The 57671-nt window shown below is 48.0% G+C and carries 49 protein-coding genes (2 of these 49 cut by a window edge); 24 read left to right on the top strand and 25 right to left on the bottom strand.

Annotated features, from left to right (window positions below):
• The 4 genes from BM202_RS13650 to BM202_RS13665 all read left to right on the top strand — a co-directional run.
• On the top strand, window positions 1-832 hold the 3' portion of the coding sequence (locus BM202_RS13650; protein WP_093826907.1) for an AGE family epimerase/isomerase. Its footprint begins 380 nt before the window's first position; 832 of the gene's 1212 nt are visible here — the last part of the coding sequence; its start codon lies beyond the left edge, outside the window; its stop codon occupies window positions 830-832.
• Between the two features lie 120 nt (window positions 833-952).
• A complete protein-coding gene (locus BM202_RS13655; RefSeq protein WP_093826909.1) occupies window positions 953-3370 on the top strand; it encodes an endonuclease MutS2 in 2418 nt (805 codons plus the stop codon).
• Between the two features lie 94 nt (window positions 3371-3464).
• Complete coding sequence (locus BM202_RS13660) at window positions 3465-4127, top strand: HAD family hydrolase (RefSeq protein ID WP_093826911.1); 663 nt, start codon at window positions 3465-3467, stop codon at window positions 4125-4127.
• A gap of 97 nt (window positions 4128-4224) precedes the next feature.
• Window positions 4225-5007 carry a peptidase associated/transthyretin-like domain-containing protein gene (locus BM202_RS13665; RefSeq protein WP_093827270.1) on the top strand — a complete coding sequence of 261 codons (783 nt, stop codon included), beginning with the start codon at window positions 4225-4227 and terminating at the stop codon, window positions 5005-5007.
• A 7-nt stretch (window positions 5008-5014) separates the two neighbouring features.
• Here BM202_RS13665 and BM202_RS13670 read toward each other — a convergent pair whose 3' ends face one another.
• The 6 genes from BM202_RS13670 to BM202_RS13690 all read right to left on the bottom strand — a co-directional run bounded on the left by BM202_RS13670 (window position 5015) and on the right by BM202_RS13690 (window position 12289).
• A complete protein-coding gene (locus BM202_RS13670) occupies window positions 5015-5755 on the bottom strand; it encodes a response regulator (protein ID WP_093826913.1) in 741 nt (246 codons plus the stop codon).
• 6 nt (window positions 5756-5761) lie between these two features.
• Window positions 5762-7498 (bottom strand): sensor histidine kinase, encoded by a 1737-nt coding sequence (locus BM202_RS13675; RefSeq protein WP_177236580.1) that lies wholly within the window; start codon window positions 7496-7498, stop codon window positions 5762-5764.
• 434 nt (window positions 7499-7932) lie between these two features.
• Window positions 7933-8424 carry an MOSC domain-containing protein gene (locus tag BM202_RS13680; protein ID WP_093826916.1) on the bottom strand — a complete coding sequence of 164 codons (492 nt, stop codon included), beginning with the start codon at window positions 8422-8424 and terminating at the stop codon, window positions 7933-7935.
• 111 nt (window positions 8425-8535) lie between these two features.
• Window positions 8536-8778 carry a hypothetical protein gene (locus BM202_RS38220; RefSeq protein WP_245776658.1) on the bottom strand — a complete coding sequence of 81 codons (243 nt, stop codon included), beginning with the start codon at window positions 8776-8778 and terminating at the stop codon, window positions 8536-8538.
• Window positions 8724-9458 carry a metallophosphoesterase family protein gene (locus BM202_RS13685; protein ID WP_245776659.1) on the bottom strand — a complete coding sequence of 245 codons (735 nt, stop codon included), beginning with the start codon at window positions 9456-9458 and terminating at the stop codon, window positions 8724-8726. The genes BM202_RS38220 and BM202_RS13685 overlap by 55 nt, the downstream gene beginning before the upstream one ends.
• Before the next feature lie 122 nt (window positions 9459-9580).
• The gene (locus tag BM202_RS13690) at window positions 9581-12289 is read right to left on the bottom strand and encodes a DUF5686 and carboxypeptidase regulatory-like domain-containing protein (RefSeq protein ID WP_093827272.1); all 2709 of its coding nucleotides are present in this window, start codon (window positions 12287-12289) and stop codon (window positions 9581-9583) included.
• 250 nt (window positions 12290-12539) lie between these two features.
• On the opposite strand from BM202_RS13690, the gene BM202_RS13695 reads away from it, so the two are divergent.
• Complete coding sequence (locus BM202_RS13695) at window positions 12540-14105, top strand: M81 family metallopeptidase (protein ID WP_093826918.1); 1566 nt, start codon at window positions 12540-12542, stop codon at window positions 14103-14105.
• A 12-nt stretch (window positions 14106-14117) separates the two neighbouring features.
• Here BM202_RS13695 and BM202_RS13700 read toward each other — a convergent pair whose 3' ends face one another.
• Both BM202_RS13700 and BM202_RS13705 read right to left on the bottom strand, forming a co-directional pair.
• Window positions 14118-14804 (bottom strand): CAP domain-containing protein, encoded by a 687-nt coding sequence (locus BM202_RS13700; RefSeq protein ID WP_093826920.1) that lies wholly within the window; start codon window positions 14802-14804, stop codon window positions 14118-14120.
• Between the two features lie 111 nt (window positions 14805-14915).
• Window positions 14916-15461 carry a hypothetical protein gene (locus tag BM202_RS13705; protein ID WP_093826922.1) on the bottom strand — a complete coding sequence of 182 codons (546 nt, stop codon included), beginning with the start codon at window positions 15459-15461 and terminating at the stop codon, window positions 14916-14918.
• Between the two features lie 153 nt (window positions 15462-15614).
• On the opposite strand from BM202_RS13705, the gene BM202_RS13710 reads away from it, so the two are divergent.
• From BM202_RS13710 to BM202_RS13720, 3 genes are all read left to right on the top strand, one after another.
• Window positions 15615-16952 (top strand): M24 family metallopeptidase, encoded by a 1338-nt coding sequence (locus BM202_RS13710; protein ID WP_093826924.1) that lies wholly within the window; start codon window positions 15615-15617, stop codon window positions 16950-16952.
• Between the two features lie 74 nt (window positions 16953-17026).
• Window positions 17027-17224 (top strand): hypothetical protein, encoded by a 198-nt coding sequence (locus BM202_RS13715; protein WP_093826926.1) that lies wholly within the window; start codon window positions 17027-17029, stop codon window positions 17222-17224.
• Window positions 17196-17711: a DUF6169 family protein gene (locus tag BM202_RS13720; RefSeq protein ID WP_093826928.1), complete on the top strand. Its 516-nt coding sequence runs from the start codon at window positions 17196-17198 to the stop codon at window positions 17709-17711. Before BM202_RS13715 ends, BM202_RS13720 begins: the two co-directional genes overlap by 29 nt.
• A 25-nt stretch (window positions 17712-17736) precedes the next feature.
• On the opposite strand, the gene BM202_RS13725 is transcribed toward BM202_RS13720, so the two are convergent.
• The 3 genes from BM202_RS13725 to fbaA all read right to left on the bottom strand — a co-directional run bounded on the left by BM202_RS13725 (window position 17737) and on the right by fbaA (window position 23783).
• Complete coding sequence (locus BM202_RS13725) at window positions 17737-18858, bottom strand: efflux RND transporter periplasmic adaptor subunit (protein WP_093826930.1); 1122 nt, start codon at window positions 18856-18858, stop codon at window positions 17737-17739.
• The gene (locus tag BM202_RS13730) at window positions 18842-22153 is read right to left on the bottom strand and encodes an efflux RND transporter permease subunit (protein WP_093826932.1); all 3312 of its coding nucleotides are present in this window, start codon (window positions 22151-22153) and stop codon (window positions 18842-18844) included. Before BM202_RS13730 ends, BM202_RS13725 begins: the two co-directional genes overlap by 17 nt.
• Before the next feature lie 550 nt (window positions 22154-22703).
• Window positions 22704-23783 carry a class II fructose-bisphosphate aldolase gene (gene fbaA, locus BM202_RS13735; protein ID WP_093826934.1) on the bottom strand — a complete coding sequence of 360 codons (1080 nt, stop codon included), beginning with the start codon at window positions 23781-23783 and terminating at the stop codon, window positions 22704-22706.
• Window positions 23784-23936: 153 nt separating this feature from the next.
• On the opposite strand from fbaA, the gene BM202_RS13740 reads away from it, so the two are divergent.
• The 3 genes from BM202_RS13740 to BM202_RS13750 all read left to right on the top strand — a co-directional run bounded on the left by BM202_RS13740 (window position 23937) and on the right by BM202_RS13750 (window position 27163).
• On the top strand, window positions 23937-24584 hold the full coding sequence (locus tag BM202_RS13740) for a hypothetical protein (RefSeq protein ID WP_093826936.1): 648 nt from the start codon (window positions 23937-23939) through the stop codon (window positions 24582-24584).
• Between the two features lie 106 nt (window positions 24585-24690).
• The gene (locus tag BM202_RS13745; protein WP_093826938.1) at window positions 24691-25464 is read left to right on the top strand and encodes a sugar phosphate isomerase/epimerase family protein; all 774 of its coding nucleotides are present in this window, start codon (window positions 24691-24693) and stop codon (window positions 25462-25464) included.
• Window positions 25465-25606: 142 nt separating this feature from the next.
• Window positions 25607-27163 carry a hypothetical protein gene (locus tag BM202_RS13750; RefSeq protein ID WP_093827274.1) on the top strand — a complete coding sequence of 519 codons (1557 nt, stop codon included), beginning with the start codon at window positions 25607-25609 and terminating at the stop codon, window positions 27161-27163.
• Here the strand turns inward: BM202_RS13750 and BM202_RS13755 are convergent.
• On the bottom strand, window positions 27129-27362 hold the full coding sequence (locus BM202_RS13755) for a DUF2905 domain-containing protein (RefSeq protein ID WP_093826940.1): 234 nt from the start codon (window positions 27360-27362) through the stop codon (window positions 27129-27131). The genes BM202_RS13750 and BM202_RS13755 overlap by 35 nt on opposite strands.
• Before the next feature lie 136 nt (window positions 27363-27498).
• On the opposite strand from BM202_RS13755, the gene BM202_RS13760 reads away from it, so the two are divergent.
• Both BM202_RS13760 and BM202_RS13765 read left to right on the top strand, forming a co-directional pair.
• On the top strand, window positions 27499-28185 hold the full coding sequence (locus BM202_RS13760; RefSeq protein ID WP_093826942.1) for a response regulator: 687 nt from the start codon (window positions 27499-27501) through the stop codon (window positions 28183-28185).
• A gap of 88 nt (window positions 28186-28273) precedes the next feature.
• Window positions 28274-29641 carry a sensor histidine kinase gene (locus BM202_RS13765; protein ID WP_093826944.1) on the top strand — a complete coding sequence of 456 codons (1368 nt, stop codon included), beginning with the start codon at window positions 28274-28276 and terminating at the stop codon, window positions 29639-29641.
• 40 nt (window positions 29642-29681) lie between these two features.
• On the opposite strand, the gene BM202_RS13770 is transcribed toward BM202_RS13765, so the two are convergent.
• Window positions 29682-31487, bottom strand: a complete 1806-nt coding sequence (locus tag BM202_RS13770) for an SGNH/GDSL hydrolase family protein (RefSeq protein WP_093826946.1) — start codon at window positions 31485-31487, stop codon at window positions 29682-29684.
• A 266-nt stretch (window positions 31488-31753) separates the two neighbouring features.
• Entirely contained in the window at window positions 31754-32356 is a 603-nt protein-coding gene (locus tag BM202_RS13775) for a TetR/AcrR family transcriptional regulator (protein ID WP_093826948.1), read from the bottom strand.
• A gap of 91 nt (window positions 32357-32447) precedes the next feature.
• On the opposite strand from BM202_RS13775, the gene fabF reads away from it, so the two are divergent.
• The gene (gene fabF, locus BM202_RS13780) at window positions 32448-33695 is read left to right on the top strand and encodes a beta-ketoacyl-ACP synthase II (RefSeq protein ID WP_218160555.1); all 1248 of its coding nucleotides are present in this window, start codon (window positions 32448-32450) and stop codon (window positions 33693-33695) included.
• A gap of 11 nt (window positions 33696-33706) precedes the next feature.
• Here the strand turns inward: fabF and BM202_RS13785 are convergent, their stop codons facing one another.
• The gene (locus BM202_RS13785; protein ID WP_093826952.1) at window positions 33707-34687 is read right to left on the bottom strand and encodes a hypothetical protein; all 981 of its coding nucleotides are present in this window, start codon (window positions 34685-34687) and stop codon (window positions 33707-33709) included.
• Between the two features lie 354 nt (window positions 34688-35041).
• Here BM202_RS13785 and BM202_RS13790 point away from each other — a divergent pair, with 354 nt between their 5' ends.
• From BM202_RS13790 to BM202_RS13800, 3 genes are read left to right on the top strand one after another with little or no spacing between them, the layout of a single operon-like run.
• Window positions 35042-35644 (top strand): peptidylprolyl isomerase, encoded by a 603-nt coding sequence (locus BM202_RS13790; protein ID WP_093826954.1) that lies wholly within the window; start codon window positions 35042-35044, stop codon window positions 35642-35644.
• A gap of 50 nt (window positions 35645-35694) precedes the next feature.
• Window positions 35695-38862 carry a SusC/RagA family TonB-linked outer membrane protein gene (locus BM202_RS13795; RefSeq protein ID WP_093826956.1) on the top strand — a complete coding sequence of 1056 codons (3168 nt, stop codon included), beginning with the start codon at window positions 35695-35697 and terminating at the stop codon, window positions 38860-38862.
• A gap of 38 nt (window positions 38863-38900) precedes the next feature.
• Window positions 38901-40313 (top strand): SusD/RagB family nutrient-binding outer membrane lipoprotein, encoded by a 1413-nt coding sequence (locus BM202_RS13800; RefSeq protein WP_177236581.1) that lies wholly within the window; start codon window positions 38901-38903, stop codon window positions 40311-40313.
• Between the two features lie 88 nt (window positions 40314-40401).
• On the opposite strand, the gene BM202_RS13805 is transcribed toward BM202_RS13800, so the two are convergent.
• The 8 genes from BM202_RS13805 to BM202_RS13840 form a co-directional block, all read right to left on the bottom strand.
• Window positions 40402-41487 carry a glutaminyl-peptide cyclotransferase gene (locus BM202_RS13805; protein ID WP_093826959.1) on the bottom strand — a complete coding sequence of 362 codons (1086 nt, stop codon included), beginning with the start codon at window positions 41485-41487 and terminating at the stop codon, window positions 40402-40404.
• Between the two features lie 84 nt (window positions 41488-41571).
• Window positions 41572-42651: an AAA family ATPase gene (locus BM202_RS13810; RefSeq protein ID WP_394333791.1), complete on the bottom strand. Its 1080-nt coding sequence runs from the start codon at window positions 42649-42651 to the stop codon at window positions 41572-41574.
• 113 nt (window positions 42652-42764) lie between these two features.
• A complete protein-coding gene (locus tag BM202_RS13815) occupies window positions 42765-43685 on the bottom strand; it encodes a PorP/SprF family type IX secretion system membrane protein (RefSeq protein WP_093826962.1) in 921 nt (306 codons plus the stop codon).
• A gap of 85 nt (window positions 43686-43770) precedes the next feature.
• The gene (locus tag BM202_RS13820; protein ID WP_093826964.1) at window positions 43771-47055 is read right to left on the bottom strand and encodes a hypothetical protein; all 3285 of its coding nucleotides are present in this window, start codon (window positions 47053-47055) and stop codon (window positions 43771-43773) included.
• Window positions 47056-47163: 108 nt separating this feature from the next.
• Entirely contained in the window at window positions 47164-48216 is a 1053-nt protein-coding gene (locus BM202_RS13825) for an NAD(P)/FAD-dependent oxidoreductase (protein ID WP_093826966.1), read from the bottom strand.
• Window positions 48217-48252: 36 nt separating this feature from the next.
• The gene (cmk, locus tag BM202_RS13830; protein WP_093826968.1) at window positions 48253-48972 is read right to left on the bottom strand and encodes a (d)CMP kinase; all 720 of its coding nucleotides are present in this window, start codon (window positions 48970-48972) and stop codon (window positions 48253-48255) included.
• 102 nt (window positions 48973-49074) lie between these two features.
• On the bottom strand, window positions 49075-49629 hold the full coding sequence (locus BM202_RS13835) for a GNAT family N-acetyltransferase (RefSeq protein ID WP_093827276.1): 555 nt from the start codon (window positions 49627-49629) through the stop codon (window positions 49075-49077).
• 64 nt (window positions 49630-49693) lie between these two features.
• On the bottom strand, window positions 49694-50293 hold the full coding sequence (locus BM202_RS13840; RefSeq protein ID WP_093826970.1) for a LutC/YkgG family protein: 600 nt from the start codon (window positions 50291-50293) through the stop codon (window positions 49694-49696).
• A 244-nt stretch (window positions 50294-50537) separates the two neighbouring features.
• On the opposite strand from BM202_RS13840, the gene BM202_RS13845 reads away from it, so the two are divergent.
• The 6 genes from BM202_RS13845 (at window position 50538) to BM202_RS13870 (ending at window position 54193) form a co-directional block, all read left to right on the top strand.
• Window positions 50538-50999, top strand: a complete 462-nt coding sequence (locus BM202_RS13845) for an SgcJ/EcaC family oxidoreductase (RefSeq protein WP_093826972.1) — start codon at window positions 50538-50540, stop codon at window positions 50997-50999.
• A gap of 51 nt (window positions 51000-51050) precedes the next feature.
• Window positions 51051-51233 carry a hypothetical protein gene (locus BM202_RS37225; protein WP_093826974.1) on the top strand — a complete coding sequence of 61 codons (183 nt, stop codon included), beginning with the start codon at window positions 51051-51053 and terminating at the stop codon, window positions 51231-51233.
• Window positions 51234-51306: 73 nt separating this feature from the next.
• Window positions 51307-52791 carry a histidine kinase gene (locus tag BM202_RS13855; protein WP_093826976.1) on the top strand — a complete coding sequence of 495 codons (1485 nt, stop codon included), beginning with the start codon at window positions 51307-51309 and terminating at the stop codon, window positions 52789-52791.
• 8 nt (window positions 52792-52799) lie between these two features.
• On the top strand, window positions 52800-53579 hold the full coding sequence (locus BM202_RS13860) for a LytR/AlgR family response regulator transcription factor (protein WP_093826978.1): 780 nt from the start codon (window positions 52800-52802) through the stop codon (window positions 53577-53579).
• 12 nt (window positions 53580-53591) lie between these two features.
• Window positions 53592-53810, top strand: a complete 219-nt coding sequence (locus BM202_RS13865) for a hypothetical protein (RefSeq protein WP_093826980.1) — start codon at window positions 53592-53594, stop codon at window positions 53808-53810.
• A gap of 41 nt (window positions 53811-53851) precedes the next feature.
• On the top strand, window positions 53852-54193 hold the full coding sequence (locus BM202_RS13870) for a translation initiation factor (RefSeq protein WP_093827278.1): 342 nt from the start codon (window positions 53852-53854) through the stop codon (window positions 54191-54193).
• Between the two features lie 53 nt (window positions 54194-54246).
• Here BM202_RS13870 and BM202_RS13875 read toward each other — a convergent pair whose 3' ends face one another.
• Both BM202_RS13875 and BM202_RS13880 read right to left on the bottom strand, forming a co-directional pair.
• Window positions 54247-55752 carry a peptide MFS transporter gene (locus BM202_RS13875; protein ID WP_093826982.1) on the bottom strand — a complete coding sequence of 502 codons (1506 nt, stop codon included), beginning with the start codon at window positions 55750-55752 and terminating at the stop codon, window positions 54247-54249.
• 103 nt (window positions 55753-55855) lie between these two features.
• Entirely contained in the window at window positions 55856-56809 is a 954-nt protein-coding gene (locus BM202_RS13880) for a Kelch repeat-containing protein (RefSeq protein ID WP_245776660.1), read from the bottom strand.
• A 210-nt stretch (window positions 56810-57019) separates the two neighbouring features.
• Here BM202_RS13880 and BM202_RS13885 point away from each other — a divergent pair, with 210 nt between their 5' ends.
• A protein-coding gene (locus tag BM202_RS13885; protein ID WP_093826984.1) for a peptidoglycan DD-metalloendopeptidase family protein crosses the window boundary here: on the top strand, window positions 57020-57671 show its 5' portion. It continues 14 nt past the right edge of the window; the window shows 652 of its 666 coding nt (coding positions 1-652); the start codon lies at window positions 57020-57022; its stop codon lies off the right edge, out of view.

The raw sequence follows: 57671 nt of genomic DNA on the forward strand, positions 1-57671 counted from the left end.
GTATGCTCATGCAACTGGCTCCGCCCCCGCCCTCTCGCTGGCAAAGGATCAGTTTCAGCAAATGATAAAGCATGCCTATGACAGCAAAAAGGGTGGTTTTGTAGAAGCGCTGTCGCGTGACTGGTCACCAGCGACAGATTATATTATCAGTAAATACGATAATCAGGAAAGCAAAACGATGAACACGCATCTCCATATTCTGGAGGCATTTACGTGTTTATATCGCGTTTGGCCAGATAAATCGGTGGCTGATCAGATGCGTGGTATGCTCCGTATGTTTCTGGATCATATAATTGATCCAAAGACGTATCGCATGAATCTTTTCATGGATAATGACTGGAAAATCAGGCGGACCGCCATTTCCTACGGTCATGATATTGAAGCCTCCTGGCTCCTGCCCGAGGCTGCCGACGTATTGGCAGCCAAGAATCCAGCCGATAAACCAATGCAAAAAAAGGTTCGGGACGTAGCGATTAAGATGGCACGGGCTGCCACTACGGGCTTTGATCCAAGCGATGGCGGCATGAACTATGAGCTTGAACCTGATGGTCATTTAAACAAAGAACGCTCTTGGTGGGTACTGGCTGAAGCCATGGTCGGTTTCATGAACGCCTATCAACTTACACACGAAAAACAGTTTTTAGATAAGTCTGTAAGTAGTTGGGAGTTCATTAAAAAGTACTTGCTCGACCTCAAAAATGGCGAATGGTACAGTGGCGTCAGTAGCGACCACAAGATACTCGGCAACGATAAAATCAGCATGTGGAAATGCCCTTACCATAATAGTCGCTCCTGCCTTGAAATGCTAGAGCGTATAGAGCATTTGCGGTAACCGAACCCGCAGCCCTTACTCAATGTTATTCATATAGAGACGCCTATCGGCGCTGTTTCTGAATAAACTTTCTTTACCAGCTATTTTCCATCAGCCAGCCAATACGGATGGCTCTACATAATGCTTTACCCCAATACCTTAGAAAATAAATTAGGTTTCGATACCATTCGCGAACGGCTAAAAGACGCCTGTGTTAGTCCGCTGGGACAGGACTATGTCGATAAAATTCGCTTTACGGACAATGCCCAACTGATTGACAAACTGCTACGTCAAACGACTGAATTCAAGCAGATTGTTCAATACGAAACTGATTTCCCAAACAGTAATTATATCGATGTTCGTCCTCATTTAAGTCGTGCCCGTGTTGAAGGGTTAGCCCTCACGGAAGCTGAGTTTTTTGATCTTAAACTGGCTTTACGGACGATTCAGGACTGTCTGCGGTTTCTTGCCAAACGAGAGGAGGATAACAATTTTCCTTTCCTGCGTGAACTGGCCGGACCGGTGGGCGTCGATAAAAAACTAACGGATGCCATTGAACGCGTTATCGACGATCGGGGTAATGTGCGTGATTCAGCCTCGCCCGAATTGGCCAGTATCCGTCGGCGAATTATTAGTGAACAGGCTAACCTTCGCAAGCGGCTTGACAGCATTTTGCGACAGGCCCGGCAAAATGGCTGGATTCCCGACGATCTTTCACTAACCGTACGTGGGGGACGGCTCGTCATTCCGATTGCCGCCGAGCACAAACGTAAGATTAAGGGTTTTGTCCACGATGAGTCACAAACAGGCCAGACGGTGTTTATGGAACCAGCTGAGGTGTTCGACATGAACAACGAAATACGGGAGCTGGAGTACGAAGAACGGCGCGAAATTTATCGCATCCTGTTGTCACTGACCGATCAGATTCGCCCCCATTTGGAGGATTTAAAACGGGCCGTCAACTTTCTGGCGCAGATTGACTTTATCAGAGCGAAAGCAAAACTGGCAATCCAACTGGATGCCATTATGCCGAAATTGCATGAGCGCCCCTTTGTAAACTGGACTAACGCACGTCACCCGTTACTATACCTGTCGTTTTCAAAACAGGGGAAAACTGTCGTACCGCTTAACGTACGACTGGATGATAAAGCGCGTATCTTGATCATTTCGGGACCCAATGCCGGTGGGAAATCGGTAGCACTGAAAACCATTGGTCTCATACAGTACATGCTGCAATGCGGCTTGCTGGTACCCATGGCAGACTATGCCGAAATGGGCGTTTTTCAGAACCTGTTCATTGATATTGGCGATGAACAATCACTCGAAAATGACCTCAGTACGTACTCATCGCACTTAACAGCGATGAAGCAGTTTCTGATCGGCGCCAACAAGCGGACGTTGTTTCTTATTGACGAATTCGGGACAGGCACGGAACCGGGATTGGGCGGTGCCATTGCCGAGTCAATTCTGGAAGATATGAATAAATCGGGCGCATATGGCGTCGTAAATACCCACTACACCAATTTGAAAGTTGTTGCCGACAAAACACCGGGTCTCATCAATGGGGCCATGCGTTTCGATGGTGAACACCTGGAACCGCTCTATCAGTTAGAAATTGGGCGACCTGGCTCGTCATTTGCGTTTGAGATCGCCCAGAAAATTGGCTTACCCAAAGGCGTCATTGACCGGGCCAAGGATAAGCTAGGCAATCAGCAGGTGAATTTCGAGAAACTGTTAAAAGAGTTGGATATTGAAAAGCGTGTTTTCTCCGAGAAGAATCTCGAAATAAGTATCAATCAGCGCAAGCTGGCTCAACAACTCGCTGAATATACGGCCTTGAAAACCCGCCTGGATAATGAACAGAAAAAGCTGATCAACGATGCCAAACTGAAAGCTAAAACGCTGGTGCAGGAGGCAAACCAACGTATTGAAAGCACCATTCGGGAGATCAAAGAAAATAAAGCCGAGCGCGAACCAACGAAACAAATCCGGCAGGAACTGGAACGGTTTGAGCAGAAAGAACTGAAGCCCGAACCACTGGTCATTGAAGCGCCTAAACAGCCCGAGGAGGAGTTCGAGAAGGATAGTGGAGCTATTACCGTGGGTAGTTATGTGCGTGTCGTGGGCCAGAATACCATTGGTGAAGTGTTGGCCATGCGCGGAAAAGATGCCGAAATACGTATTGGTGATCTGAAGTCGAATGTCAAACTTAATCGGCTCGAAAAAGTCAGTAAGAAGACGTTTAAAGAGGCTACCGAAGTGCGGGACGACCGACCGCGTTCGCAAGGGGTAGACATCAATGAGAAGATGCAGAACTTCAGCTTCAACCTCGATATCCGGGGCAAACGGGGCGAAGAAGCGCTTGGTGAAGTCGATCGCTTTTTCGATGATGCGCTGATGCTTGGCTACCCTGAGCTACGTATCGTTCATGGGAAAGGCGATGGTATTCTGCGGACTCTCGTGCGCAATCATCTGCGTGGTTATAAGCAGGTTGGTAAAATGGAAGACGAACACGCCGACCGGGGTGGTGCGGGCGTAACGATTGTGAAAATGAAATAATTTACGAAACCCAGAGAAACGAAGGGAGGACGAAGGAGACAGAGCTAATTTTTTTCGTGTCCTTCCTTCGTTTCTTTGTGTTCAAACCCAAAATATGAAAGCAGTAATTTTTGATATGGATGGTGTACTTGTGGATACGAATCCGCATCACCGGATAGCCTGGCGTGAATATTATCAGCGCAACGGAAAAACGTTAAGTGATGATGATTTTGTGCAGCATATTTCGGGTAAACACAACTCCGATATAGTAGCCCATCTATTTCCTGATCAGGCACTTACACCTGAAGAAGTCGTGCGATTAAGTAATGAAAAAGAAGCCCTGTTTCGGGAATTGTACAGCGATGCTATTACACCTGTTCCGGGAATCGTTGCGTTTTTACAAGTGCTGAAAGATGCCGGAATTCGCACGGCGGTGGCCACATCGGCACCTGTAGAAAATCTTGACTTCGTTATGGATGCGCTCAATATTCGTCAATACTTCGATGCGCTGTTAAACGAGAGCATGGTTAACCATCCGAAGCCCGACCCCGAAATTTACCAGAAAGCTATGGCAATGCTCGGTGTCGAACCAGCCGACTGCGTCATTTTTGAAGACTCAATGACCGGCATTCAAGCCGCGAAAGCATCAGGAGCTAACGTAGTGGGTGTTGCAACCACCCAATCGCCTGATGAGTTAGCCCCTTTCGTAGATGATGTTATTCGGGATTTCACGGAAATGAGCCTCGACCGGGCACAACGGCTGGTTAAGGTTTTTTAACGCCTTTGCTACGTATTGATCCGATGAAACGCGTAATTTTACAATAATGACCGTGCCACGAGTATACTTCGTGGCACGGATTGTTTTAAAATTTGATATGCAACATTATGTTTTCTTTTCGCTGCTCCTGATAACCGCTTTCTGTTGGTCGAGTGATGTGCGGGCGCAGGGGAAGTACGTCATTGGAACAGTCGTTGATCAGACAACAAAAAAGGGCGTGGATCGCGCTACGGTCGTGAATCAGCGCACCCGGCAACGCGCCCGCACAAATGCTACGGGGCGTTTTTTTCTGACAATTCAGCCTGGCGATTCATTAATTCTAACCAGTCAGCTTTACAACCGTACGGGCATTCGCTACGACGGCGGAGACAATCCAACCATTATTGCCCGCGCCTTGCCTCCCATGCCTTATCGGGTGGTTGATCTTGATGAAGTTACCGTTACGGGTAAGCGCTACGAAGAGGTAAAACGTGAAATCAAGGAGATACTCGATGAGCCAACAGCATCGAAAAAAGTAACGGGCGAGCAAGCTTTCGACCGGCTGGCCGATGGCGCAGGTGTAACGTTATTGTATGAGATGTTTGGGAAAAGGCCCAAATCGGACCGAAAAGCCTATTATATCATGCAGCAGGATCGGCGGCATGCGCTGGCCCTCGAACGCTTCAGGCTGATGGTTGAACAATCGACCGATCTGAAACCCGACGAGATAGACCGCTTCTTTGATTTCTGCGATTTTGACGATGAATATCTTCTTAAGGTCGAGGACTACGATCTCATCAATACCATTCAGCAACTGCGCACCCGCTACCGAAACGGATTCAATCGCCCCAGCAAGCTCTCATCCGATCCGAATCAAGCAACGCCCAAGCAACGACAGTAAATCGTACCTATTTCGTTCTAACAACCGTAAGCTTTTTCATAAGCTCCTTTCGGCTGGCAGTTGGAATCTGGATTGGCGTTTTATGATTTACCATAAACAGGTAATTACTCTCCAGGCGCTCCATATGATCCAGATTAATGAGCAGAGAGCGCGACAATCTGTAGAAATTTGGGGTAGAAAAATACTGTGCCAGATGACTCAGGTTTGTGCTTATGTGATAGGGTAACATTTTGCTCGCTAAGAAAAGCTTCACATACGACCCATCAGCTTTTAAATAAAGCATATCATCGGTGGCAATTTTTTCGTAGCCTTTATCCACCGGCAAATACAGATAATCGGAACCGACGGCCTCAACAGTAGGTGCCAGATTATATTGATATTGATAGTACGCCAACTCAATCTGCAACTTCAGTTCTTCCTGCCGGAAAGGCTTAAGCAAATAGGCAGCCGGGAGCGTTTCTTTAGCCAATTGAAACGTTTTAGGCTCGGAATTCGCCGTCAAATAGATAATAGGCATTCGATGATATTCCAGTAATTCTCTGGCAGTAGCAATACCATCACCTGTAGAGTCTTTCAATTCGATGTCAATCAGGGCCAGATCCGGCGGATGACTTTTAACGGCCTTCACTGCCTGATCCAGATTACGGGCAATGGTAGTAATCTGATGACCGGCTTCCTGCAGTGTCTCGCTGAGGTCCATTGCCGTAATGGTTTCATCTTCTACAATCAGGATCTTCAGCGAGTTCATAACGTTTCAACGTTTAAATTCCATCATAAACGTAGTGCCTTTGGCTACTGTTTTTTCTCCCGAACTGAACCGATACGTACCGTAGAGCTGATTTACCTGTGCCTGAATCAATGTCATGCCAAATGAATTAGTTTTGGCAATCATGGCCCCTTCTATTCCAGGTCCATTATCTTCAACCTTAAGCTCTATTTTATTGGTCTTCAGATAGCACGTAATGCATAAAAAAGGCGATTCATTATCTGGAAAAGCATACTTACAGGCATTGGTTATCAGTTCGTTCAGTATCAGCCCTACCGAAATTGCCTTATCGGCAGACAGATTAATGTCGTCAATAGCAAACTCTAATTTTATAAACAAATAACCAAACGCCTTCAGTACCCCGGCGGTCAATTCTTTTATAAACTCATCAAGATTAACTTCGGCTAATTTGTCTCCATCATATAGCCTTCGGTGAATTATAGCCATTGACTGCACCCGAAGGCGGCTTTCTTCAACCGCTTTTTTGGCCACTTCGTCCGTCAGTCGTTTGGCTTGCAGGTTTAGCAGGCTCGAAACAATCTGTAAATTATTTTTGACGCGGTGATTTTGTTCCTTCAATAGCACTTCATTGCGGTGGCTGATACGTTGATTTTTACGATAGAGCCGAAAGAAAACGATGCTCATGCCCAATGCCATTATCAGTAAAGCAGAAATAGCATACGTGAAACGTTGCTGTGTAAGCAAAGTCTGGTTTTTAAGCGCAATCTCCTGATTCTTGGCCTTTAAAAGAGCGTCTCTTTTTTCAGTTTCATATTCCACGCTCAGGCGGGTAATCGCACCATCACGGTCAGCTAAAAGTTTAATTCTTTCTAATTCACTAAACTTTCGCAGGTGTTCAAAAGCCTGTTTCCACAGCCCTAACGTCTCATAGTAGTTAACGAAATTATTCTCCATGACCAGGCTGATATCATATTCGTTCATCTTTTTACTGACGTAGAGCTTTTTCGCATTTTCCAGTGATTGAATAGCTCGGTCAGGCTCGCCAAACGTCAGGTAGGCCGATGCCAGATGTATCATCGTATTTACCCGAATACCATCTTTATTTTTAAGCGTAAATAGATCGAGCGCCTTTTCCAGATAAGCAATTGCCCGAGGATCTTTAACCCTCGTAAAGAGTGTCCCTAATTCAAGGCTTACCTCAGCAACACCAGCCGTATCGTTTAACTTTTTACACAAAAACTCTCTCTTTATGTAATAAGAAAGAGCCTTATTGTAATCTGATTGTTTGTCAGCTACGCGCCCATCCCATAATGTTTCATGAATGTGGGCCAACGCGCCGTAGGAACGTATCAGCGCCTGGTCCTTCTCCAACTTAATACGTTGCGCAACCTGTAAGGAAAGAGTAGCGTAGTGTAAGGCCTGTTCTACATGGCCCAATCTTTCTTCATTTTCACATAGACGTACGTACAATCGACTCAATTCAAATGAGTTACCTAGTGGTTCATGGATACGTACTGCTTTCAGAAAATACGTCTGGGCAGTAAGGTAGTCGGCCGCAAAAACATACGCTTTTCCGTAGAGATACCAGGCTTCTGCCAATTGTCGTGGGTCGCGCTTCTGCCTGGCTTCCTGCTCTACTTCTCTGGCTTTTCGAACTTTATCGGGCTGAACGTTTAAATGGGGAGCTTCTTGCGCCATGCCTATGCCAGAAATACATATCCACAACACGAATACGTACTGGAAGCAAGCGCCTAAGCGATGCATTGAGAATGTTTTCAAAAGAGGCATACTGACTTGCGGTACGTACCAAATTTAAGAAAACAGCCGGGGTTTCTCAAACTATTTCCCCACAAGAAAAATGTACCATTCTACAAGAAAAAGCCGATGATTGGCGTAGGAGATATTGCCATTCAGCGCTAAATAAAGCAAATTTGACTAGGCTCAAAACGAAAAAGCATATGTGACTCATTTGATTCGTCTTTTGTCCATAGCTTGCTGGTGCGCTTTCTGCTAATGTTCACACTGTTCAATGAATCAATTGGTATAGTATTAACTTTAATTCATTATCCTATCGAAACATAACTACTTTTTACATGAAGCTGCCAGATAGGCTTGCTTTATTCAGAAATATACTATCGTAGCCATACTGATAACCTAGTTAGATTATTCAAATTTACTGTTACAGTTTTTTCTACTACTTATGCGATGACGGTGGGAGATACAACAACAGCATCTCCCACCTGAATTATCCCGCCTTTCACCACTTTTGCGGTCAGGCCGCCATGGCCGCGCATGGCGTTATAGCCACCCGGTCCTAAGGCAGTTTCCATTTTTGAGCAGGGATGACACAGTCCGGTAATCTGAAGCACGACATCACCAATCTGAATTTCGTGATCTTTGAGTGCCAATAGATTCAGGCCAGAAATAGTAATATTCCGACGTAGCACGGCAGGATCAAGTGTGTCGCGACCTGTTAGGGCAGCCACTACGGGAAGATGCTCAGCCTGAATGAGGGTTACGTGCCGATTGCCGCTTTGGCCACTGTAGTGATCACCAAGAATGCCTTTTTTCTCCGAAACAGCGATCGTTTCTACCACTTCCATGGATTCCCGTCGTTCGGGTCGAATGCCGATCCACTCCACCCGGCCAGCCTGCGGAAATACGTCGAATAAGTCTTTGATGTTCTGCATAGTGTCAAAACCGGGATTTTTGTGATTAGTTTGACCGACTATGGTTTATGAGTTACGAAAGTGTAGTCTGTTAGAATAATCACAAAAATTCAAGCGGGGCCGTCCGCGCGGTCAGACATAATTCACGTACCGGTTCTCCACCGAGCCATCAGCAAACAAATCGACCACCGCATAACCCGCTGCGGTATGACGGTATTTACCAAACCACCAGGCTCCACTAACGGCTCCGTTGCAGAAATAGGAAACGCTATTATAGTCTACGCGATCCGTTAAATGAATATGGCCGCTGAGAGCGGCTTTTACGTTGGAATAGCGATTAAAAAGGTCAGTGATACGTACTGTATCGCTATGCATCCAGCGAGCGGGTACGCTCCAGTTTTCACCCGCGAAACGCTGCCCGTCGAAAAACACGCAGGCCGCCAGATCGGTACGTGCGACACCACCAAAACCGGGGTCTCGGCGGGTGTATTCTTCAGGTCGGTTTCGAGCCAGTGAAATTGATCTTCATCCAGACAGGCCGTATACCAGCTCCCGTCGGCTTTGGGCTGTACGCTGTCTAAGACCACGATATGCCAGCCGTTCTGCGTGAAACTGTAGTAGCGTTTGGGCATTTGCAACTCGTCCATTGCCCATTGCCGTCCATCATGAAAAGAAGCCTGGGTTTCTTCCCGACACCAGATATCATGATTCCCGACGCAATTCACAATGGGCATCGCATTCTCACTACGTAGCACATTCTGGTACATTTTCCATTGCCGCTTCACGCTGTCCCGACTACGACCATGAGCTTCCATAATGGCATCTCCCCCATTGATGATCAGATCGGGTTTGTCCGCCATTCCCTGAACGTGGTGTAAGCACTTTTCAAAGCCTTTTGCCGCGCCAACCAGTGGCTGCATGTGAACATCGGTCAGGTGAGCAATGCGCATCACCCGTTGCCTCGATGGTATTGCTGGCTGGGCAATGAGTTGATTCGTTACAGAAAGAGCCGCAAGGCCCGCACCCACTCGTCTTACTACGTCCCGACGATTCATGCATGCGTATGTTGGTTTACGCAAAGTACGGCTTCATCCGCGACGAGGCTGTTACGGCTATTTTATGGTTCTGTTAGCTAATTAATACATTCACAGGTCTTTATTCACAAATAGCCAATGCACTATCGCCCAAACTTCAATGTCGTACCAATTCGGAATCCCAAACCTTTATACGTAGTGTCCTGCCATTGCGAGATAACTTCTATCCGGAAGAATGGCAGTACCTGGGGAATGATACCATCCAGCCCATAACCTACTTCGGTGTAATGCTGAGAGCTGGGCGTGTAGAGGTAGTGCACAAACAGGTTTTCTTTCAACCCAATCAACCGAACGAGCGTTAGCTGCGTAATGAAAAACTTGCGAAACTCTGCCAATACATGCCCCTCAGCGAAGCGTTGACCCGTGCTGTATTGGTAATAAGGCAACAGCCGGAAACTCGACACAACATCGCCTTGCTGGAAGAAAAACTGATTGCCTGCAAAGTGCTTAAAGTCAGGGAAATACAGCTTTCGGTCATTCAGGAATGTTCCGGCGCTGAGTTGATAATTGAGTTTGCTACGTATGCCCGTCTCGAACGAGTGGCTAATAGTGGCCTGCAAAAAGTCGTAGTCCACATCGGCCATACCCTTCCGGTAATTCACGGTTATCAGTGGGCTTTCGTTGTCGCGCCGGGCAATGCGTCGGCCGTTGCGAATTGTGTATTGCGTTGCCTGAAGTCGCGCCGAAGCCGTTAGGTTCATTATCAGCGCATTGTGGGTTGGGAATGCAGTTGTTGTTATTTCGTCGTTGTCTGGACGATTGGGCGTGTAAACGCGATTTTTCCAGTTGATCCAGGGAGAAAGGCCTTCTTTATAATTCGTCAGTTCACTACGTTGAGCGTATTCCAGACTACCAGCCAGCGTGATGCGGTTTCTGAAAGGCGAAGCCGTAACGGTCAGATTCAGGAAATCTTTTTGATAGAGTTTTGCAAAATTCTGTTCAAACAGCAACGTCGTCAGTGAATTCAAAAACGGGCTGATTGGATTGTCAGGGTTATACTGATACAAATACCGCCCACCCGACAAACCTATACGTGTCGCTTTGTATTGATAGCTCGCCTGTCCATAGCCCACAAACTGCTTTCGGCCGAACTCATACCGGCCTGTACCGCCAAGATTCCACTCGCCAAGGGCAATTTGCCTGAACCGGCTAATGGAATCGACTTTAGCCCGATGCCGGAAGTTTAATGCCCCTTCAAGCGTATAGCCCTCGACCGTATTGTACTCTATCCGCGCCAGGGGGCTGGTATAAATCAGAGCGCTATGCTTATTCAACTGCCACGTATGACCGCTTAACAGTTGACCGGGAGAGAATTTGTTCGGTGACTTTTTCCTCGTACTGTCACGTCGGGTGGTATCAACCGTACCAGGAGCCTTTATTTCACGAACTAAACCAAGGCTATCGGCTTTACGGTAGCTTTTAATTTCGGCTGTTGTCAGGGGTACCGAACGTAGTGAATCCCAGAAAACATTCGAGCGTCTACGCGCCAGCGAATCAATCACCAATGAATCATCACGCACAACCGCTACGTCCTCTTTCCGATTTTTACGCGCTTCTTTCTCCTGTTTTTCGTATTCCTTGACAAGCTGACGTAAATTCTTCGTCGAGAACTCCTTCTGTTTTTTCACCAGATCGTCGAGTGGCTTGCCTTTAATATCACTCTTGGAAAGCGTATTAGCCGGTGGCGCTTTTTTCTCATCCGTTACCTCAATATCTTCCACAAAAGCCGGATTCACGACAAATTCGCTGAATGTCAGATTGCGAATGTAATAGCCCGTAGCCTTCACGCCAAGGTATGAGCCTTTCCCCTCATACCGCTGATTGGTTGGCATCCAGACGCCTTGTATGGGGCTGCACACATGCCGAACCGAAATTGAAACACCAATAGTGTTAACGGTTTCCAGCTGCAGACTATGAATAGCCCAGGTGTTTTCAAGGATGTAAATTGTCCCGCGAAACACCCCCTCGCCATACTGCCTCGGAATAACCTGAATTTTGCTTACCTCCACCGTTTTTCCATCCGGACCAGGTTCCCGAAAGGTGCCTTTATACTCAAATTTATAATAAGCAAACGCTTTCGGCGACAGGGGCGACACCGTATTGGCAATGGTCGGGCTATAGAAACTGGCGTTGTAAAACTGATTGGGGCTTAAAAAATCACCCTGTGAGTTTCGGTTGGCAATGATCCGTTGCCGGAACGTATTGGGCTGAGTGAACGATACTTCGGCCACCGTTTCGTTCAGCATTGGCACACCAACTTTAAAATTGGCTTCCTTTTCGGCTTCTTTCAGTTGTTTTCGGAACGCCATTTCGGCCAGATTTGGTAGGTCGATCACCGTAAACGATGACTTTGTATACACCCGCGCCTTAAATCGCTGTACCTGTAACTGGTGAAACCGACTTTTGGCAATGGCCCGACGCATGATGGTGTAGGCCGGATCTTCGTTGCCCGCTTTTGTTTGTACCTCCGCTAATCGGAAGGCCTGCTCTTCCAACGTAGCGTCTAACGTAGTAAGACCCGTTGTAATTTCGGCAGACTTCTTAATCGTCTGAAAACCAAGATACTGAAACACAATCTCGTATTTTCCCGGCGCCAGCGCGATCTCATAACGCCCTTCCGCATTGGTAATGGTTCCGTTGGGCCGGGCCGACGTTTCGGTCCCTTTTACGATCACAGCCGCAAACGGCAATGCTTCCCCCTGCGCATTTTTGACCGTACCGCGCAGACCCGTCTGTGCACTGGCTAGTGTTGAGCAGAGGGCAAAAAATAAAATCAATATGGCATTTTTCATTAAACAGCGAAGTTGTAGCAGCATGGCGAATGTACTCATCAAACGAACCGTCTTGCCTATTTTTTCAATTATTGGCAGATTTTTAACGACGAATGGTTGAGACGATTCATTACAGGCCAGATGCAAACGAAACCAGAAGCGTTGCCTGAGAGTGTCGTTAAAAAGATATAAACGCATCAAACGGCTGGCTGGCTCATATGAAAAGTCTAAAAATACTTGCTGACTCTATTGAATGATTTAAATTGTGGGCATGAAACATATGATGTTGTGGCTTACGGCCTGTTTTTTTGGTGTTGGTTTGGGATTTGCCCAATCAACCAATAGTGCTTTACCCCGAATCGCCATCGCTGGCTTAGGTATCGAATCCAGCACATTTTCTCCGGCCGTTACCAACGAAGAAGCTTTCCATGCACGGTATGGGCCTGAAGTGTTCAATGCCTACCCCTTTATGATGGCTATTTCGCCCCTGCGCAAACAGGCCATCTGGCTCCCTACCATCGTGGGCAAATCGCTGCCGGGCGGAGCCGTGACCCGAGAAGCTTACGAGTCGCTGGTCAACAAAGCGCTGGATTCGCTCAAAAAGTATGGTCCCTACGACGGGTTATATTTTGATATACATGGTGCCATGAGCGTCGTCGGTCTGGATGATCCAGAAGGCGATTTTCTGACCCGAATCAGGAAAGTGATCGGTTTCAAGACCCTCGTTTCCACGTCGATGGACTTACATGGTAACGTATCGTGGCGATTGGCCCAAAATTCTGATTTGATTACGTGTTATCGGATGGCTCCTCACGAAGATGCCATGCAAACCAAGGAGCGAGCGGTGGCAAATCTGCTTGAGCGCCTGAAGACCGGACAAGGCAAACCGGCTTATAAAGTCTGGATACCTATACCCATTCTGTTACCGGGCGAAAAAACGAGTACGCGCATCGAGCCGGGCCAAAGCCTTTATCATGAAGTGGAGCCCATTGCCGATCACAAGAACGGGATTGTCGATGCGGCCATATGGATTGGCTATGCCTGGGCGGATGAACCACGCAACCATGCCGTTGTTATGGTAACCGGCGATGATAAACAGCAAGTGGCTCAGGCCGCCGAGAAGCTAGCGCTGGATTTCTGGAACGTGCGGAACCAGTTTGATTTCGTAGCGCCCACCGGTACGTTGGAAAAATGCCTGACGAATGCTTTTGCCAGTAAAAAACACCCCTTTTTTATCAGTGACACCGGCGATAACCCAACAGCCGGTGGTGCGGGCGATGTGACCTGGACGCTCACTCAGTTGCTCGCTCGTCCGGAGTTTCAGCGAGCGGATGGCCCTTCGTTAATCTATGCGTCTATTCCTGATCCAGAATTAGTAAAAAAGGCAATTGCCGTTGGTGTGGGTGGAACCGTTGAGGGCAAAGCAGGCGCAATTGTAGACCATCGTTTTGCACCGCCATTACCGATCAAAGGCACGGTGGAGTCGATCGTCAAGGGCGACAAAGACGCCGAGGTGGAAGTGGTGGTGAAAGTAGGCAGTGTGCATGTTATTGTCACCCAAAAACGCAAACCCTATCACAAGGAAAAGGACTTCACCAACTTAGGTCTTAGCCCTCGAAAATCTGATATTGTGGTCGTAAAAATTGGTTATCTCGAACCTGAGTTATACGCCATGCAAGCAGACTGGATTATGGCGTTGACACCCGGTGGAGTCGATCAGGACTTGTTCCGGTTACCATACAAACGGATCAAGCGCCCCATGTTTCCTTTCGATAAAGACATGAAAAAACCAGACCTCTCCGCTCAGTTCGTGCCCGTTTCCGGTGAACCCAGGTAGCCATCAATCAACTTATCGACTGGCCTGCGTCGGCTCTTGTAGTGCTCCAAAGTTTTGCACTAAACGACCAAACGGAGCTCGACGCTCTTGAAATGGGGCACGTGACAGTTGGACGGCACACCCGACACGCGTATACGACGGATTAAGCAAGTTGGCCCGATGATGGGGAGAGTTTAACCACTGAACCACGGCATATCGGGCGTAACTCGCATACGTGTGAGGTTCAAATAATTGCCTGGTTTCCGAATCGATATACTCATAACGATGGGTACGCGCATTAAACCGAACCCCAAACCACTCAGGCGTAACAATAGTCTGGTATTGCCCTATGTTCTCGGCCATCCGGCCAAACTTCTTTGTCTGTAGCTGGACACGTTTGGTCAGGGTAAGTTCAGATAAACTATACAGATTCTCATGTCCGTAATAGTCATGCTGTATCATCGACCCCGCATGATTCCGGGCGGCCTGATACAAAGCACGATCATAGTGCAGAATGGGCAAACCTGCTTGTCGTCGGGCTTCGTTGGTTGCCTGAAAGAGAGCAATGTCCAATAACAAGGTATCTGGTTTATCTAATGCCAGCCTTTGCTGACAGGGAGACTGAGCAAAAAAAACGTCGTCACGCAACAGATAACCCGCCGGTGGGCTATCTACCTGAGCTACCCATTGAGCCATCTGAAGGACTATCCACCAGTTCATAGCTGAGTTTTTGACTGAATATATAATCTATGTCATAGCTCTAAAAAGCTGTTACTGCCAACTGTTTACTCAACTAACAATCAGACGATTACACTAAGCTCATCAGTACGTTTACTGCCCATTTGAAGGCATTTCATAACCGTAAGCAACGCCCGTCAAAACACTTCGTGCAGTTGTGCTGCCGAAATAATTATAGTCAGAACCGCGAACGTTTTTGCTTTGGATAAGTACCATATGCGCGCCTAAACGAGCAGCCTCACGTTTGAGCTTCTCGGTAGCTCGTTCATCTACTTTTGCGGAGTTAGAGAACACGGTCGCGCCGTTTGCCTTAGCCCGTACTTCACCCAATTTAGCCAACCCCGCTACGTCACTTTCAAGGGTTGTTACCTGTACTTTCGGCCAGTCTTCTTCGGTAAAGATCTCAACACGTGTAGAAACCGGCTCCGTTCGCCCGCTGGCAAAACGAATCTCCTGTACCAGATTTTTGCTGACCGAGTTAACCAGATCTTCGTTCGGATACTTGAATTTGACGTCAGTGCCGGTGACTTCCGTCACTTTGGCGTTCAGTTGCTGGCCGTTCAATTTAAGAATTATATCCTGGGCAAAAGCACTTGAATTCAATACGACAACTAGCAGAGTAATCAGCGGCAGTTTCATGACTTTTTCAAGGTATGGTAAAACTATAGAAGGAATTATGAGAGACAATATTAACGATTAATCGTTCTGGCGGTAGATTGGTTAGAAATTTTAATGAATTTATAAGTTGCCTGCTTGCCAGGGCTTTAAACACTCAATCAACCTGCCGTCTTCATGCGTTATCTGTATCTTGCCTGCCTGCTTTGCGGGTTCCTGACTAGTTCTGCTCAACCCTCTATCGTGCTGCCCGAACGCGATCGATCGCGGATAATTGACGAAATTCTCGACGACCGCTTTACTAACTTTTTGCCCCAGCTCATGCGTCGGGAAGGAATCGATATGTGGGTCATTATCTCTCGTGAATATAATGAAGATCCCGTGCTTCGGACCATGTTACCGAGTACCTGGCTTTCAGCCCGTCGCCGAACGATTATTGTGTTTTTCGATAATGGAAAAGAGGTTGAAAAGCTGGCCATCGCCCGGTATGACGTAGGAAATCTGCTCAAAGGTGCCTGGGATATCGACGTTCGGCCCAACCAGTGGGAAGCGCTGTCCAAGATTATTGAAGATCGGAAGCCGAAGAAAATTGGTCTGAATATGTCAACTAACTACGGTCATGCCGACGGACTATCCTTTTCTGAACACGAGGAATTTATAAAGAAACTACCGGCCGATTACCAGAAACGTATCGTTTCAGCCGAAAAAATTGCCGTTGGCTGGCTCGAAACTCGTACTGAAAAAGAGATGGCGATTTACCCGCTCATCTGCCGACTGTCGCACCAGATTATTCAGGAAGGCTTTTCTGAGCAGGTTATTCAGCCGGGCGTAACGACGACCGATGACGTAGTGTGGTGGTTCCGCCAGCGAATTACAAATTTGGGTTTAGATACGTGGTTTCACCCAACAGTTGATGTGCAACGAGCCGATCAGGAAGACTTCAATCACCTCCGCACGTTCTCAAAACGCCCTGATAAGCAAGTAATTCTGCCCGGCGATTTGCTCCACGTCGATTTCGGCATTACGTACCTGCGCCTGAACACCGATCAGCAACAACACGCTTATATACTTCGTCCTGGCGAAACCGACGTTCCTGATGCCATAAAGGCTGCCTTCAAACAGGGGAATCGCCTACAGGAAATTCTGACATCGCAGTTTAGCGCTGGGAAAACAGGGAATGAGATGTTGTTGGCAGCGCTGGAGCAGTCAAAGAAAGAAGGAATTAACGGCACAATTTACTCTCACCCTATTGGTGTTCACGGTCACGCAGCGGGGCCAACCATCGGTTTATGGGATCAACAGAAAGGCGTTCCCGGTCCCGGCGATTATCCACTTTTGTCTAACACCGCCTACTCCATTGAACTCAACGCGGCCGTAGAAATTCCGGAATGGAAGAAAGTGGTACGTATCATGCTTGAAGAAGACGGTTTCTTCGATGGAAAAACCTTCCGCTATATCGACGGTCGACAAACAGAAATTTACACCATTCCCAGAAAGTTGGGATACGTAAAGTAGAGACGCAAAGGGTTGCATCTCCCTATGCATTAGCAAATTTGCTTAACTTTGATAACCATAAATTTAGATGAGTCATGATAAACCCTATTGAGCAGGAGCTTCGTGAACATGAAGCAATACAGAAACGAATGGTCGCCGTAGCCAAGCGGATGTTAGAAAGCAAGCGGCAGCTTCAGCAGGAGATTAGGGATGATATACAAAAACCTGACGTTCAGGCGGCTATCAATGAATTAAAAAAACGAAATGCAGAGCGTACCGAAAAGGGGGTATGAATATATTTTTCTAGGTGGCGAGAACAACACTTATGCGTTTATCACTGACCAACAGGTTATTTACGAACTAAAATTCAAACCTAGTAGCTATATCTTTGGTAATCAGCCACCTTTTACTGAGTTCGCTTTTGAATTTGTAATCGAAGTTGCCGAAAACCCGCTCCCTAAACTCCCACCGCCAGATGCAGTTATTCCAATAACGCTTGTAAGTATCTTCAATGATTTCTTTTCTCTGAAAGAAACAGTTGTGGTCTATATCTGCGAGAATGCCGATGGTCATGCCAAAGCTCGTAATCGAAAATTCACTCAGTGGTTTGAACAAGCCAAAATCGGAAGACTGAGTTTTGTAAAGTTTGATTATCACTTCGGAACCGCAACCGAATTCTTTTACACATCACTTATTATGCGAATAGACAATCCGCGAATGGCTGATGTGATTACAAGCTTCCAGAAATTGTCTGTTGATTATAAAAATCCTGAGAAGTAGAAACTGGTCCATGGTCCATCAGTTTCTACTTCACATTAACCGGCGAGCCATCGCGAATCTCTTCGGTTGCTGTGGCGACCAGTTGATCCTCTTCTTTCAAATCACCGAATATCTCTACTTTTTCGTCAGCCTCAAGGCCTCTTTTGACAGGGACCCACTCAGCTTTTTTATTGTTGACCTTAATAACAAAGACCCCGGTCGATGCGCTGAAGATCGCCGATTTTGGTACAATGAACGTATTGTTTTTGGTTGGCAGCGGAATATTTACTTCTGCGACCATGCCAGGCAATAGCTTTTTGTCATTGTTGATCACATCCACTTCTACCCGCTCAGAACGTAAACGCTTATCCAAGGCTCCTGACTGGCGTTTTACTTTGCCACTGAATTTTTTATCGGGGAAAGCTTTAACGGTAAAATTCACATCGTCGTTCAGATCGACATAACCCGTGTAGGCTTCAGGAATCGAAATGACCAGGCGTAACCGCTTTTGCTCGGTTAGCACAAACAATGGGAACTCAGATCCCTTACCGGCGGGTCCGATGTAAGCGCCTGTGCTGGCGTTACGTGTACTGATAATACCAGCGAAAGGGGCCCGAATTTCCAGGTACTTTTTCAGATCGGCCACTTCCCGATAAGCCGATTTAGCCGCTTCTAGCTGAGCCAGATCCGCGTTACGTTTGGATAGTGCCAAGTCAACGTCATTTTTTGATACGGCACCGCTCATTTTGCTCGCTTCGGCTACCCGCTCGTAATTAGCTTTGGTAGCAATAGACAGTGCTTCCTGCACCTTAAGCTTCGATTCAGCCGAGGCCAGTTGAGCACTCAATTCGGGTGCTTCGGCCAGTGCCAGCAATTGGCCCTGCTGTACTTCAGAGCCTACGTCTACATTCAGTTTTTTGATGTAGCCGCTTACTTTGGCATAGATATCAACGTCGCGAAATGCAACCAGTTCCCCAGGCACTTGCAAAGCAGACGACAGTTTTCCCCGATGCAGAGCAAACACCTCCGTGGCAGCGGGCGCTTCGGGAGCTTCAGCCTTCTCCTCTTTGCCTTCAGAAGAGTGGCAACTGCTTAACGAACTGAGTAACAATAAACTGCCTACGATGGCAAACAGACTGGAATATGGTTTATTAATTAACCGATTCATACGATGACGATGAGGGAATATAAAATTTACTGTCTTTGTCTTCTGGGTCCAGCGATACCGAGTCGGTCGTGGTTTTTTCCTGTACCCAGGCAAATACGAGCGGTAAAATAAACAGAGCCGCGAAAGTTGACGAAATCAATCCGCCAATAACGGCGCGTCCCAGTGGGGCTGCCTGCGAACCGCCTTCACCTAACCCGGATGCCATAGGAATCATACCGACGACCATCGCGACACTGGTCATCACGATCGGGCGCATCCGCACCGACGCGGCTTCCCTGGCCGAACGTAACGCATCGCCATTCCGCATCCGAAGTTCCTCAGCGTTGGTTACCATCAACACGGCGTTGGAAATTGACACCCCGACCGACATGATCATGCCCATATACGATTGAAGATTAAGCGTTGATCCGGTCAACATTAACAAGGCCAGCGAGCCAACTAATACCGCAGGTACCGTACACAAAACGACCAGTGACACTTTAAACGACTGAAAGTTAGCCGCCAACATCAGGAAAATCACCACAATAGCCACCAAAAGACCATTCTGTAAACTGTCGAGCGTATCGATTAACACCTGCGTCAAGCCCTGCATTTTTATGGTTAACCCGCGCGGCAATTCACCCAGCGAATCAATGGCTTTCTGAACATCTGTGGCGGCTCGCCCTAAATCCATGTCGTTCAGGTTAGCCGTTACCGATAGAACAGGGATGGCGCCAAGGTTGTCGTTTTCACCATACGTAGTGCCCTTTTTCAGATCAGCTACATCGCTCAGGATCGGGCGGTTTGAGTTTGGCGAGATGGGTATTTCACCCAGATCGTTGATGCTGGTCATCTGATTTTCGGGCACCTGGACCTGCACACTATAGCTTTGACCCGATTTTGGATCAATCCAGACGCTCTTTTCCGTTAAACGCGACGACGACGTAGAAGCAATTAGTGAGCGGGAAATGGCGGAAATATCCGTGCCTAACTGAGCCGCTCGCGCCCGGTCGATCGTTACGTTAATAGTCGGATATTTCGTGGCCTGGCCAATCTGAACATCCCGCAGATAGGGAATCTTATTCAGCTTGGCAATTACCTTATTGGCGTATTCTTCGTTCTGTTTTTTATTCTTGCCGGTCATTTTCACCTCAATCGGCGTCGGCGAACCCTGACTCAGAATCTTATCGGTGAGTTCAATCGGCTCAAATGAAAGCTTAACATTCGGCAGTACTTTTTTCATACGGGCTCGAAACTGGTCTTTCAATTCATCGAGTTCAACGTCATAATCCTCCTTCAGCGAGACCTGCAAAACCCCTTCCTGTGGACCAGCCATAAACAGATAAATCGGGCTCGTTGAGAACTGCGAACCGTGCATCCCAACCATGGCCGAGGTAATTTCGACGTTTTCTTTACCAACCAATTTGTAGAGCTGATCAATGGCCGTCAACATTGTCTTTTCCGTTTTCTCAAGTCGCGTACCATCGGGTTCACGAAGCCGAACTTGAAATTGGCCCGCGTTTACTTTTGGCAAAACATCCCGGCCAATCGCCGTGATCAGAATAGCCGCAATACCCAGTGCGCCAACGCCGTATACCAGTACAATGGCCTTGCGATAAGGCAACATTCGACCAATAAAGCGAACAAAACGCGCCCGAATCCGCTCGAAATAGCTGATTTTGCCGTCGTGGTTAATATCAATCTGGTGCGCTAGTTTTTCCTTTTGATCGAGTATGGCATCCGAAGTGCTTTTGCCCTTTTTACCCGCAACGCCATTGGCTGTTAGTAGCTTCCCATTTACAGGCTCGTTCTTATGGGCTTTGCCATTACTAACATGCGCATGCTCTTTCATCATCCAGTTTGCCAGAACAGGAACCAGCGTTTGCGCCATTACGTAGGACGTAATCATGGAAAACGAAATGGCTAGTGCCAGCGGTAAGAACAAAGCGCCCGGAATGCCCGTCATCGTGAAAGCCGGGGCAAAAACCGCCAGAATACAGAACAGAATCAACAGCTTAGAAAAGGCAATTTCCTTACAGGCATCCCAAATTGCCAGCGCTTTGGGCTTGTTCATATCCATGTGCTGGTGGATATTTTCAATCGTTACGGTACTTTCATCGACCAGAATCCCAATCGCGAGCGAAAGCCCACTCAAGGTCATGATGTTGATCGTCTGACCGAATAATTTAAGGAACAATACCCCGGAAATGATACAGGTCGGAATGGTAATAATGACGATTAATGCCCCGCGAACATCGCCCAGAAAGAGCAGGACCATAAGTCCCGTCAGAATGGCTCCAATGGCCCCCTCGGTCATCAGACTTTTTACCGAGTTGATTACGTATACGGACTGGTCGAAGGTGTACGTGAGCTTGACGTCTTCGGGTAGCAGCGCCTGAAAACGCGGTAAAGCCGCTTTCAGGTTTTGCACGACTTCCCAGGTTGACGCATCCGCCGATTTGGTAATGGGCAGATACACCGATCGTTTTCCATTGACCAGTACGTAGCCCTGCGTAATATCAGCGCCATCTTCAATAGTCGCTACGTCCTTCAGAAACAGGTTCTGAACCGAACCTGTATACAACGGAATATTGCCAAAATCCTCAACATTCTGAACGGTTGTATTGGCTGGCGTAAAATAGTTCAAGTCGCCAATTCGCACATTACCGGCAGGGGTTGCCGTATTATTAATGCGCAGAGCCGTCACTAATTGGTCGGGAGTCAGGTTATGCGAACGTAGTAAGGCTGGGTCGGCCCGAATAACAATGGTTCGGGAGTTCCCCCCAAACGGCGCTGGCGACACCAGACCGGGAATCGAGCTGAAACCTGCCCGAACGTATACGTTGGCTAAATCCTGCAGTTCATTATTCGTACGCTTCGGACTACTTAAGACTAACTGCCCAACCGGCAACGTAGAAGCATCGAAACGCAGAATGAAAGGCGGTTGCGATCCCGGTGGAAAGGTGGCCTGGGCGCGGTTCGAATAAGCCGATACCTCGGCCGCTGCCTGCGCCATGTTGGTACCTTCGTAAAAGGATAACTTAATCAGCGTAATGCCCTGAATATTTTTGGTTTCAATACTTTTCACCCCCGATACATAGAGGAGCAGGTTAACGTATTGTTTCCCAAAAAAAGACTCCATCTGGTTAGGCGTATACCCACCAAATGGTTGGGAGATATAGATAACCGGCAAATTCAAATTCGGGAATATGTCAATCTTGATCGTGCGGACGGCATTGATACCGAAGAAGAATAAACTGGCTACTAAAACCAGAATAGTAATTGGCTTACGTAATGCAGATCGGATTAAATTCATATTATAGTATAATCAACTTAAATTCTCGACTCGATCAGCCTGATTCAAGACGGGTCACATTAACTTCCTACTTACCTAAAAGACTAATCAGGCAAAACCCAATTTTTTCCATAATACATCACATCAATTGACATATCTTCCTGAAAGTTAACGAATTTGTCTGGAAATGTTAGTGTACTAACGATCTGGTTTCAGGGCTATTTATGCGTAATACGTCACTAAAAAATAAATACTTTACCTGTTTGCTTAAGAATATATAAGTAAAAACACCTACCCTTAACTTTTCGGATTTTTTGACAAAAAACTTGTATAAATCAGGCAGAATATAACGCTTATGGAACGCCGGTTCCGTCACAATTTTCACCCTATCAACACCCGAAAAATACCCAGTAAATTTTCTTGCAAAATTTACTAATCTGAAAAAAGTGGAGTCCGTCTAGAAATCCTTATTTCACTACACCACACGTCATCCAAAATGAAAATTGGGGTAATTGGTTGCTAATTAGACAACCCATTACCCCAGCTAAAGTAGTTAACAACTAGCAACCCGCTAGGCCAGCCGGTTGATGCAATTCAAATCTTCGAATGCGATTTTCAGGCGTTGTACCATGCTTTCTTCACCCTTACGAAGCCACACGCGCGGATCGTAGTATTTTTTATTGGGAGAATCAGACCCTTCGGGGTTACCCAATTGCGATTGCAAATAGCCTTCTTTTGCTTTGTAGTATTTCAGAATCCCTTCCCACATGGCCCATTGCATGTCGGTATCGAGATTCATTTTCACAGCACCGTAGCGGATAGCTTCGCGAATTTCTTCACGGCTCGATCCTGATCCTCCGTGGAATACGAAGTTTACCGGCAGCGGCCCCGTCGCATATTTCTCCTGAATGTACTTCTGCGAGTTGTCCAGAATGATGGGCGACAGTTTCACATTACCCGGTTTATACACACCGTGAACGTTACCAAAGGCAGCGGCAATCGTGAAGTTCGGTGAAATTTTGCTTAGTTCTTCGTAGGCATACGCCACTTCTGAAGGCTGGGTATATAGCTTGGAGTCATCAACATCAGAGTTGTCAACGCCATCTTCTTCGCCACCCGTCACACCAAGTTCAATTTCGAGGGTCATGCCAATTTTGGCCATGCGCTCAAAGTATTTAGAACAGATTTCAATATTCTCTTCGATTGGCTCCTCCGATAAGTCGAGCATGTGCGATGAGTACAATGGCTTGCCTGTTTGGTCGAAATGCTTTTCGCCAGCGGTTAGCAGACCGTCAATCCAGGGTAGTAGTTTCTTGGCACAGTGGTCGGTATGCAGAATTACCGGAACGCCGTAGAGTTCGGCAACGTGGTGAACGTGCAAAGCGCCTGAAATAGACCCGGCAATGGCTGCCTGCTGTTTGTCGTTCGGTAGGCTTTTACCAGCATAAAAAATGCCTCCGCCGTTGGAGAACTGAACGATTACGGGTGAGTTAACAGCTTTAGCTGTTTCCAGTACGGCATTTACGGAGTCCGTGCCAACTACGTTGACGGCGGGTAAGGCGTAATCATTTTCGTTGGCGTGACGGAAAAGTTGGGTAACGCCTTCACCGGTTACAACACCGGGGGCAAAACGAGTGGCTACTTCGCTCATGATTAGGTATGATTTTTTGGATTCGTTCAAGAAATAGTGTACCGAAAATACGACCGGCTAATCTATTTTATATTGAGGGGTAAAGTTGGGGATATTATGGAAATATTGCTACTATTACGTTAAAGCCAACCAGTTAAGAAAACAACCAGGACGATGCCTGCAGTTCTTCTATTTACCATTTTTTTCGGATTACTGGGGCAAAGTGTTTTAAGCCAGACCACTTATCCCGTCGTACCTGATGCTGATTACGCTGTCTATACTGCCATTGCGAACGATTTCTCGAAATGCAGCGACATTCAATATGCTTATCGTCAGGGTAATTTACTGTTTATCAAATCTGTTACTGAGGAGAAAAGTAAGTATGGGTTTCAATTCAGCTTCGCAAAGGCTGAAGAGCAATTATCTTTTCTAACACGACCACAAGCAACGTTTTACAAAGAACCCGGCTGGAAGACATTCATCGTTTCCGTCGACACAAGTCAATTTACCAAATACGAAATTAAGCAGCCGTTCAAATTGACCTGCCGAACGTCCCGAATGTGGTCACCTGACTTGCAGGAGTATTATTTTGGCAACGAGAATCACCCGAATCGCGGCTATTACGCACTCCGAAACGATTACCCCAAATTTGAGGATATTGTGAGTCTTTCTAAAGTAGCGTATTCGTCAGATTGCCAAAAGGCTTTGTGCTATTACTCCGAAGTCAGTGATGGGAAAGCTGGGGCAGGGTATTTGGTCTTCCTGGAAAGATTAGAAGGTACCTGGAAAGTCATAGGTTCGGCGGGTTTGTGGATGGCATAAGAAATTCCAGCAGTTGTTTTCCGGGATCGTTTTTTCTGCCAACTTTGAGCAGATAAACCAAGCGCCTACTCCCTTGAAAACCCTCTTCTTCTGCCCATTGTGGGGCATGGAAAACCTTTCTTATACCGAAGCAGCCAAACGCGTAAAAAGTGCCGGATATGACGGCATGGAAGTTTCCGCTGGCCCCGACAAACGTAACGAAGCCGTGCAGGTGATGCACGACAACGGCCTCGAACTCATTCTGATGGCTTTTGGCGGAGGGAGCAACTTCGTTGACCATAAAAAGAAATACCACGACGACCTGCTCGACATTGCGTCCTACAAACCGCTGTTTATCAACGCCCATACGGGCCACGATTATTTCACGTTCGAGCAAAACGTCGAGCTGATTCAAACGGCGCTGGATGTACAGAAACAAACGGGTGTTCGCATTTTGCACGAAACACACCGGGGCCGGTTTTCCTATAGCGCTCCCGCCATCCAATCGTATCTGCTCAAGATGCCTGACCTGCGCCTGACGGCCGATTATTCGCACTGGGTCAACGTAGCAGAATCGTATCTGGCCGATCAGGCAAGTAACGTTACCCGCGCCATTGCCGTCAGCGATCACATTCACTGCCGGGTAGGCCATCCCGAAGGTCCGCAGGTGAACGACCCGCGCGCACCGGAGTGGAAAGATGCGCTCGAAAGTCATGCCAGGTGGTGGGACGCGATTCGTGATCGGCAGCAAAAAGCCAATGCGCCTACCCTAACGATTACCTGTGAATTCGGCCCGGCGGGCTACCTGCCTACCTTGCCCTTCACCCAACAGCCCGTTGCCAGCCAATGGGATGTAAACGTATTTATGAAAGATTACCTAAAAAAACGATGGCAGGTCTGACAAGATTATTTTCTTATTAGTCTTGGTGACTCAGTGGTATAGAATCTTTATAAATGCGACAAAAAATATGATTTGTGTTATAGAATAGAGAAATTGTATGGTATAAAGCGACTTACTTATGCAGTCGCAAATCAGCTACGTTATGAATCGCATTTACTATATACTTTATCTGTTGATTCTGAGCTTGTTGCCTTACCCAACACGGGCGCAGTTAGCTCAGTCTCTACGCGTTGAAATTCCTTCCGATCCTGACGAATCAGAATCCTTCGGCGTAACGCCACTTGGTGATAAGGGTTTGCTTATGACGATTCAGAAGGGTACGTTTTACGACAGGACACCAAATCAATTTAACTTCCAGAAGTACGACGTTAATTTCAAATTACTTTGGCGAAAAGAATTCAAACAGGACATTAAATTTAAACCCGTTCTGACCTACGATACGGATCAATACGTTTATCACCTCTTTCGGGAATACGACACCGGGCGATTTCAGTTTCTACGCCTACATCTCGACGATGGCGCCATCGAGACATTCGAGGGTGATCTGCTCGATCAGTTCGACGTAAAGCTATTTAAGGTGATGGGCAGCCAGGCCTACGTTGGCGGGTATCACCACACGCGCCCGGTTGTAATGGCGTTCTCTTTTTTCGATAACTCGACTAAGGTTTTGCCCGGTTTATACGTCAATCGAATGGAAATAAGCAGCCTGGAGCTTGACGAAGCCCGGCAGGAAGTGAACGTACTGGTTCATTCGCTGAGACGCCACTGCAAGTTCTCTATCAGAACTTACAATTACGACAGCAAGCTACTACGTACACTGGATTTCGACGGTGCTAAAAACAGTCTGATTTCCGGAAAACTCCTGCCCATCAACGAGCATGAATCCTTGCTTGTAGGCAACTATTCCACCGATTGCACACCTTATTCGCAGGGAATCTATGTAACGCGCATTCGTCAGGGGGAATCTGCCGAAGAAGCGGTCAATACCATTCAGTACATTGAATTTTCGCAACTTCAGAATTTTTTCAATTACCTGAAGCCGCACCGTCAGCAAAAGTTACTGGCACGCGCGCAGAAAAAGAAGGAGGAAGGCAAGGATTACAAGTTTCATTACCGCCTGCTGGTGCATGACCTGCAACCCACCACCGACGGGCTGACGCTGGTGGCCGAAGTCTATTACCCGCAATATAGGGGTGCTATGACAGCCTATGGCGGCTATCTGCGTGGTGCGGACCGTTACGATGGGTTTCGCTACACCCACGCCTTTATCTGCGGCTTCGACAAACAGGGTAAACTCCTGTGGGACAATTGTTTTCCAATTAAAGAGTTGCTTAGTTCCGACTTAACCGAGATGGTGCAGGTTTCGCATCAGGGCAATCGAACCGTGCTGGCCTATCCAAACGACGGCGAAATCACGACGGAAGTGATTCAGGGGAGTAAAGTCCTGAAAGAGACCGAAAAGTTTAAGCTTAAGACCAATTCTGAAAACGAAAAAGTAACGTTTTCGGCGCAGGATAACCTTATGGCCTGGTATGGCCAGCATTTTCTGGCTTGCGGCTTTCAAAAAATCGCTCCGTCAAAGAGTTATGCCAGCCCGCGCGAAGTGTTCTATTTGAACAAACTGACGTTCAGCGACGACCTGTCATCCAGTAAATCGACCGGTGCTACGACCCGAAAAAACGACGAACCAGCGCGATAACTACGTTCAATACGATGCTGACCACAATACAGGTTACGATAGGAAAATAAAAGCCTCCACCGTCTTTCCCTTCAATACGAATGTCGCCGGGTAATCGGCCCAGCCAGCTAAGTTTGTCGCCGAAAAAGTAAATGACTGTGCCAATAAGCAGCAACGCGGCACCAATGAGAATGATGTATTTGCCAAAAGTTGAGTTCATACGGTAAAGCACATGTACGTTAATTCCCTGAAATAGCCTGAATTACTGCACCCAAAACCGGACGTTCCTCCGTTAAATTAATAACAAATTACCAACGGCAGACCAACCCTCCGGTCTCAAAGGCAACAAGTTCTGAATGAAAAAAATCTTAATTATAGAAGACGATCGACGTATTGCGCAGAATATAAGCCGGGGACTTCAGGAAGAAGGCTACACGACTGATGTTGTGTATGAAGGAATTAACGGGCGGCAGATGGCGCTGCAACCGGGTGTCGATTTATTGATTTTAGATATCAATTTGCCCGGTTTAAGTGGTTTCGAAGTATGCCGCAGCGTCCGGGCTGAGAAACCGAAATTACCCATTATTTTACTCACCGCGCTGGGCGAAATAGAAGATAAAGTGGAAGGTTTAGCCTTGGGTGCCGACGACTATTTAGTAAAGCCATTCGATTTCCGCGAGCTGGTGGCCCGCGTTGCTACGTGCTTCCGGCGATCGTCTCTCGAAATAAATCCAGTTGCCGAGGAGATTTTGCAGATAGCCAACCTGACTGTCAACCTGACAACCAAAGATGTTCGACGGTCGAGCGTAACGATTGATCTGACCGCCCGCGAATTTGCCCTGCTTGACTATCTGATACGTAATCGGGGGCGCGTGCTTTCCAAAATGGACATTGCCGAAACGGTCTGGAGCCTGAATTTTGATCCGGGCACGAACGTAGTCGAAGTTTATGTAAACTACCTGCGCAAAAAAATTGACCGCGATTTTGAACCCAAATTAATTCATACCCGCCCCGGTATGGGCTATGTTTTGAAAGAGGAGTAATTTGGCAAGGGTCATGGTGCGCGGAGTATGGAATAAAATAGTACATGCGCTAACTCCATGCTCCGCGCCACTTGCTCCACCCCTATTTATGACCATCCGTAACCGCATTGCACTCCAGTTCTCGCTCATTGTAGCTTCCATCCTGATCGTCTTTTCGGTCTTGATTTTCTTCGTGTCGGCAACGTATCGACGGGAGGAGTTCTACGATCGACTCAAGAATAAAGCACGTACGACGGTTCGGTTTCTGATTGAGGTAAAAGAAGTTGACCGGGAGTTGCTCAAAATAATCGACCGCAATACGTTGACGGCCATGATCGATGAGAAAGTGCTGGTTTTTGACGCCAGGAACCGCCTGATCTATTCCAGCGTCGATGATCAGGTTATTCACTACAAGACAACGTTACTGGATGAAGTTCGGCAGAAAAAAGACGTGGAAACGTTCAGTGGACACAACGAACTGATCGGTCTTCTGTATCGGCAAAATGGCCGCGATTTAGTTGTGCTGGCATCGGCTTACGATACGTTCGGGAAAAGTAAATTAGAGAATTTGCAATTGACGCTGGGCTGGGGCTTATTGGCGGGTCTGAGTATCACCATTGGTCTGGGTATTTTCTTTGCCGGTCAGTCGCTTCAACCCATTAGCGAGATCAACCGGCAGGTTTCGACAATCACTGCCCGAAACCTGGAGAAACGACTTGATGAAGGCAATCGGCAGGATGAGATTGCCCGGCTGGCCATGAATTTCAACAATGTGCTCCAGCGACTGCATCAGGCATTTGAACAGCAGCGCAGTTTTGTCTCACACGCATCCCATGAACTCCGTACACCGTTGGCCGCCCTGAAATCGGAGATTCAATTGGGCCTGCGCCGGACGCTGACGGTAGACGAACACGAAGAAATACTGCAAAATCTGATGCTGGATACGGATCGGCTTATCGGCCTGACCAATAGCCTGTTGTTTCTGGCCCGTGTGATGGAAACGAGCAACCAGGTACCTTTTGAGCCAGTACGTACCGACGATATTGTTTTCCTGGCGAAAGATGAATTGGTCAGCGCCAAACCAACCTATCGAATTGAGGTCGATTATGACAATATTCCCGATGCGGAGACCGGAACCGTTGTTAATGGCAATGAAGATCTACTGAAACAAGTACTGCTGAATCTGCTCGATAATGCCTGTAAATATTCACCCGATCATACAGCCCTGGTACGTATCAGCACCGACGATCATAACTGCCGGATCGTTGTTCGTGACCGGGGCATCGGCATGTCGGAGGCCGATCTTCATCGCGTTTTTGAACCATTCTATCGTGCTCAAAACGCGTTAGGTTATGAAGGATTCGGCATTGGTTTATCCATTTCTGCCAAACTCATCGAGCTTCACCAGGGCACTCTCGCGGTCGACAGCAAATTAGGCGAGGGCAGTACATTCACGGTTTCGTTGCCACACGTGTGATGAGTAGATGTGATACGTTTAGTTGGCCTTAACCCAGGCACTATTTCCGTTTCTTAGGCTTCTCAACAGGTTTGAGATAAGTCTGAAGCTTGGCTACCAGCCGACGATAACCTTCGGCGTTGGGATGCAAGCCATCCGAAAACAACGACTCATCTAATTTACCATCTGGCTGTAGAAAGACAGGACCCGCCTGAATAAACGTAGCATTCATATCACCCGTGGCCTGAGCAATCATTTCATTAAGTGCCGCTACTCGTTGCTCATCATTCCGGCGCGGCAGAATACCAATCAGGAGAATATCGGCAGTAGGTTGCCGGGCTTTAATGGCCCGCACCAGAAACGTTAATCCAGCCACAATTTCGGTGTTTGTGTTCCATTGAAGATTGTTGGTGCCAATCATCAGTACCACCTGACTGGCCGAATAGTCATCCAGTTCGCCGTGATAAACACGCCATAATACGTTCTCGATACGGTCCCAGCCGTAGCCCATATTTTGCACGCCCAGCGGCTCCATGACTGCCTTCCAGGAATCATCGCCAGTCGCGAAGGGCCCTTTCGGTTCGCCACCCCAGAAATGCGTAATCGAATTGCCCATAAAAACGATACGCGCGGGCTTGGTTTTCAACCGGTCTATGATGTCGCGATGTCGGGTTTCAAAATCATAATTTCGTGCGTCGCGGGTCTGCATTTTGGCGTTGGTAGTCGACAACGTACCGATGGGTTCATTCAGAATAGCACGGATACGTTTTTCATAGGCATCCGCGTATTGCTGCATCCCTAAATCGGTCGGGTGTGTGCCGTCCACCATCGCATCCGAATCCAAGTTAATATCTGATTTAGGCAGCAGATACAGGCCATTCATGCCTTCCTGCTTCAACTGAGCAAATGCCTGTTGCATCAGCCCATTGGCATCGCTGTATAAATTTCGCCTTGTGAGATTAATGCCTCCATCCGAATAACCAGCGTGCTCTACAGCCAGGATTGGCGTGGTGGGTCGTTTTTGCCGAAGTGTTTTTACGGTTTCGATAATTCGGGCTTTGATTTCTTCAGGTTGGATACCTACGGTTGCTACCAGATTCGGCAGGCAATCCAGTACGTATAGTTTGGCATCGATTTGCTGAACGTAATCCACGACTTCTTTCTCCAATCGGCCATTGCCGGAGAACCCCAGATTGATCAACGGTCGATCCAGTTTACGGCCTAAAATAGCTGGCCAGGCCATACCGGGCCGGGAAGCACAAGCACCCTGAGCAATAGACGTACCATACACAACAATGGGCTTGTCTACCCGTACCGGTAAGGGAGTAACGTTTACACCTTTGGGTACGCCAATTTCCAGCCATTGCACATTGTTATACAGAGGCAAATACAGTCGATATTCCCGGCCTTTCTGGTGATACGTATCATTGGGTTCCAGATTGGCGAATGTGTACCGAATCGTATCGCCGAAGACATATTTTCCGGCGCACCACAACCATTCTCCATCGCTGTTACCCGCGTACAAGTCAACCCCGCTCACGCCCGTAGCCGCCATGTGGGGTAACGCCTGCTTACCGCCTACTTTGTAACGTACGACAAGTTGATCGGTGCTGGCCCGGAAGCGGATCATCAGCCCGGCAGAGTTACGCGACAAATTCCAGACGTCTTTTCGTACGGATTTTTCGGCGGTTGCGGGCAGTCGATCGTACGGATTTTGAATGTCTTTCCCCGACCATCCCTGCCCTTCGATGACGGAAAAATCACCCTGACTCGGATTCCACCACACATAGTTGACAGGTGACTGAGCGACGGCGACCAAGCTGTTTGTCCAGGCAATCAAAAACCAGATCAGACTGTTTTTTTTCATTGGTTAAAAATGCATCAGCGTGTAAAAACGTCAAAATAGCCGTCCTTCACTGATAGAGACAAAGTCCAAGAAATTCTCACCTAATCAGGCTGCTTTTTTGTTTTTGAAGTTATAACTGGAAGTCTGCCGTTGTTGAAATAAGATAGAGTCTTTTTCCAGATCAATAATTTAACGAAAAATCCTAAATTATACCTACTGGTATTTTTACGAAGAAATGTAATCCTATTTTGCTACCTATTTCATAAATAAAAACTAGCCTCATTTAGTTATACTTTTAACTGTACTAACAGCATCTCCACCGTTTTCAGAACTTTATCCAGGCTAGTGAGACTATTGGTAACTCGGGCAATCATAATGCCGCCTTCAATAAGCGCAATGATTGATAAGGCCGTTTGATCAGGATCAACATCGGTTCTGAATTCACCGGACGCTACACCCGCCTTAATCAGATCAACAATGTTTTTTTTCCAACTCAAAATAGCTTTAGCAGCTCTGTTTTTCAGTAAGCTATTCGTATCGTCTGCCTCTATAGCCGTATTTAGTATTGGACATCCACCTACCGGAAAAGATGTTCGGATGGAATCATAGTAGAATTGTGAATAGACAAATAGCTTCTGGTAGTAGGTTGGTGCCTGCTGCATACGCTCCTGAACAGCCTGTATGACTACCGATAGATTATGATCAAAGGCTGCTAACGCTACGTCTTCCTTATTGGCAAAATTCCCGTAAATACTGCCTTTGGTTAAACCCGTAGCCTCTGTCAGGTCAGCCAGAGAGGTTCCGGCATAACCTTTCGTGTTGAATATATCGGCTGTTTTTTCAAGGATAAATCGACGGGTTCGCTCTGATTTCGACAATTCGTTATTCATATCTCAAATATACCATTTGGTATTTTGTTTCTGTACCTTTGCCGCTCATTTCCACCGATCCATAGCTGAAAATTGCCATAAAAATCGAATCATCATGTTACACCGAGTTGTTATTACCGGAATTGGCGCACTAACCCCCGTTGGCCATGATGTTCCGACGTTCTGGAAAAATGTAGTTAATGGGCAGGGGGGCGCAGCCACCATCAGCCATTTTGATGCATCCCTATTTCGTACGCAACTGGCCTGCGAACTCAAGAACTTTGATGCGTCCCACTATTTAAGTCACGCTGATCTTAAACGAACCGATTTATTTACACAATATGCTCTGATTGCCGCTGATCAGGCCATTAAAGATGCTGGATTTGACCTCAACAAAATGGACCCATTTGATGTGGGCGTTATCTGGGGATCAGGGCAAGGCGGCATGGATACCTTTGAAGAGCAAGTCACTGAATACGTCAAGGGGAATGGGCAACCCCGATTCAGCCCTTTCTTTGTTCCCAAGCTGATTGTGAATATGGCATCCGGCATGATCTCGATCCGGCATGGCTACATGGGGATTAATTACACCACCGTTTCGGCGTGTGCTACGTCGAATACAGCAATTATGGATGCTTTTACTTATATCAGATTGGGAAAGGCAAAAATAATTGTAACCGGTGGTTCGGAAGCCCCTATCACACCAGCCTCGGTTGGTGGGTTCAGCGCTATGAAAGCCATGACGACCCGAAACAATGATCCGGCAACGGCTTCCCGCCCGTTCGATGTGCATCGGGATGGATTTGTGATGGGCGAAGGAGCCGGTGCTTTAGTGCTGGAGGAATACGAGCACGCTGTCGCACGAGGAGCCACTATTTACGGCGAAGTGACAGGCGCTGCCATGACGGCCGACGCCTATCATATGACGAGTACCCATCCGGAAGGCCTGGGTGCCCTGAAAGCCATGCAACTGGCTTTAGATGAAGCAAAAACAGATATAAAATCAGTCGATTATCTGAATGTCCATGCTACGTCCACTCCCGTTGGCGACTTATCCGAAATCAAGGCCATCCTGAAACTTACTGGCAATGAGAAAACGAAGCTTCAGATCAGCGCAACCAAGTCAATAACAGGTCATTTATTGGGAGCAGCCGGTGCTATTGAAGCGATTATTTGTCTGCTTTCTATGCGGGACAGCGTCATTCCGCCTACTATCAACACAACCGAGCTGGACCCTGCCATTCCCACCCATCTAAACATTGTTTTGAAGGAAGCTATACCGGCAAACGTAGCCATTACCATGAGTAATACATTTGGTTTTGGCGGGCACAACGGCATTGTTGTTTTTCAGAAAGTCTAGAACCAAGAAACTTACTTTTTCCGGAAGTACCAATAAATAGGCTCGGCCGAGAAACCAACTCGCTCACTAGCCGTGTAATAACCCGAGCTGTCAATTGCCCAGCCAACGGCTTCGCCCTGTGCTTCATCGGCCAGCGGCAACCGAAGGGGTTTGCGTTTGAGCGCATCTATAACGGTTTCGCCGACTTGCCGTTTGTAATAATATAACTGCTTATACGTACGAATCAGAATTTCGCTGCCATCGGGCGAGACCGCAGCCGAGGTTACTTTTTCAAAAGGGATGACTAGTTCGCTAGTCATCGCAATGACTTGTGTCTCCGACTGTGGGAAGGCAGCCCGGTACACGTTCATTTGGTCGCCTTTCGATAGAATAAACAGATCTTTTGTGATCGGATCAATCAATATAGCTTCGGCATTTTGAGGACCATCGGGCAGTCGCAACCGAATTGCAGCTACCCTCGCAATGTGTTCTTTGAAAGGGAATTGCTTGCCCGAAATAGTCGGTTCCGGAAATCGATAGATTATTTTTTCGGGATATTTCAGTCTGTTATCCCCAATCTCGGCCAGATAAATATAGCTTTCGCCGGGCACCGGTCCTGGACCGACAGCGATGTCTTCCCAGTCCTGGTCTTCAACTTCGTCGATGGTAAAGCGTGCCACTACGTTGCCATTTTGACGTATCAACTGGATCTGACTAGGGTTTCCGGAATCTTCTTCTGTCCAGAGATAGCCGGGATTTCGACGGCTCGACGCAATACCCGATGATTCGCCCAGCGATGGGTCGTCCAGTATACCAATCCGACGCGGTTGGGCAAACAGTGACGTATCAGGTTGTAGCCCCCTAACCGAATAGTTAACCTCCGGCGGTGCGATCGCACTCAGTAACGTGGCCGATGAGCTTGTGTTGTCCGATGCTGTTGACTGCTGATTCGATGACTGGCAACTGCTGAATACTCCCAACAGCAGGGCAATTCGAAAAAAAATACTTCTCATGCTGATCTACTAAAATTAATCCCCGGCTGCAGCCATAATTAGCAAACGACCGAGGATCAATATATAACAAAAAAATAAGTGACAGAAGATGATCAAATTAAACCCCATCATAGGTCTTTTAAGTATAATTACTAAAGTGCAAAGAAGTGAATCCTAAAACAGCATTTTGACATTTATTAATAATAAACATAAAATATTTTCTAATACACAAAAATTTCAAATTAAAATTCTTTAATAAAAGCATTAATACTCATATTGCAGCTTTAACCTCAACACGTATCCAGCTAGTTTAACTAGTTATTTTTAACCTGTTTACGAGCGGTTATTACCGTATACTATTCAAAACATACCCATATGAGATACCTTGTGCTCTGTACGTTGCTGTTTGTCAAATTAGGATCTATTGCTACGGCTCAGCAGGTCGAGATAGAAACTGAAGCAGGCCCTATTATCATCAAACTAGACCCAGAAAAAGCGCCCGGTACGGTAGCCAATTTTTTACGTTACGTAAAGGAAAAACGCTATGACGGCGCTACATTCTACCGCGTTGTCCGGCTCGATAACCAGGCAACCAGCCCGGTTAAAATTGAGGTGATACAGGGCGGTCTGGGTACCGACTCCACCCGCATGTTTCCACCTATCGCTCAGGAAACAACGCAGAAGACAGGACTCAAACACCTGGATGGCACATTGTCAATGGCACGAGGTTTACCTGCTAGCGGAGCCTCAGAATTTTTCATCTGTATAAACGCACAGCCTGAACTCGATTTTGGCGGCAAACGCAATCCCGACGGTCAGGGCTTTGCCGCCTTTGGGCAGGTAGTTTCCGGGATGGACGTAGTACGCAAAATTCAGGCGGGCGAAACCGGCCAGCCTGGCCCTACCAATGCTTACTCCAATCCACTGCAACTCCTTAAGAAACCTGTACGTATCCGCACGGTCAGGCAGATTCCCTAGATCAGAATGCTCCCTTTTCTCTTTTCAATCAACCCAAATTAGCTTTATCTATGAAACAACCGGTACTGATTTTTCTGCTACTTATTGGCATATTGCTTCGTGTACAGGCCCAGAATCGAACGATAACGGGCAGGGTATCATCCCCCGAAAATGAAGATATGCCCGGTGTCAGCGTGGTGATCAAAGGCACAACCACAGGCACGGTAACGATCGCAAACGGAACGTATCAACTGGCTGTTCCGGCAAAAAGCACCCTGGTTTTCTCATTTATCGGCTACAAAACGATGGAGGTTGCGCCGGGTGATCAAACCACAGTTGACGTGAAGCTGGTGGCCGATTTGACCAATCTGGATGAGGTAGTGGTTACGGCCAACGCCATTGTTCGGGAGAAAAAAGAGCTTGGCTACGCGGTTTCGACCGTGGGCGGTTCTGAACTGATCAAAGCCCGTGACCCTAACGTACTGAATTCTATGGCGGGTCGGGTGGCAGGGGTACGTATCTCGCAACAGTCGGGGTCAGTAGGTGGCTCAACAAAAGTGATGATTCGTGGAGCAAATTCCCTATCGAGTTCCAGTGAGCCTCTATTTGTCGTCGATGGGGTACCGATCTCCAACTCATCCTTCAACGGCTCCGAAACCGACATCGTGACGGGGGGCGTCGACGTGGGAAACCGGGCGGGTGACCTCAATCCCGATGATATTGAGTCGATGAACGTACTGAAAGGGGCTGCCGCATCAGCGCTGTACGGGTCGCGTGCCCGAAACGGCGTTATCGTCATCACCACCAAGCGGGGTAAAGTGGGATCGAAAAAAATGAACATATCGGTCAACTCATCCTACCGTACGGACAACGTACTGCGCGTTCCTGATACACAGACAGAATATGCACAGGGCAACCTCGGCGTATATAACCCCCGTTTGGGGAACGGCTGGGGACCAGCGATATCGAGCGTAACGGGACCGGTGCTCGACTACACGGGCGCAACCGTGCAGGGATTGACAGCCCATCCGGATAACTGGAAGAATTTTTTCGTAACGGGCCATACGGTCATCAACAGCGTATCGCTGGATGGTGCCAGCGATCAGGGCGATTATCGGATAGGCTTCACCAACCTAAATCAGACAGGCACTGTGCCGGGTTCGAAACTGGGCCGTAATACGTTCGCCATCAATGCGGGCCGTAAGATTACGGATAAGCTTACGTCGCGGGTATGGCTCAACTACGTGCGGACAACCAGCGATGGTCGCCCGCAACAGGGGTCTAACACAACTAATATTCTCTCGACGATTCTGGCGGGACTATCCCCAACGATAGATATAAATGATCTGCGCAATAACCTGTTCGCGCCCGCAACACAGTCCGTGCCAACGGGCTGGACAGGCGATCTGGCACGCGCGATCGACCTCGACGGCATCCAGAATAACCCGTATTTCGTAACAGCATTCAACAAGTTCTCCAACTCGGTCGACCGAGTCTATGGCGGTACTAGCCTGAGTTACGACGTAGCGCCCTGGTTTAACGTAACGGGCCGTGTGGGGACGGATTTCTTCACCGAAAATCGCCGGTCAACTACGCGTCGGGGAACGCGCGGACGCCTGAATGGGCAGTTCGACACCAACGAAATCTACGAGCGTGAACTACAAAGTGACCTTATTGGTACGATCACCCGTAAAATTTCGGATGACTGGACGTTCAAAGGAATTGTGGGTCATCAGTTCAACCAACGTACCATTCGCCGGTCGCGGGTACTGTCAGACGGATTGAACATCGACCAATTGTATACATTTGCCAACGCACAATCGAACGTAGCGTCGAACTTCTACAGCCGCCGGGAGATCTTCGGAGTCTATGGCGATTTTAGCTTCGACTACCGCAACTTCCTGTTCCTGAACGTAACGGGCCGTAATGACTGGTCCAGTACGTTGCCCGTCAATAACAATTCCTACTTTTATCCATCGGTCAGCGCATCGTTCATCCTTACGGAAGCCTTCCCGAACATGGGTATCGTGAAGAACAACGTGCTGAGCTACGCCAAACTTCGGGCCAACTACGCCAATGTCGGTTCCGACGAAGATCCGTACCAGTTGGCCTTCACATACAACCCACTCACACAGGCCAGCGACATCTACACGTTCAATATTTTATACCCAATCGGGGGTGCATCGGCGTTCGGGGCTACGAACGTACTGCCACCAACGAACCTGCGGCCTCAGCAACAAACATCGTTTGAGTTTGGTACGGAGTTGAAATTCTTTGGTGGACGGCTTGGCCTTGACCTGACATATTACCGCAACCTGAACTACGACCAGATTATCTCGATTGCGGTACCACAATCAACTGGTTACTCGGCTCGGCGGCTCAATGTGGGCGAAATTTCAAACACCGGTGTCGAAGCCATGCTGTCTGTTACCCCGTTGAAAACCCGGTCGGGCTTTCGCTGGGATGCTACTTTCAACTTCAACCGGAACCGAAATCGGGTTGAATCACTGGCCGATGGCCTAACTGAATTCGTCACTACGTCGGGCGATGGTTTTGGTATTTTTGTGGTGGCCAAACCCGGCGAAACATTTAATATTCAGGGCGTTGGCTGGCTGCGTGATCCGCAAGGTAATATTGTGATTAACCCAAGCACTGGGCTGCGTACACCCGGACCACGTAGGTTACTTGGCAATATTTATCCCGACTGGACGCTGGGGATCAACAACAGTTTTTCGTTCAAAGGATTTGATTTCAACTTCCTGATCGACATGCGTAAGGGGGGTGTTATTAACTCGCAAACGGTCGGAATTGTGCGAAGTGGTGGCCTGGCCGTCGAAACTGCTGTCAACAACCGAACGCCGTTCATCGACCCCGGTGTCATTCGCAATGCCGACGGAACGTATCGACCCAACGACGTACCAGTTGCCAGTGTGCAGCAATACTGGAGCCAGTTGGATAACTCGGTTAGCCCCGAAACCAATACGTTCGATGGCTCATATACCAAACTGCGCGAAGTGCGAATTGCCTATAATCTGCCTCGCACATTGGTAAACAAGACACCATTTGGCAGCATTGCCTTTGGTGTAGAAGGACGTAATCTCTGGATTATCCATTCGAACGTACCGCACATCGATCCCGAAGCCAACGTACTGGGCACTGGCCTCATTGGTGAAGGGCTGGAGCGGGGCAGTATTCCAAGTAGTCGGAGTATTGGCGCCAACCTTCGCTTTACCTTTTGATTAACAGTTAGTTAACCCAAACAATGCCTTGTATTACCATGAAAAAAATACTGTACATCGGACTGCTGGCACTGACGGCCACCGGTTGTTTTAAGAACAGTGACCTTAATATTGACCCAAATCGATCCATTACCGTCGATCCTTCGCTCCTGTTTTCGGGCGCCAGCACCCAGTTTTCGCTCCTGCGCGTGGGCGAACTCACCTGGCCGGTAGCCCTGATGAGCCAGATGTGGGCATCGGGGGGCCGCTGGGGGCTGGAGCAGGCGAAATATGACCAGACACGTATCCGCTCGGTTTGGGGACGTACCTACACCGACGTACTAAAAAACCTGGAAGTAGCCATCAAAGTGGCCGAAAGCACACAGCCCGTCAATAAAAATGCGTTGGCACAGTGCAAAATCATGAAAGCGTTTGCTTATTCGCAAACGTCGTTGCTGTGGGGTGACATTCCATTTACGGATGCCGCCAAGGGCACAGTTGATCTACCTAAATTCGATAAACAGGTTGACGTACTGAACGGTACTATTGCACTGTTGGACGAAGCTATTGCGCAGATTGATCCAGCCAGCAAGGGTATCATTGCCCCCAACGACCTGTATTACGGGGGCGACATGACGAAGTGGCGCAAGTTTGCCAACTCGCTAAAGCTGCGTATCCTGTTCTCTATGGTCGACGCTGATCCTTCGAAAGGAACTGCCATCGGGCAACTCGTAACAGCGGGTAACATGATTGCGTCAACGACTGATGCCATGCAGTTTCAGTATTATAACCAGCCCGGTCGTCAGAATCCACGTTACTCGTTCACAGCTATTTTTCGGGGCGGTGTTCAGTCCGACTGGTACTGCTCTAATGTCGTATATAACCTGTTGACGTCACTCAATGACCCACGCATTCCATATTTTTATCAGGTAGGGCCCGGCGCTGCCGCCAATGAGTATGTAGCTCTCAACACGGTTGAAAATTATACGCCTAAGTCGTCGCTGGTGAACATGAATCTGCTCAAGCCTGATCTACCCGAGGTATCGTTTTCGTACTCTGAACAACTACTGCTGGAAGCTGAAGCCATCGCGCGAGGCTTTGCAACGGGCGGTTTCGATCTGGCTACGCAGCGGATGCGGGCGGGCGTACGCGCGTCGCTGGTGTCGTTTGGCGTACCGGCCGCGCAATCTGATACGTATGCCAACCAGCTTCCCGCCCTGACGGCGGCTAACTACAAAACAGTCTTAGCGCAACAGCAATACCTCGATCTATTTATGCGGCCTGTTGAAGGCTGGGTGCAAAATCGCCGGTCGGGCGCGATTGGTCAGGAGATTCCCGCCATGACTACTCCGGCAGGCGCACCCGTTGCGGGGCTGGTTCGGCGGTTGCTATACCGGAGCGAAGAAATAAACTCCAATCCCAACACACCCACGGGCTTGGCCGTCGATGCTCCTTTGTGGTTCGATAAATAATATTAATTTGTGCCAAGCGTGCTACGGTTTAGTACCGTAGCACGCTTGGCACAAATTAATGTAAGTAGTGTGATAGGGTACCCACACACTACCGTAGTGCAATCGTGCTCCTGGCTTTTGAATTGAATAAGCCGTTTACTTGTATTTTGAAAAGAGAGGGCCAATTTTTGCCCGTGATGTATAGGGCTTTTTCGCCTGATTTATAAGCAATGCCATTTAATACGTTCTCTGACGTATCAATGCCAGCGGGCAGGGTACTACTTATATTTATTTCGCCCACTACTTTCCCCGACGTCAAATCAATTTGAACGATACGGTTCGTTTTCCAGACATTGGCCAAAACGTATCCATTTACGTACTCCAGCTCGTTAAGATTCATAACGGGTCCCTTGTCATCGTAAACGGTTAGTTCTCCCGTTTTTTGAAAATCAGGGGTGTAAAAAGATAATTTGTTTGATCCATCGCTCACAATAAGCGTGCTATCCGTATGCGTAAGCCCCCACCCTTCTGTATGATATGTAAATGCCTTTTCCAGAGTGAAGTCCATTTTGTATCGAAAGCATTGACCTGATGTCCAGGTCAATTGATAAATACGGTCGTTCGCGATGGTTATTCCCTCCCCGAAGTATTGTTCGGGTAAGGAGACCGACTGGATGACGGAGCCCGTTGCCAGGTCTATTTTCATTAGCTTAGACTGCCCATTCTGACCGGTTCCTTCGTACAATGTATTCCCTTGAAATTCAAGTCCCTGCGTAAAACTGCTTGCCATATGCGGATACGTTTTAAGCACAGAATACGCAAGCACCTGGGGTTTACGATCAGACCACAACTCAACATGTAACGTATCAGCAATCTTCTCCTTGCCATCCGTAATGCCCGTAACGATCAATTCATGCAAACCCACTTTTTCGGTTGCAGAATTAACAAAAAGTGCATTATTTGTCGGTTGAACGGTTGAAGCTGGTTTGGTATCCCAGGCAATAAATACCTGGGTTAATGGCTGGCTAAGCTGGATTAAAATGGAATCACCAAGCGTATAGGTTGCGCTCGAAAGGGTAGCTACTGGCTTCGGTTGATCAACTGAGCTTGTTTCAGATTTCTTGTTCTGCTGGCACGCCATCATTAGCAAACCCGCGAACAGCACCGTAAAAATTGAATTAACGAGACTCTTCATGCACAATACTACGTTGCGTTTCGGATATTCTCAAACGCTCCCAGGGTAAAGAACAGCCTCAAGAGGAGCACGTTTACCAAGCAATCAAAATCCCATTTTTATTTCCTGACGTTCGCCCGAAACTGTTTGATCGTCCAGGTTGAAAATGTCGGCCAGCGTCATAGGCTGGTCGGTACGGTATTCCATGCCGAGGTGAGCCAGCAAGTTGTTGACTTTAGCGGGTGCCAATTTCCCGAAGGCATAGTCGACCATCAAACGACCTTTGCGGAGTAATGCCTTATCTAACAGATGTTTACTGGCATTGAACGTAGCAATAACCTGAATGTGCATGCAGTCGGCCAGCAAGCCGTCGGTAAGATTCAGGATATTTGAGACGCTGTTGGTATCACCCCCGGCTTCGCGCGATTGCAAAATCCGTTCGGCATCTTCGATAATGAGCACCGATTCTTTGTTATCCAGTAAAAACGGAATGATTTCGGGTGAGGTCAGGTAGTTCGTCATGTAGGGCGGCAAAATAAGCATGTCCTTCTTGACTAACGAACTCAGGTGTTTGATGTACGTAGTTTTGCCCGTTCCCGGCTCACCGTGCAGAAGAATCAAGCCTTTACTCTTAGGCTGCGCCAGTAAATTCACCAGTCGTTCATGAACCGCCGGAAAATCGTCGTTGTAATGCAGTTCAAGATCAATAACGGGCGGCAGAATCTCGACACGCTCGGTATGCAATCCACCCAAACCAGCCTGAATCAGATAAATATGCGTCTGATTATCTTCATGAACGTATTTGTGTTCATGAAAATCAGCCAGTAACATTTTGGCTGATGTCTCGTCGCGATAGTAGCCATAGAGCCGAAAGAAACGATCACCAACAAATTCAGCTTTTAACATCAAGCCTTCATCATGCTGATAAATCCGCTCAACCACGTGCCATCCCTGGTCGGTAACGCGGGTCGAATGATTGATTAACTGAAAACCCCGACTATCCAGAAGTTGCTGCGCGGACGGCTTAAAATCATCGCTAAAGTGAAGGTAATTGGGATAGCTGCCGAATGCCTGAACAAAATGCGGAGCCAACGGAAACTCCCGATCGAGATCGTTTGGTATGTACAGATTATTGATAACTGATTGACTGGGCATATCCGTATTGGCCGTCAGATAGCGCAACATGTCGTCCCTGGAAATCTCATCGTATGGTTTCAAACAGACATTTAGTTACGTTTCTAATCGCCTAAATTACCATTTTTTTCAATGTCTCAGCCAGAAAGCCATATGTCCGTTGATTAATAGGTAAATTTCAATAGGTTCGGTGAAAAACGTAGCATGATTTCGTGAACACTGTTTTGGTCATACAGCATTGAATTCGGGCTTTCGGGCGTCCTGGAATTAAAAATGTAGCCCAGCCGAATGGATTTTGTCAGCTGGTACTCAGCCGATGCCTGTACGTAGTTTGTCGAGATAAGGCCAGGACTATTTTGCCGATAGGACAGTCCAAAACCAACCTCTTCATTCAGCCATAACCGGAGGTTTATATCAAACCCCATGGGCCGGTCAGGTATTTTTGAGATTAGGATCGACGGAATCAGGATGGCATTTTCGTCAATCTCAAATGGCGCTCCAACCTGAAACATGATTGGTCGAATACCGCTATACGCAAACTGTGACGAGTAATTCAGATTCTGCGTACTTAACTCGGGCGCTGACAGGCCCGCAAAAAATCGGTCCGACTGATAATAAACGCCGACACCAAAACTACTAACAGCCCGGTTCAGGCTCGTCGCCGTCGTGAAATCGTAAACTGGAAGTACGCTGACGCCCCCCTGAACACCAATGGACAGTTTGGCCAGTGCGGGCATATTGAAGCGGTAGGCTACACTCCCGTATACACCCGTCGCGGTAAATAATCCCATTCGATCATTCAGCGCCTGGAATCCTAATCCAACCCGACCGCTGGCAACGGCACCATCGGCAGAAACAGACTGCGTGATAGGTGCATAGCGAACGCTGATCCATTTACGGCGAAGATTGGCGGACAAATGAAACGACTCCCGGCTTCCGGCATAAGCGGGGTTGATGCTCAGCGTATTCTGTAAATATTGAGAGTACAATACTTCCTTCTGTGCCTGAGCACGTTGGCTCATCAACAGCAGCACAAAGCAAGCAGTCAGAAAAGAAGTAAGAGAATTAAAGGAGACGTATCGCATGGAAACGGGGGTACGCCAGCCAAAAGCCAGCGCGTTTGTTGTCGGTTATACCGCTGCAACTTACAACAAACGCGCTACTGATGAATTAAAAATCGTAACCTAATGTCAGGTAAGCAATAGGTTTCCCAACCGTTTTATCCTCAAGACCCCAGGCATAGTCGAATTTGACAAAGTAGCCGAAGATCATGGTTCGTGCGCCAGCGCCGTACCCAATCAGGAATGGGTTTTTGAAGTTCGTTACCACAGCCCGGAAGGGAATACTTCCTCCTCCTACAATCTCCGTATTCAGGCTATTTTGCTGGCTAAACGGTCCGCTGCCCGTCCAGGCAGTTCCAATATCCGAGAAGGCAACCAACTGCAGATTACGCAGAAAGTTGGACGTTACGTTACCGCGATATAGGTATTGAATCACGGGAAGGCGCAACTCAAGATTCAAGAGCATCGAGCTGTTACCCGTCAATTTCCCCCAGTTAAATCCACGTAGTGGTGCCGCGAAATCAAGGAAGAAAACATTGCTGTAATCATAACGAATTTCGTTCTGGGATATACTTGGTATTTGTAGCGGATTGGTAGCAGTAGCTTCCTTCTGGTTATTAATCCAGTTTTCCATACCACCAAGCGTGCTTTGCTTCGGCGCTGCTCCCCCCGACTGGCTGAACGAAAAACGAGCGGCTACAATAATATCACGATGAATTTTCTGGTAGTGCCGCAAATCAAGCGAGAGCCGTCGGAAACTCTGTGACGAAGATCGTAGACCTGAATATTCTTCGTAACGAAGTTTGAGTTTTGTGCCCAGCGGCATATTCATCCGATTAAGCTTTGTATTGTCGAACACAAACTCACCCCGCACACCCGCGTAGTCAGAAACGTGGTCGGGCTCGGCAAAAGACGACAGATCGACCAGGCGCGTCATCGCATAAAAAGGCGACACCGTTACGCGGCTATTAACCGAAATAGGGTATGAAGCCGACAGCGCAAAACGGTTGTACCGGTATTTTTGAAGAAGTCCTGCCCCATCAACAAACAGCGTCTGGCGATCAACGCGGGCTCCATAATCAATCCGGTGGGTCAGGTTGGTGTACTCAGCAAATAAGTCGCTGTTACGCAGCGTATTGGTCAAACTAATGAATCCACCGGCACGTAGTACATGGTTCTCCAGCAAGTCCGTCATGGTCACTTCCTGTGAATAGCCGAAGCCCTTGATGGGATCAATACGCCAGTTGGAAGGGGCATCATTGATACCAAATGTACCTTTGTAATCAAACGGCCCACGAATGGTGATGTTTTCCCGACGGCGTGTGCGTGGTGGTGCCGTTATCACACCGGGCGACGCACCTACAATGGAACGACGCTGACGATATTCGGTTGCTTTTACTACGTCGGCATCAAACTGATAATTGTCCGTATCGACTTCACCAGGCTCTAAGGCCATCTTTTTGATGGATTCGGATTTCGCTCCAGCGGCTACGTTGCGTCCGGCGGCACTTGAGTCGGCTGGTGTCCGATTGGGTTGTATCGTCGTGTCAGCTTTCGTCTGACCAGCCCGGGCGGCACTCGTTCCATTCAGGCGATTGCTGGCAGCGGCCCGTTGCGTAGGCGGTGTATTTAACGTTTGCGATACATCGAGTTTTGAACGAAATCCGATGTACTCGTCACCATTTTTCAGGCTACTATACACAAAACTTCCGTTGGTCGGATTTAGGTCATACAATCGGATACTTTGCGGAAAAGCTGTTACCTGACTGATAGCTTTTGATTCGGTTTCCAGCCGATACAGGTTCCGAATACCATTGACATCATTCAGAAAATAAATGGTTGTTTCGCTGGCGGGGATCGGCTGGGTCGAGTGCGAAAGTGAATCCGTCAACCGGACAACCGATAAATCCCGGGCGCTGCCTTCGTGTGTAAACAAGCTCATTTGGTCGCGGATGGATCGGTACGATCCTTTGTCAACACCAAGCGTATCTTCTTTCCGGTTTGAACTGAATACAACCTGACGAGCAGTACGTCCGACAAACGAGGGATATAAATCGTCGTACAGGTCATTAGTGAGCTGTTGATACGATCCCCGGTTGATGCTATAGAGAAACAAATCATTCTGTCCTTTTCGGTCGGCGCTCAGAACCAGACTACCACCGTCTTCCGATGCGTCCATCCAGACCACCTGCGATAATCCATTGACTTTTCGCTTGAATTCCTGCTTGGGCCGCTTCTCAAAGTTGGTGAACTGATACAGATTTGTCTGCCCTAACTCATCAGTTATTACCAGCAGATTATTTCCCTTCTGCCAAGCCAGCAAGGGTGTACAGGTGGGTCGAGCCTGCCCATCGAGCCGATACCCTCCCGACAGGACCGTTGTCTTTTTACGGTTCGTTGTATTGACAACCTCAACATTGAATTTACCGTCGCGAAGAATACTGTAAGCGATGAACTGTTTGTCGGGGCTTAGTTTCAAACTGATAAGCGAAGATTTATCATCGGCCGAGCTTACTTTCATCTGAAACTCGTCGGTGCCGCTCTGGTATGCCTGCGATACGCTACTGGCCATTCCTGCGTAGTATTCACGCCATTCGCGTAGGAACCGACTGTAAGGTACACCTAACGTACTGGTGATACTTTTTTCCTCATTGCGGATGATGCGCGTCAGGTTCAAAATGTTCGATACGTTATCGCGGCCGTAGCGCTGAACGATATAGTTCCAGATCGAATGCCCAACCCGCTCGGCTTCGGTACCCGACAAACCTGCCAGTATAGACGCTTTTTTGATCGGATGCGTAATCGACATGTCACGCATGTAGTCGTCAAGTTCCAGGCTGTTACCCTGAGCAATGTACGAAGCAATACCGGGCATAAACCAATCGGGCAAGGTCAACAGCAGCGAGCTTTGAAGGGCGTCTTTCAGGCTACCGCCGTAGAGCATATCGTACACAAACAGCATCGAGACATCGCGCACAATTTGCCGCCGAAAGCTGATTTGATCGCCTGTAAACGCCAGCTCAATGCGAGACTTTGACAAGTCCTGTTCATGTCGGCTTAAGCCACCCTGAGAATTGATACCAATGTTACTTTGGGCCAGTTCGGATGGGGAGTTGAAAAGAAAAATCTTGACCCGATTGTATGGGGTGTAGCCAAGAAATTCCGTAATCCGATCAAACTCCGACTCAGCATACTGAGCCGTCAGGTTGGCAATCTGCGTGCCATCCTGATAGTAGTAAATCTCGAAATTTGACGTTCGAATGATTTTCCATTCGAAGTCACGATACTGAATACGATTTTTACCAAATCGCTCAAGCGACGGGTAATTCTGCGCTGTGGCTACGCCCAGGACGCCCAGCCAAAGGCCCAACAACAAAATGTATTGATTTCGCATAACAAGACGATTACCGATAAGCCGGTACCACAGGCTTGAATACTGACTAAATAACGAATAAAATTTGATTAATCTGACGCCCGGCGTCCACGCTCCTGATTTGTGTAACTATAACGAAACACAGCGGCTAATATTCGCTTCGGGGTTCAAATCTTCACCATCCAGTAGATGCCGGGAAAACTGTTCGGCCAGATAAGGTGCCAGCGACACGCCTTTTGTGCCCATTCCCCCAAAAATACCAACTGTTGGATGCGTTGGATGAATGCCCACAAACGGTCGCCGGTCTTTGGTCGATGGACGGATACCTGCCTGCTGTGCCACAATCTGATACGGCACTTTCAGAATCGCGCGGACTTTCGATTCTAAAAACTCGCGCCCATCGTCAGTTGTTTCCCAATCCAGGTCATGCCAGCTGTAGGTAGCGCCAATTTTCAGCAATCCATCGCGAACGGGCAGAATAAATAAACCCTGATTGACAATGTTTTTAATTGAATACGTATCAGCTACGGCCGTCAGAATCTGACCTTTAACCGGATTGTAGGGAAGCCAGTCGAATAGGGAGTTATCGCGGGCCATCACGCCATCGCAAAAAATAACCGTACCAAATTCGATGTCTTTCCAGCCTACTTTCGTATCGCGGATGTGCAGGTCATCAACGGCTATGTGGCCTTCAAAATATTGGTTTTTCCGCATAAAATAGCCCTTGATCACCCGAACAAATTCCGTCAGATCGAGCCACCCGGCCTGCGTTACCTCCAGGCCGCCAAATGGATTAGTAATGCAGTCGCTATAAAGCTGATCATCAACCTTGTCTGATACGTAGGCGTTTGTCGCCGGATCTTCCAGTAGTGCCAGGTAATCCGTTTGTTCGCGCGCTGACCGAAAGGGGCGGTAAATGTTTTTCGGGTGAAAGAAGCGAACGTTGAGTTTTTGCTCAATGTCGGTATAAAATTGTTGCAGAAAGGGGAATAGATCGTCAGCTTTCCAGGTACGGACGAGCTTACGACCCGTGAGTGGGTTCACAATGCCTGCCGCCACCCCCGAAGCCGATGGCAATGCAGGATCGTCGGCCAGCAATACCGAACACCCGCGTTGGTCAAGGGTCCAGGCCAGTACCGACCCAGCCACCCCCTGCCCTACAATCAGAAAGTCGGCAGTCATGGATTAAAATGAAGAAAGTGAATGTTGCAGCAGCGGTTATTCTTCCTCTACTTTTACTCTTGACCGTTTCCGGTGAAGTTCTGCCAACCGCCTGTCGGCTAGCTCAATAACCCATTCTACCTGCTCTTCTATAGTCATATGGGACGTATCGAGCAGAATCGCGTCAGGCGCCTGCACAAGTGGGCTTTCGGCACGGGTCGTGTCAATGAGATCGCGCTTTTCGAGGTTCTGGATAATATCCTCCAGGTTAATCATTTCACCTTTTGCCAGCAACTCCTGCTGTCGGCGCTTGGCCCGGATGTAGACATCGGCCGTCATAAATACCTTTACTTCAGCGTTCGGAAAGACTTTGGTGCCAATGTCGCGGCCATCCATGACAACCCCCCGGCGACGGCCCATTTTTTGCTGCTGCGCCACCATGGCCCAACGCACTTCGGGAATAGCACTTACTTCGCTGACGATATTGGAGATATACATTTTCCGAATTTCCTCCTCCACGTTCAGGCCATTTAAACAGGTTTCGTTCTTACCCGTTCGATTGTTGTGCTTAAACGCAATGTGGATGTTATCCAGCGCAGCTATCACTTCTCTACTGTTGGAAAGAGCAACATGTTCCTGCAAAAAAAACAGGCTGACGGCGCGGTACATAGCACCCGTATCAATGTAGCCGTAGCCCATCTGAGACGCTACGGCTTTAGCAGTTGTGCTCTTTCCGCAACTTGAATACCCGTCAATAGCAATGACTATCCTCGGCATGAATAAGGGTCCGCTGAAGCGGGAAGATTTAGGCAAAATAACCACAAAATTAGAGCATAGTCAATGTAGATACGGGCAACAGGCCGACAAATAGCCTGGTTGTCAATATCGACTGACTGTCAATTTCAATTCCCGATGATCAGCGCGGAGCATCGCAAAAATGTATTCGTCCAGGTACTGGTTGTTTTTGACCGCAGCCTTTCGCAGGACGGCTTCGCGCTGATAACCAGCCGCTTCGAGCACCCGCATCGAGCCTATATTGCCTTCCAGTACGCAGGCAAAAATGCGATTAACCTGAAAATTCTGGAAGATATAATCGGTCATAAGGGGCAGCGCTTCGGTCATAATTCCCCGCCCCCAATAATTTTCGCTCAGCCAGTAGCCGATTTCGGCATTATAGCGGTAAATATCGTCCTTAACGGTAAAGCCAATATTCCCCACCGCCTGATTATCAATCTCAACAGCCAGGTTATTCGGTTGCTGGTATGATTTGTTTGAGCGCACCCAGGCGTGCGCATCGCGGGGCGTGTAGGGATACGGGAAAAAGTCACGGACGTTGTTCCAGATAAGTTTATTGCTGGCATGGCGTACCAATGATTCCTCGTCCCCCTCACGCCAGGGACGTAATTGGCCAATAGAAAGAGGAAAAGTAATCAACGTAGTAGTCAAGGGATGCAGAGAGTTAATTACGTCACTAACAACGTAAATAGCCAATCAAATGTTAATCCACCGAATCAGATATTAACACAACTGTCAGGCTGCGGGCACCGTGGGCACCGATGACCAACGATTGTTCAATATCGGCCGTTTTTGACGGACCCGCAATAAATACGCCGTAGGTAAGCGATTTTCGGTCAATGCGCTGGTAGGCTACGTGCATATTCGGCACAAGATCACTACGGTTGATAACCAACACCAAATGCTGCGTAATAAATGGCAATGAGCGATTCATCATGTTGGGCTCAGGCAACCAGATAGCCGCATTTTCGGCAACTCCAAATTCACCTTTCAGGATAGCCAGGTCAATCTGTTCCAGTACGTCTTTTCCCGTTTCCGGACCTATGGGTGTGAGACTCAGCCGTGATAAGGGCCTGGAGGATGCTATACGTTGTGCATCGGGGAAGGCCAATTGAAGCTGTTCTTCCAGTAAATCCCCAGCCTTTAACTCCATCAATTTGCCACCAACAAAAGCCAGGGCATCCCGAAAACGGGCGAATGAATCGTCGGTTTCGTTTACGAATGTTGGCACATCGGGCAATGGCACCAGATCAGGTTTGTTCTGTCGAATGCGGGCAAGAAGCGTCTCGCGGGTACTGGCCATAAAAACAACGTAGCGTTTAGTCTGCCAATACTACGAAATAACTTCATCTCTCCCTCACCCGATTTCACTCCACACGTAGCGGGATTCGTCGGAAAATGAACGTCACGGGCGATTTATGACACTAGTTTTAACCCATCCAATCCAGCAACCGAACCGTCGATACGTCATAAAAGCGATTTACCCCGATTTGACCAAAAAAGTAAAAGTTAATGAATTGTGAATCAGCGCCCCTAAAGACACGCCTATGAAAACAGACGTAATACTCGATCAGGACGAAGTGGCCATTCAGCAAATTTTTTCTCAGTTGGCAACAGCCTGGAACACGGGTGATGCAGTGGCATTTGGGCAGTGTTTAACCAAAGATTGCGACTACGTTACATTTACTGGACAGCATATAAAGGGGCGGCAGGAGAACCAGCAAATACACCATGATCTGTTCAATTCCTGGGCGCTGAAAGGCTCAATCCTGCACGCCGGTTCAGAGCCGCCCACAATCGCTTTTCTGAGCGATGCAATTGCGCTCATTCATTCAACCGGCACCATCCAACTACGTTTCCAGAAAAAACCACCAATTGACCGGCTATCCATCCAGACGACGGTCCTAATCAAAACGGGCGACGGCTGGAAAGTACGGGCGTTTCACAACTGTCGCGTTCAGAAACCGGGCTTATTTCAGCGTCTTCTCATGGCATTCAAAAGCAAGTAATTATCTACTAATCAGTCAAACTCATTGAAAACTCTCGTTTTTTTTACCGTTATGTCCCTCTCAGCCAGTAGAGCAATTTGGACGCAGTCAGAGCAATTTGGCGATGGTCGTGCGATGGCTTGCGCAGTCCTGAAACAGGCCGTCGAAAAATTTGCTACGTTTACATCAGGTAGCGATTTTCCGCCCCTGTGGGGCCAAAAAGATAGTAAACCCATATTGGCTACGTGTAACTAATAGTCGACAGCCATCAGTCGGTAACTCCTATTGACTGACCATTACCGACTTACGACTATTGACTAAAAAAACCATGACTCGCGAGCAACTTATCGGCACTATCGGCAAAAACGGCCGTCGCGTTAAAATGCAGGCATCAGACCTGTCGGGTTTCGACTTCAGCGGCCTCGACCTCACGCAGGCTGACCTGAGTTTTTCAAACCTCGAAGGCGCCAACTTTCGGGGGACTATCCTGCGGCAGGCTAACCTAAGTTTTTCAAATCTTGACGGAGCCGATTTTAGAGACGCCAATCTGTTCGAAGCAAACCTGAATTTTTCGGCGCTGGAAGGGGTCGACTTAACGGGTGCCAATGTAGAAGGTGCTACGTTCAATTTTGCTGGACGAACCAAATACCGACCTGACACGCCAACCCGACCTGAGCCGATCACCCTAACAACCATCCTGCAAAAACCCGGTTGGGGAACGCTCATTGGGTCTTTATTGGGCGCCCTGCTGATTTATGGCTGCAATGCCATCATCTATTTTACGCACCTGATCTGGGTTGCGAAAGACAAAGATCCGCTTCTGGCCGGTTTGTATCGGTTCCTGATTGTGCAGAATATGACGGATGGAGCCGTCGTCTTTTTATTGACATGGGCCTTATCCGGTTGGCTGGTTCGTCAGTTTCAGTCCGGCTGGCAACGGCATGCGGTCATCACTTTTGCCGTTATGATCAGCTATTTTATCATCAATCAGGGCCTTTACGTAGCGCTAGGCAAAGAGTATATTGAGGCATTGGCCAAGCGGCCGGAAGGTATCGCCGATACGGCCCCCTGGTATTTTTATGTGTTCGGTGACCTGCTGATTGCCAACATATTTTTGTATGTCCTACTACAGGGCCGTCAGCTAACCCGAAAGCTCTCTGAGCAGGAATTTCAGTTGCTCAATATGGAGAAGCTCAAAACACGCGCTGAACTGGATGCATTGCAGGCCAAAATCAATCCGCACTTTTTATACAATGCCTTGAATAGCATTGCCAGTCTGGTACATGAAGATCCCGATAAAGCCGAAGAAATGACGCTCCTGCTGTCGAAACTCTTTCGCTATTCAACTGGGCGTGAAGGTGAATTATTTGCCTCGCTGGCCGACGAACTGGAGATGGTTAAAACCTATTTACAGGTAGAGCAGGTTCGTTTTGGCAACCGGCTTGTGTTTAGTGTCGAGGTGTCTGATCCAGCGCTCAACGAACTACGACTTCCTCAGTTTCTGCTTCAGCCCGTCGTCGAAAATGCGATCAAACACGGCATTGCCAAACGAGCCGACGCAGGACGTATCGATATCCGGATTTATGAGAAAAACGGCGAACTGAACCTCTGTGTCCATGATAATGGCCCGGCTTTCCCCGATGATATGAACGGCGGTTATGGCCTTCGCAGCGTTCAGGACAAACTTAAATTGCTGTATGGCGAAGATGCCCGCGTTGAACTTCAGAACTGGCCGCTCAAACAGATTCTATTGTCTATTCTTATGACGAAAGTCAGGAGTACGCCCTCCACGATAACACCCGACGCTAATTAAAACGCCTTATGCCACTCCCTTTAAGAACCATCCTTATCGACGATGAATCATTGGCCGTCAGCCGATTACGTCGATTACTAAATAAACACAGCGATACGTTTGAAATCATAGGCGATGCCTCGAATGGAGCCGAAGGTTTAACCCTAATTGAAGCCGAACGACCCGACGTAATTTTTTTAGACATTGAAATGCCCTTGCTTAATGGCTTCGAAATGTTATCGAAAGTGACATTTATGCCGATGGTCGTCTTTGCCACCGCCTTCGATCAATATGCCATTCGGGCCTTTGAAGAGAATTCCGTCGATTACTTACTAAAACCAATTGAATCGGATCGACTGGCCCGAACCGCGCAGAAAATCAGGACATTGGCTGAACGTACGGACGCGGCTCCAGCTACAAATCCGATGACGGACAACGTAATGCGGCTACTGGCTCAGATGCAGCCGAAGAAAGAAATCTATTCCATTTCGGTCAAAACGGGCGAGAAAATCAAGTTGATTCCCCTCACCGACATTGCCTATTTTGAAGCCGAAGACAAGTACGTCTTTCTGTCCACAATGGACGGGCAAAAATTTTTAACGACCTATACGTTAACAACGCTCGACGAGAAGTTACCCGATATGTTCGTGCGGGTCAGCCGGTCGGCCATCGTGAACCGGCATAGAATTGCGGAAGTCCATCGGCATTTCGACGGTAAGTTTCTTCTGGCGATGAGTGATAAAAAAGGAACGAAACTCACCACGGGCAGTACGTATGGCGAAGCCGTCCGGCAATTAATGGAACTTTAGCTAACCAATCTGATGAAAGCCGCTACCGAACGTAAAATCATTCGCTGGTTTCATATACTGGCCAGCATTCCAATTCTTGGCTACATTTATGGACCAGTCGCGTCGCTCCCCGTACCGGCTTTTGCGGTGAAATTTGTTATCCTTCCAGCCGTGATTTTATCGGGATTCTGGCTATGGCTAGGCCATCGGGTCAAGAAATGGTGGCGCGCCACAGGAATGCGTACTCAATGATTGACGGAAAGACGTTATTTTTGCTCTATATACCGTTCGTGATGAGCAAGAAAAATCGCAATGCCGCTGGTGTCGTGTATTCTACCGACCCGAATTTCCGATACGAATCCAACGAAATGCCCGAAGCTGAAACGCTGCCCCCAGCCCAACAAAATCTCAAAATATGGCTGGTCAAGATGGGCGGCAACAAAGTAGTGACGACCGTACGCGACTTCATCGGCACCAGCGAGGATCTGGCTGAACTGGGTAAACAACTAAAAGCCGCCTGTGGGGCAGGCGGCTCAAGTAAAGACCACGAAATCCTAATTCAGGGCGACCACCGCGATAAGGTGCTGACGTGGCTTACTGGTAATGGATATAAGGCAAAAAAAGCGGGCGGCTAAAGAAAGATGTAGGATACATTATAGCTGATGTAGTTTCAGTACTCTACAGCTAATCAATCGATTCCCCCCATCCATTTCTTCAATGGCTTTGTAAAGAGAAGCAGTACAAAGCCCGCTACCAGCGCAAACACAGCTACACTCTGAAACATACTTGGCATTTGCTGAACATTTTTCTCGTCAAAGCCGCCAGCAAACAAGCCCGCAATCAGGTTGCCCAGCGACGAACCTACAAACCAAAGACCCATCAACTGGCTGCTATACCGTTTGGGCGACAGCTTGGAAAATGCACTCAGTCCTACCGGGCTCAGGAACAGTTCGGCAACGGTAAAAAACAGGTACGTAAATGTTAAAAACAGGGGTGACGTACGTACGCCAGTCAGCGCTACGTGAGCTGCAAATACCATCACTACGTAGGCTACCCCCAACAACAGTAGCGAAACAGCAAACTTGGCCGGTACTGGAAAACTGATCTTTCGGTTGGCCAGAAAAATCCATAATGAGGCCATTACCGGCGAAAAAATCAGGATAAACGCAGGATTGAGATTCTGGAACCAACTTGATGGAATCTGCCAGCCAAAAAATACCAGATCCGTGTAGCGATCCGCAAAAATTTGCAGCGAGGAGCCTTGCTGCTCATTACCCGCCCAATACAGCGCTGATGCCACAAAGAATATAAATAAAACGACTACCCGCTTTTTCTCTGTGCTATCCAGCCCGCCCGCAACCAGAATATACGTAAAATAACTGACTGCTATGAGCGAAATGATAGTGCCCATCGCTCTGGCCAGGCCCTGTGCAGTAGTCAGGTCCAATACGCCCGTCAGTTGCAAAATCGCCATTAGTGCCACTATAAATACCAGAAATACCAGCAATGAGCGATTTCCGCTTGACGTCTGTTTTTCAGTGGCTTGTGCCTGCGCTACGTACTGACCACGATCGCCCAGGTAACGCTGTCCGAGTGTACGGTATGTAATAAGGCCAAGCCCCATCGCTACCGCAGCCGCTCCGAAACCATAGTGCCAGCCCACTTTCTGACCCAGATAGCCTACCACCGAAATTCCGAGTAATGAACCGGTGTTGATTCCCATATAAAAGATCGAAAAAGCCGCGTCTTTACGAGCCCCACCTTCGGGATACAGTTCGCCAACGATTGTACTGATATTTGGTTTGAGCAAACCTGTCCCGAGGGCCACAACACATAACCCACTGTAAAATAAGCCCGGTCCCGACGGAAAGGCCAATATGATATGACCGAGCATAATCACTAAGCCACCATACCAGATGGACTTACGTTGCCCTAGCAGATTATCGGCAATCCAGCCACCGGGTAACGAGAGAAGATAAACGGACGCCGTGTAAATGCCGTAGATAGCCGCTCCGTCAGCTTCGTTAAGGCCCATTCCACCCCGAACATTGTCAATCAGGAACAGCAGCAGGATAGCCCGCATGCCGTAGTAGCTGAACCGCTCCCACATTTCGGTGAAAAACAGAACGAAAAGGCCTACTGGATGGCCTAGCAGTGTTTTTTGTGGGATAGGCTCAGGAATGGTAGCTTCCATATAGTTGGGTTAACAAGTCAGTTTGCCGAAGAAAGTATAGCTTATGTAACGAAAAATAGTCGTAAATATACCCTCAATGTCTGAAATCGGCAAGGCTTGCCCGTTACAGGTCAGGATCAAAGTCCCACAAGTCATCATAAGCGGTTTTATCGCTTAAACCAGTCGTTACGTACCCTTTTGAGCTAATGGCAAACCCAACGGCCTTCGTCCGGACAGCCCCTTCAAAAGGAGTTTTTGTCATCCAGGAATCATTGGTCGGATCATAGACCCAAACCGTAGTATCACAGGAACCTGTCATTATATAGCCTATTCCCTTAATGGCAAAACCTACGCCATAGGCTCGGGGGGCGGCTGTAGCTGGAAGGCTGTGACGTTCGAGCCACGAATCTTTCATGGAATCATACGCCCAAAAATCATTTTGACTGATGGCATCTGACATACCAGTTCCCAGGTAGGCAAGGTTGTTGATGACAAACGTAGTCGCTCCGGTACGTGCGCTACCACCAAAATCAGCCTTGCGTGCCCAGGTGTCGGCAGCGGGGTTATATGCCCAGAAGTCGCGCTGATCGTTGCCATCAGAACCGGTACCTACGAAACCCATCCCGCTCATCGTAAACGCAACCGCCGAACGCCGGGCTGAACCACCAAAATCGGCAACGCGTTTCCAAGCGTTTGCGTTTGGGTCATATTCATATACATCACGAAGCAGACTGCTCTTCCCATTGATACCCAGGCCGACATACCCTTTTGACCCAACCGAAAAACCAACGGCTTCACTACGTGCTTCGCCCGGAAAACTGGTTTTCTGCGTCCAAGCATTCTGTGCAGGATCGTATGTCCAGAAATCCCGAAGCGGTTGGTTTCTGCTGTCGACCCCCGTTCCGATAAAGGCGAGATTGCCAATCGTGAACGTAACCGCCGAACTGCGGGCGGTTCCTTCAAATTCAGATTTGATAGTCCAGTCACCAAGTGGGCTATAGGGCACTATCTTATCTCCGCAGGCTTGTAGTAGAAAGAAACTACAGTACAGGCAGAAAACGATATAAATGTATTTCATAAGGTTATTACGTTTAACTCATATGCTGAATGACTTGTCGTAGTAGTACTTTCGCTCAGAGCCGTGCCACGGTTCCTAAGTGCGTTCAACACAACTGTGGCACGGCTCTGAGCGAAAGTACTACGTGGTCCAGGCTTAACTTTTTTAGGCAAAGTTTCTTATGTTCGTCCACACCTCGTTTTTAGTCTATACTACTACCTGAATTCAATCATGCTGCTTCCCTTCGATTTCCGGAAAGACCCCTACCTGATTCTCGATTTCTCCGCGACTAACCCTGATCTTGCCACGTTTGATCTAACCGATACGGCTACGTTTACTGACTATGTCTTTGGCAAATTGCGGGCATCTGGCGCGAAGGTCGGCGTGGGCGGTTACAACGAGCATCGGGTCATCTACCGACGTAGTGAACACTTTACTACGTCCCAGGAAGAGCGCCCGTACGACGGACCGCGCGAGATTCACCTTGGCATCGACTTTTGGGTTGAAGCAGGAACGCCGGTTTTTGCTCCATTGGATGGCATCGTTCATAGCTTTCAGGATAATGCCCATTTCGGAGACTATGGCCCGACAATTATTTTGGAACACCCAAGTAGCGCGGCTTTCCAACCGCGCTACTCGCTCTATGGCCATTTGACCCGTCAGTCATTGGAAGGGTTGTATGAGGGCCAACCGTTTAATGCGGGTGATAAACTGGGGGAAGTTGGCCCCTACCCCGAAAACGGCGACTGGCCTCCGCATCTCCATTTCCAGCTTATGACCGACATGCTTGGTCTAAAAGGTGATTTCCCCGGCGTTTGCTCGCTCACTAATCGGGCTAAATATTTGGAGATTTGTCCCAACCCTAATACACTATTGGATATTC

This window comes from Spirosoma endophyticum, assembly GCF_900112365.1.
Classification (GTDB): Bacteria; Bacteroidota; Bacteroidia; order Cytophagales; family Spirosomataceae; genus Spirosoma; species Spirosoma endophyticum.

Excerpts from the sequence above, each read along its gene's own strand:
- BM202_RS13655 (WP_093826909.1), top strand. The coding sequence starts at position 953 with ATGCTTTACCCCAATACCTTAGAAAATAAATTAGGTTTCGATACCATT.
- BM202_RS13660 (WP_093826911.1), top strand. The coding sequence starts at position 3,465 with ATGAAAGCAGTAATTTTTGATATGGATGGTGTACTTGTGGATACGAAT.
- BM202_RS13665 (WP_093827270.1), top strand. The coding sequence starts at position 4,225 with ATGCAACATTATGTTTTCTTTTCGCTGCTCCTGATAACCGCTTTCTGT.
- BM202_RS13670 (WP_093826913.1), bottom strand. The coding sequence starts at position 5,755 with ATGAACTCGCTGAAGATCCTGATTGTAGAAGATGAAACCATTACGGCA.
- BM202_RS13675 (WP_177236580.1), bottom strand. The coding sequence starts at position 7,498 with ATGCATCGCTTAGGCGCTTGCTTCCAGTACGTATTCGTGTTGTGGATA.
- BM202_RS13680 (WP_093826916.1), bottom strand. The coding sequence starts at position 8,424 with ATGCAGAACATCAAAGACTTATTCGACGTATTTCCGCAGGCTGGCCGG.
- BM202_RS38220 (WP_245776658.1), bottom strand. The coding sequence starts at position 8,778 with ATGCATAGCGATACAGTACGTATCACTGACCTTTTTAATCGCTATTCC.
- BM202_RS13685 (WP_245776659.1), bottom strand. The coding sequence starts at position 9,458 with ATGAATCGTCGGGACGTAGTAAGACGAGTGGGTGCGGGCCTTGCGGCT.
- BM202_RS13690 (WP_093827272.1), bottom strand. The coding sequence starts at position 12,289 with ATGAAAAATGCCATATTGATTTTATTTTTTGCCCTCTGCTCAACACTA.
- BM202_RS13695 (WP_093826918.1), top strand. The coding sequence starts at position 12,540 with ATGAAACATATGATGTTGTGGCTTACGGCCTGTTTTTTTGGTGTTGGT.
- BM202_RS13700 (WP_093826920.1), bottom strand. The coding sequence starts at position 14,804 with ATGAACTGGTGGATAGTCCTTCAGATGGCTCAATGGGTAGCTCAGGTA.
- BM202_RS13705 (WP_093826922.1), bottom strand. The coding sequence starts at position 15,461 with ATGAAACTGCCGCTGATTACTCTGCTAGTTGTCGTATTGAATTCAAGT.
- BM202_RS13710 (WP_093826924.1), top strand. The coding sequence starts at position 15,615 with ATGCGTTATCTGTATCTTGCCTGCCTGCTTTGCGGGTTCCTGACTAGT.
- BM202_RS13715 (WP_093826926.1), top strand. The coding sequence starts at position 17,027 with ATGATAAACCCTATTGAGCAGGAGCTTCGTGAACATGAAGCAATACAG.
- BM202_RS13720 (WP_093826928.1), top strand. The coding sequence starts at position 17,196 with ATGCAGAGCGTACCGAAAAGGGGGTATGAATATATTTTTCTAGGTGGC.
- BM202_RS13725 (WP_093826930.1), bottom strand. The coding sequence starts at position 18,858 with ATGAATCGGTTAATTAATAAACCATATTCCAGTCTGTTTGCCATCGTA.
- BM202_RS13730 (WP_093826932.1), bottom strand. The coding sequence starts at position 22,153 with ATGAATTTAATCCGATCTGCATTACGTAAGCCAATTACTATTCTGGTT.
- fbaA (WP_093826934.1), bottom strand. The coding sequence starts at position 23,783 with ATGAGCGAAGTAGCCACTCGTTTTGCCCCCGGTGTTGTAACCGGTGAA.
- BM202_RS13740 (WP_093826936.1), top strand. The coding sequence starts at position 23,937 with ATGCCTGCAGTTCTTCTATTTACCATTTTTTTCGGATTACTGGGGCAA.
- BM202_RS13745 (WP_093826938.1), top strand. The coding sequence starts at position 24,691 with ATGGAAAACCTTTCTTATACCGAAGCAGCCAAACGCGTAAAAAGTGCC.
- BM202_RS13750 (WP_093827274.1), top strand. The coding sequence starts at position 25,607 with ATGAATCGCATTTACTATATACTTTATCTGTTGATTCTGAGCTTGTTG.
- BM202_RS13755 (WP_093826940.1), bottom strand. The coding sequence starts at position 27,362 with ATGAACTCAACTTTTGGCAAATACATCATTCTCATTGGTGCCGCGTTG.
- BM202_RS13760 (WP_093826942.1), top strand. The coding sequence starts at position 27,499 with ATGAAAAAAATCTTAATTATAGAAGACGATCGACGTATTGCGCAGAAT.
- BM202_RS13765 (WP_093826944.1), top strand. The coding sequence starts at position 28,274 with ATGACCATCCGTAACCGCATTGCACTCCAGTTCTCGCTCATTGTAGCT.
- BM202_RS13770 (WP_093826946.1), bottom strand. The coding sequence starts at position 31,487 with ATGAAAAAAAACAGTCTGATCTGGTTTTTGATTGCCTGGACAAACAGC.
- BM202_RS13775 (WP_093826948.1), bottom strand. The coding sequence starts at position 32,356 with ATGAATAACGAATTGTCGAAATCAGAGCGAACCCGTCGATTTATCCTT.
- BM202_RS13785 (WP_093826952.1), bottom strand. The coding sequence starts at position 34,687 with ATGAGAAGTATTTTTTTTCGAATTGCCCTGCTGTTGGGAGTATTCAGC.
- BM202_RS13790 (WP_093826954.1), top strand. The coding sequence starts at position 35,042 with ATGAGATACCTTGTGCTCTGTACGTTGCTGTTTGTCAAATTAGGATCT.
- BM202_RS13795 (WP_093826956.1), top strand. The coding sequence starts at position 35,695 with ATGAAACAACCGGTACTGATTTTTCTGCTACTTATTGGCATATTGCTT.
- BM202_RS13800 (WP_177236581.1), top strand. The coding sequence starts at position 38,901 with ATGAAAAAAATACTGTACATCGGACTGCTGGCACTGACGGCCACCGGT.
- BM202_RS13805 (WP_093826959.1), bottom strand. The coding sequence starts at position 41,487 with ATGAAGAGTCTCGTTAATTCAATTTTTACGGTGCTGTTCGCGGGTTTG.
- BM202_RS13810 (WP_394333791.1), bottom strand. The coding sequence starts at position 42,651 with ATGTTGCGCTATCTGACGGCCAATACGGATATGCCCAGTCAATCAGTT.
- BM202_RS13815 (WP_093826962.1), bottom strand. The coding sequence starts at position 43,685 with ATGCGATACGTCTCCTTTAATTCTCTTACTTCTTTTCTGACTGCTTGC.
- BM202_RS13820 (WP_093826964.1), bottom strand. The coding sequence starts at position 47,055 with ATGCGAAATCAATACATTTTGTTGTTGGGCCTTTGGCTGGGCGTCCTG.
- BM202_RS13825 (WP_093826966.1), bottom strand. The coding sequence starts at position 48,216 with ATGACTGCCGACTTTCTGATTGTAGGGCAGGGGGTGGCTGGGTCGGTA.
- cmk (WP_093826968.1), bottom strand. The coding sequence starts at position 48,972 with ATGCCGAGGATAGTCATTGCTATTGACGGGTATTCAAGTTGCGGAAAG.
- BM202_RS13840 (WP_093826970.1), bottom strand. The coding sequence starts at position 50,293 with ATGGCCAGTACCCGCGAGACGCTTCTTGCCCGCATTCGACAGAACAAA.
- BM202_RS13845 (WP_093826972.1), top strand. The coding sequence starts at position 50,538 with ATGAAAACAGACGTAATACTCGATCAGGACGAAGTGGCCATTCAGCAA.
- BM202_RS37225 (WP_093826974.1), top strand. The coding sequence starts at position 51,051 with ATGTCCCTCTCAGCCAGTAGAGCAATTTGGACGCAGTCAGAGCAATTT.
- BM202_RS13855 (WP_093826976.1), top strand. The coding sequence starts at position 51,307 with ATGACTCGCGAGCAACTTATCGGCACTATCGGCAAAAACGGCCGTCGC.
- BM202_RS13860 (WP_093826978.1), top strand. The coding sequence starts at position 52,800 with ATGCCACTCCCTTTAAGAACCATCCTTATCGACGATGAATCATTGGCC.
- BM202_RS13865 (WP_093826980.1), top strand. The coding sequence starts at position 53,592 with ATGAAAGCCGCTACCGAACGTAAAATCATTCGCTGGTTTCATATACTG.
- BM202_RS13870 (WP_093827278.1), top strand. The coding sequence starts at position 53,852 with ATGAGCAAGAAAAATCGCAATGCCGCTGGTGTCGTGTATTCTACCGAC.
- BM202_RS13875 (WP_093826982.1), bottom strand. The coding sequence starts at position 55,752 with ATGGAAGCTACCATTCCTGAGCCTATCCCACAAAAAACACTGCTAGGC.
- BM202_RS13880 (WP_245776660.1), bottom strand. The coding sequence starts at position 56,809 with ATGAAATACATTTATATCGTTTTCTGCCTGTACTGTAGTTTCTTTCTA.